42 protein-coding genes, 1 tRNA gene and 2 pseudogenes (2 of these 45 running past the window's edge) are annotated in these 57,671 nt (G+C 40.7%); 26 read left to right on the forward strand and 19 right to left on the reverse strand.

Annotated elements, in window-relative coordinates:
* Nucleotides 1-172 carry the 3' portion of a hypothetical protein gene (locus tag QK890_RS07860; RefSeq protein WP_032541263.1) on the forward strand. The gene continues 26 nt to the left of window position 1, outside the view, so only the last 172 of its 198 coding nucleotides appear in the window; its start codon lies beyond the left edge, outside the window; the stop codon is at nt 170-172.
* A 75-nt stretch (nt 173-247) separates the two neighbouring features.
* Here the strand turns inward: QK890_RS07860 and QK890_RS07865 are convergent, their stop codons facing one another.
* From QK890_RS07865 to QK890_RS07885, 5 genes are all read right to left on the reverse strand, one after another.
* A complete protein-coding gene (locus tag QK890_RS07865) occupies nt 248-2,761 on the reverse strand; it encodes a M1 family metallopeptidase (protein WP_367627292.1) in 2,514 nt (837 codons plus the stop codon).
* A gap of 28 nt (nt 2,762-2,789) precedes the next feature.
* Complete coding sequence (locus QK890_RS07870; protein ID WP_217738075.1) at nt 2,790-4,781, reverse strand: DUF4954 family protein; 1,992 nt, start codon at nt 4,779-4,781, stop codon at nt 2,790-2,792.
* 24 nt (nt 4,782-4,805) lie between these two features.
* Nucleotides 4,806-6,059, reverse strand: coding sequence for a GTPase HflX (hflX, locus tag QK890_RS07875; protein WP_250745933.1), 1,254 nt, complete (start codon nt 6,057-6,059; stop codon nt 4,806-4,808).
* A gap of 116 nt (nt 6,060-6,175) precedes the next feature.
* The gene (locus QK890_RS07880; RefSeq protein WP_022011049.1) at nt 6,176-7,570 is read right to left on the reverse strand and encodes a RagB/SusD family nutrient uptake outer membrane protein; all 1,395 of its coding nucleotides are present in this window, start codon (nt 7,568-7,570) and stop codon (nt 6,176-6,178) included.
* A gap of 34 nt (nt 7,571-7,604) precedes the next feature.
* Entirely contained in the window at nt 7,605-10,745 is a 3,141-nt protein-coding gene (locus tag QK890_RS07885) for a SusC/RagA family TonB-linked outer membrane protein (RefSeq protein ID WP_367627293.1), read from the reverse strand.
* A 452-nt stretch (nt 10,746-11,197) separates the two neighbouring features.
* Between QK890_RS07885 and QK890_RS07890 the strand changes: the two genes are divergently transcribed.
* The 5 genes and pseudogenes from QK890_RS07890 (at nt 11,198) to QK890_RS07910 (ending at nt 22,453) form a co-directional block, all read left to right on the forward strand.
* A complete protein-coding gene (locus QK890_RS07890) occupies nt 11,198-12,379 on the forward strand; it encodes a Tsr0667 family tyrosine-type DNA invertase (protein WP_005783269.1) in 1,182 nt (393 codons plus the stop codon).
* Between the two features lie 593 nt (nt 12,380-12,972).
* Nucleotides 12,973-15,807: pseudogene (locus QK890_RS07895) on the forward strand (SusC/RagA family TonB-linked outer membrane protein); the annotation flags it as partial.
* 32 nt (nt 15,808-15,839) lie between these two features.
* Entirely contained in the window at nt 15,840-17,339 is a 1,500-nt protein-coding gene (locus tag QK890_RS07900) for a RagB/SusD family nutrient uptake outer membrane protein (RefSeq protein WP_005810583.1), read from the forward strand.
* Nucleotides 17,340-17,861: 522 nt separating this feature from the next.
* A pseudogene (locus tag QK890_RS07905) lies at nt 17,862-20,846 on the forward strand (SusC/RagA family TonB-linked outer membrane protein); the annotation flags it as partial.
* 11 nt (nt 20,847-20,857) lie between these two features.
* The gene (locus QK890_RS07910) at nt 20,858-22,453 is read left to right on the forward strand and encodes a SusD/RagB family nutrient-binding outer membrane lipoprotein (RefSeq protein WP_005810596.1); all 1,596 of its coding nucleotides are present in this window, start codon (nt 20,858-20,860) and stop codon (nt 22,451-22,453) included.
* A 109-nt stretch (nt 22,454-22,562) separates the two neighbouring features.
* Here the strand turns inward: QK890_RS07910 and QK890_RS07915 are convergent, their stop codons facing one another.
* The 5 genes from QK890_RS07915 to QK890_RS07935 all read right to left on the reverse strand — a co-directional run bounded on the left by QK890_RS07915 (nt 22,563) and on the right by QK890_RS07935 (nt 26,436).
* Complete coding sequence (locus QK890_RS07915; protein ID WP_005778522.1) at nt 22,563-23,207, reverse strand: MarC family protein; 645 nt, start codon at nt 23,205-23,207, stop codon at nt 22,563-22,565.
* A 56-nt stretch (nt 23,208-23,263) separates the two neighbouring features.
* Entirely contained in the window at nt 23,264-23,956 is a 693-nt protein-coding gene (locus QK890_RS07920) for a YjjG family noncanonical pyrimidine nucleotidase (RefSeq protein WP_005810597.1), read from the reverse strand.
* A 90-nt stretch (nt 23,957-24,046) separates the two neighbouring features.
* A complete protein-coding gene (locus QK890_RS07925; protein WP_005810598.1) occupies nt 24,047-24,904 on the reverse strand; it encodes a hypothetical protein in 858 nt (285 codons plus the stop codon).
* A gap of 35 nt (nt 24,905-24,939) precedes the next feature.
* Entirely contained in the window at nt 24,940-25,614 is a 675-nt protein-coding gene (gene rsmI / locus QK890_RS07930) for a 16S rRNA (cytidine(1402)-2'-O)-methyltransferase (protein ID WP_032539612.1), read from the reverse strand.
* Between the two features lie 18 nt (nt 25,615-25,632).
* The gene (locus QK890_RS07935; RefSeq protein ID WP_367627294.1) at nt 25,633-26,436 is read right to left on the reverse strand and encodes a hypothetical protein; all 804 of its coding nucleotides are present in this window, start codon (nt 26,434-26,436) and stop codon (nt 25,633-25,635) included.
* 4 nt (nt 26,437-26,440) lie between these two features.
* Here QK890_RS07935 and QK890_RS07940 point away from each other — a divergent pair, with 4 nt between their 5' ends.
* The 4 genes from QK890_RS07940 (at nt 26,441) to QK890_RS07955 (ending at nt 29,874) form a co-directional block, all read left to right on the forward strand.
* Nucleotides 26,441-27,040 carry a thymidine kinase gene (locus QK890_RS07940; protein ID WP_005778531.1) on the forward strand — a complete coding sequence of 200 codons (600 nt, stop codon included), beginning with the start codon at nt 26,441-26,443 and terminating at the stop codon, nt 27,038-27,040.
* A 63-nt stretch (nt 27,041-27,103) separates the two neighbouring features.
* Nucleotides 27,104-28,243 (forward strand): AI-2E family transporter, encoded by a 1,140-nt coding sequence (locus tag QK890_RS07945; RefSeq protein WP_032535368.1) that lies wholly within the window; start codon nt 27,104-27,106, stop codon nt 28,241-28,243.
* 94 nt (nt 28,244-28,337) lie between these two features.
* Nucleotides 28,338-28,410, forward strand: a tRNA-Lys gene (locus QK890_RS07950).
* 243 nt (nt 28,411-28,653) lie between these two features.
* Nucleotides 28,654-29,874 carry a site-specific integrase gene (locus QK890_RS07955; protein ID WP_025835674.1) on the forward strand — a complete coding sequence of 407 codons (1,221 nt, stop codon included), beginning with the start codon at nt 28,654-28,656 and terminating at the stop codon, nt 29,872-29,874.
* Between the two features lie 282 nt (nt 29,875-30,156).
* Here the strand turns inward: QK890_RS07955 and QK890_RS07960 are convergent, their stop codons facing one another.
* The 4 genes from QK890_RS07960 to QK890_RS07975 form a co-directional block, all read right to left on the reverse strand.
* Nucleotides 30,157-30,450 (reverse strand): helix-turn-helix domain-containing protein, encoded by a 294-nt coding sequence (locus QK890_RS07960; RefSeq protein WP_032539614.1) that lies wholly within the window; start codon nt 30,448-30,450, stop codon nt 30,157-30,159.
* Between the two features lie 15 nt (nt 30,451-30,465).
* Complete coding sequence (locus QK890_RS07965; RefSeq protein WP_032539615.1) at nt 30,466-30,789, reverse strand: DUF3876 domain-containing protein; 324 nt, start codon at nt 30,787-30,789, stop codon at nt 30,466-30,468.
* Entirely contained in the window at nt 30,782-31,090 is a 309-nt protein-coding gene (locus tag QK890_RS07970; RefSeq protein WP_032539616.1) for a helix-turn-helix domain-containing protein, read from the reverse strand. The genes QK890_RS07965 and QK890_RS07970 overlap by 8 nt, the downstream gene beginning before the upstream one ends.
* 196 nt (nt 31,091-31,286) lie before the next feature.
* Complete coding sequence (locus QK890_RS07975) at nt 31,287-32,129, reverse strand: AraC family transcriptional regulator (RefSeq protein WP_032539617.1); 843 nt, start codon at nt 32,127-32,129, stop codon at nt 31,287-31,289.
* A 109-nt stretch (nt 32,130-32,238) separates the two neighbouring features.
* On the opposite strand from QK890_RS07975, the gene QK890_RS07980 reads away from it, so the two are divergent.
* The 12 genes from QK890_RS07980 to QK890_RS08035 all read left to right on the forward strand — a co-directional run bounded on the left by QK890_RS07980 (nt 32,239) and on the right by QK890_RS08035 (nt 42,552).
* Nucleotides 32,239-32,748 carry a nitroreductase family protein gene (locus tag QK890_RS07980; RefSeq protein WP_032539618.1) on the forward strand — a complete coding sequence of 170 codons (510 nt, stop codon included), beginning with the start codon at nt 32,239-32,241 and terminating at the stop codon, nt 32,746-32,748.
* Between the two features lie 11 nt (nt 32,749-32,759).
* Nucleotides 32,760-33,365, forward strand: coding sequence for a sugar O-acetyltransferase (locus QK890_RS07985; protein ID WP_032539619.1), 606 nt, complete (start codon nt 32,760-32,762; stop codon nt 33,363-33,365).
* Nucleotides 33,362-34,012 carry an HAD family hydrolase gene (locus QK890_RS07990; RefSeq protein ID WP_032539620.1) on the forward strand — a complete coding sequence of 217 codons (651 nt, stop codon included), beginning with the start codon at nt 33,362-33,364 and terminating at the stop codon, nt 34,010-34,012. Before QK890_RS07985 ends, QK890_RS07990 begins: the two co-directional genes overlap by 4 nt.
* 120 nt (nt 34,013-34,132) lie before the next feature.
* Nucleotides 34,133-34,360 (forward strand): hypothetical protein, encoded by a 228-nt coding sequence (locus tag QK890_RS07995; protein ID WP_173664699.1) that lies wholly within the window; start codon nt 34,133-34,135, stop codon nt 34,358-34,360.
* A 43-nt stretch (nt 34,361-34,403) separates the two neighbouring features.
* Nucleotides 34,404-34,748, forward strand: coding sequence for an RteC domain-containing protein (locus tag QK890_RS08000; protein WP_046452704.1), 345 nt, complete (start codon nt 34,404-34,406; stop codon nt 34,746-34,748).
* Nucleotides 34,749-34,877: 129 nt separating this feature from the next.
* Complete coding sequence (locus QK890_RS08005) at nt 34,878-35,210, forward strand: helix-turn-helix domain-containing protein (protein WP_032540262.1); 333 nt, start codon at nt 34,878-34,880, stop codon at nt 35,208-35,210.
* Nucleotides 35,211-35,494: 284 nt separating this feature from the next.
* Entirely contained in the window at nt 35,495-36,079 is a 585-nt protein-coding gene (locus QK890_RS08010) for a BfmA/BtgA family mobilization protein (protein ID WP_032540263.1), read from the forward strand.
* Nucleotides 36,080-36,083: 4 nt separating this feature from the next.
* Nucleotides 36,084-36,998, forward strand: coding sequence for a DUF5712 family protein (locus QK890_RS08015; RefSeq protein WP_032540264.1), 915 nt, complete (start codon nt 36,084-36,086; stop codon nt 36,996-36,998).
* A 135-nt stretch (nt 36,999-37,133) separates the two neighbouring features.
* A complete protein-coding gene (locus QK890_RS08020; RefSeq protein ID WP_032540265.1) occupies nt 37,134-38,309 on the forward strand; it encodes a DNA adenine methylase in 1,176 nt (391 codons plus the stop codon).
* Between the two features lie 2 nt (nt 38,310-38,311).
* Nucleotides 38,312-40,066, forward strand: a complete 1,755-nt coding sequence (locus QK890_RS08025) for an AAA family ATPase (protein ID WP_137570002.1) — start codon at nt 38,312-38,314, stop codon at nt 40,064-40,066.
* Nucleotides 40,050-40,826, forward strand: a complete 777-nt coding sequence (locus QK890_RS08030; RefSeq protein WP_032540267.1) for a retron system putative HNH endonuclease — start codon at nt 40,050-40,052, stop codon at nt 40,824-40,826. Before QK890_RS08025 ends, QK890_RS08030 begins: the two co-directional genes overlap by 17 nt.
* Before the next feature lie 991 nt (nt 40,827-41,817).
* On the forward strand, nt 41,818-42,552 hold the full coding sequence (locus tag QK890_RS08035; protein WP_005810607.1) for a bifunctional 2-polyprenyl-6-hydroxyphenol methylase/3-demethylubiquinol 3-O-methyltransferase UbiG: 735 nt from the start codon (nt 41,818-41,820) through the stop codon (nt 42,550-42,552).
* A 156-nt stretch (nt 42,553-42,708) separates the two neighbouring features.
* Here the strand turns inward: QK890_RS08035 and QK890_RS08040 are convergent, their stop codons facing one another.
* The gene (locus QK890_RS08040) at nt 42,709-43,716 is read right to left on the reverse strand and encodes a helix-turn-helix transcriptional regulator (RefSeq protein WP_032540268.1); all 1,008 of its coding nucleotides are present in this window, start codon (nt 43,714-43,716) and stop codon (nt 42,709-42,711) included.
* A 188-nt stretch (nt 43,717-43,904) separates the two neighbouring features.
* Between QK890_RS08040 and QK890_RS08045 the strand changes: the two genes are divergently transcribed.
* The 4 genes from QK890_RS08045 to QK890_RS08060 all read left to right on the forward strand — a co-directional run bounded on the left by QK890_RS08045 (nt 43,905) and on the right by QK890_RS08060 (nt 48,601).
* Nucleotides 43,905-44,720 (forward strand): class I SAM-dependent methyltransferase, encoded by an 816-nt coding sequence (locus QK890_RS08045; RefSeq protein WP_032540269.1) that lies wholly within the window; start codon nt 43,905-43,907, stop codon nt 44,718-44,720.
* 12 nt (nt 44,721-44,732) lie between these two features.
* Nucleotides 44,733-47,072, forward strand: coding sequence for a TonB-dependent receptor (locus QK890_RS08050; RefSeq protein ID WP_032540270.1), 2,340 nt, complete (start codon nt 44,733-44,735; stop codon nt 47,070-47,072).
* A 33-nt stretch (nt 47,073-47,105) separates the two neighbouring features.
* Entirely contained in the window at nt 47,106-48,329 is a 1,224-nt protein-coding gene (locus QK890_RS08055; RefSeq protein WP_367627295.1) for a hypothetical protein, read from the forward strand.
* A 95-nt stretch (nt 48,330-48,424) separates the two neighbouring features.
* Nucleotides 48,425-48,601: a DUF4250 domain-containing protein gene (locus QK890_RS08060; protein WP_005810613.1), complete on the forward strand. Its 177-nt coding sequence runs from the start codon at nt 48,425-48,427 to the stop codon at nt 48,599-48,601.
* Nucleotides 48,602-48,849: 248 nt separating this feature from the next.
* Here the strand turns inward: QK890_RS08060 and QK890_RS08065 are convergent, their stop codons facing one another.
* The 4 genes in view from QK890_RS08065 to QK890_RS08080 are tightly spaced (at most 34 nt apart) and all read right to left on the reverse strand, a layout consistent with a single transcriptional unit that may run on beyond the window.
* On the reverse strand, nt 48,850-50,430 hold the full coding sequence (locus tag QK890_RS08065) for a glycoside hydrolase 43 family protein (protein ID WP_005810615.1): 1,581 nt from the start codon (nt 50,428-50,430) through the stop codon (nt 48,850-48,852).
* A gap of 13 nt (nt 50,431-50,443) precedes the next feature.
* The gene (locus QK890_RS08070; protein ID WP_367627296.1) at nt 50,444-53,227 is read right to left on the reverse strand and encodes a beta-galactosidase; all 2,784 of its coding nucleotides are present in this window, start codon (nt 53,225-53,227) and stop codon (nt 50,444-50,446) included.
* Between the two features lie 7 nt (nt 53,228-53,234).
* Complete coding sequence (locus QK890_RS08075; RefSeq protein WP_193683223.1) at nt 53,235-55,295, reverse strand: DUF5054 domain-containing protein; 2,061 nt, start codon at nt 55,293-55,295, stop codon at nt 53,235-53,237.
* A gap of 34 nt (nt 55,296-55,329) precedes the next feature.
* Nucleotides 55,330-57,671: the 3' portion of a glycoside hydrolase family 2 TIM barrel-domain containing protein gene (locus tag QK890_RS08080; protein WP_032540274.1), read on the reverse strand. 577 nt of this gene lie beyond the right edge of the window; only the last 2,342 of its 2,919 coding nucleotides appear in the window; the start codon falls outside the window, past its right edge; its stop codon occupies nt 55,330-55,332.

Genomic DNA, 57,671 nt, shown 5'->3' on the forward strand with positions numbered 1-57,671 from the left:
AATGCAACCGTCTGTTTGGGCCGAAGCAAGGCTCTTCACATCACAGAGCAACGGTCTCGAGGGCATGGAGAGCCGGGGAAAGAGCAGAAAAGCCCCCGGCTCCGGGACACCGGGAGATAAGGGTACAAAAAAAGAGGAAGCTTTGCGGGCTTCCTCTTCTACTGCATTCTAATTTGAATATAAATAATGAATCTGTTGACAAAGATACAACATCGGACAGGCAAAGTCAAGCATTCCGGGAATTATTTTAATCGTTTTCGCGATACAGGGAATAGGCAGCCTGCAATATCTTGTTCTTCAAAAGCGGTGAATAATCCGGATGGGCGTCCAGAAAACGCACCACTTCTTCATAAGCCGGACGGCTGAGATGATTGCCCAACAAGGCCGAGGCCCAGTTTTTCGGAAAGAAAATATCTCCGGTGCGTTGTACTTCCTCCAGCACCTCAAGTCCCGGACGGATGTATTTCACCGATTGCTCCTCGCGCAACGGATGGTTCAGATAACGTATCACGGCAGCCGTCCAAGGCTCTATCCGCCGGTTTTCCGCTACAAGCAGGCTGTTGAACAAAGTATCGAGCCGTGCGGTATCGGATACGACCGCCCGTGAAATAAAATCGAACTGGCGCAGACGGTCCGGATCATCAATCCGTGCCCGTTGTGTACGTAATATCTGTTCACTTTCGGCAGGCAGGCGGATGGCAAGTTCGTAAGCCAAAGTCGTGTAATCCTGTTGGTTCAACCGTTTGTCCGATTGCTCCTGCCACAAGGCATAAAGTTCCTTCACCATAGGTTGGGAAGTCGCATTCTGCATAAAATAACGCAGCAACTGCACCCGGCACGAAGGCAACGGATGATTCCGGCTGATGGCATAGACCCGCGCCTCAACCTCTGCTATCTGTGCCGGAGCTACCCGCCGCATGGCACCTGCCAAATAACCACTCACTGTAGACGCCACCAGAGCGTTCTTTTCTGCAGGAAGCCCTGCCAACAGGCTGTTTGTCCAGTCGTCCGCCGAAATATGTTTAGCCAGGTAATTCTCATAAAGTGTCATCAAGAGTGATTGGCGTGCCGTATCGTCTTTTACCTCCCACCAATGTGCCAACAGCCACTTCAAAGCAGATTCGTCGGGAACGAACAAGCCATAACCTCTGCCATCGGTATTGGGCAACACCAACGAAGGTACAAAAGGAAGCTGTATCCGAACCAAAGTATCCGTCATATTCACCCGCAACACCGAATCGCGCTCTCCGCAAAGAGTGACGGCAAAACGCTGCGACCAAAGCAAACCACGGTTATAAGGATCACTCTGACGGATCTCCAATTCTTGTCCATCGATCCGGAAGTTCAGCGTAGGCATTCCTTTCCGGTTCACCCACACATCACTGAAGGTTGCCAAATCTTCGGACGCCTTGCCGTCTAAAATGCGAATCAGATCGTCCCAAGTGGCATTAGCGTACGAATAGGTTTTCAGATACTCCTGTATACCACTCCGGAAGTTGGCTTCACCCATCCTGTCAACCAGTTTCTCCATCATCACGGGAGCCTTGTTATAGATGATCTGCCCATAGATCAGCCCGGCATTACGCAGATTATCAAGTGGCTGCCGGATGGCATTTGTCCCCAAAGTACGGTCCTCGGTAAGAGAAGCGGCATTAAAAGTCTTGAGCTTATTCAGGGTATGATTGATCTCCGGAAACAAGGGTTCGACAATCCGGGCAGCAAAATAATTGGCAAAAACTTCCTTGGTCCATACATCGTCAAACCAATCCATCGTTACAAGATCGCCAAACCACATGTGAGAGGTCTCGTGCGCAATCAATTCCGCCCGGTTCAACTCCTCGTCCGGAGTGGGATGTTCGCTCAGGAAAATCCCGTTATCATTATATAAGGTAGCTCCTGTATGTTCCATTCCGCCAAACTGGAAACCGGGAAGAACGATGAAATCATATTTGGCAAACGGATATGCGATCCCTGTATACTCTTCAAGCCAGTGAAGTGATGTCATGACTTGTCTGAAAACAATATCCAACTGTGCTATTTTCTTAGGGTCGGTCTCACGATAATAGGCGGCGATGGTACGCCCGTCCTGAGTATACTCCTGTCGCTCCAATTTTCCGGTCACAAACGAAAAGAGATAAGTACTGAGTGGTTCGGTCGGTGCAAAACAAACGGTTTTACGGTCACCGGCTACTGTTTCACTCCGAACGTATGTGTTGGAAACAGCTTTCCAGTCGGCCGGAACCTCAAGCTTTAAAGTAAACTCGGCTTTTAGGTTGGGCTGCTCAAAGCAAGGGAAGACGGTACGGGCACGGTCGGGAACGAGCAACGTATAGAGGTATTCATCATTCCTGTTCAGCGACTGATTGCCGGCAATGAAACGAATCTGTATGTCATTCGCCCCTTTCGCTGTCAGCGAAACAGGCAGAATAATGTGTTCGTTCTCAAAGCGCACATCACTTACCGGTTTTCCATTGGCAATGACTTCTTTAATTTTTCCACGCTCCTCACGAAAATCAATCAGGACTTCCTGAGCGGCAGCAAGGTCGAAGCGCAAGGTGATATCACCGTCAATAGGTGTCTCCTTCTGCCGTGGAATGCTGAAACTGAGTTCATACTTCAAATTCTTAATCTCGGCTTTACGATGATCGGCAAGCTCTTTAGAAACGCCGGCATCATAAAAACGAGGGTTCTTCTCTGCTGTCCGGCAACATCCGGTCAGCAGGAAGAACCCGATCATTCCAAATAAAATGTGTATTTTCATAGTAAATATATTGTAGCTCGTAATTCCGTCACGCCAGTTGCCCGATACGGTTAATCAGCTCCTCACCCAGAGCAGTCTTATCATCAATGTGTTGCAGCACGGCAGTGACAAACGGATTACTCTCAAAATCGCCACGTACTTGGCCGAAATCCAGCTTCATTTCATCGCGTGAGCCATCGGCACCAAAACCCGTCATAGACGAAAGTGAGAATTCCTTGCGTGCGTCATCATACACCATGCGGTCCAGTCCGACCACTGCTTCACGCCAGGCACGGACGATAGCGATAACATCTTTTGCTGTAATGGTTTCGGGGTTCAGACCATAAAATTCCTGTATCTTATGGTAAGCCCACGTCCATTCGTAAGTATAATAGTTATCGTGCATCTCGGCAAAACGGGCATTCATACTCTTCAAACGATCGATCTCACCACTTTCGATACCGGTAATCAGTTTTTCCACTTCACTTTTCGGAGCAATCAAACCGGCAATATCCACCCACTCGCCTACTCCGATTTCGGTATCCGGTTTCAGACGCCGGCGTATCTCTTCATTATCTCTGAAGTTAATCCCCTCAAGACGCTTAATGATGGAATTACCAAGAAACTTATGGATAGCTATTTCGTAATAGCGTATGCCGCTATTCAGCGAAGAGTTCTTGATTTTTGCACTTTGGTAAGAATAGATCTCCGATGTCTCGCCGGACACCCGCTTCAGCTCTTTCAGTATAGAGCGCCCCTTGAACATCTTCTGGATAGTATATGGACTCAGAAGGTTGTAGTTTATATAGTCCAAGCAGTTCGGGTCCGTACGTTTGTCACGCTTCGGCCACTTCTGGGCATCGCGGATAGTCCCGACACTGCGCAGATTGACTCCCGGCACCAGATAAGTCGTATTCTGCTGCTCGATCAGGTAAGAGAAAGGCAGGTTCGAGGTATCGGCATGATTCACATGACGCCCCATCACCAATGAAAAAGCCCCTACACGCGCCGGCCATAAAATGTATGAATCGGAAGTAGTCTTAGCTCCTCTTTCCAACGTCCCCTGATGAATCGGTCCCAGTTTATACATATGATTACTCTGGTTCGACCCCGAGCCGGCATTCATAAACGAAAACATACCGGCTATCAGCAAGGTAGACTTATGATGGGTTACGGTATACGGACCGGCAAAGATGGCACATGCTTCACCGTTCTCTCCCTGGCAGTTACTGAAAAACAGGGAATCGGAAGCAGAGTAGTTGTGTCCCAACTGACAGGCTTGCCCAACGAAGCAACGGGTCAGCATAGCTCCATCGTCCACATGAGAACCGGAGGAAATAATAAAGTCATCGCAAATGACACCATGCCCGATATGTACCGGAGCAGCTTCATTGCTGTTGATACTTCCGTTGTACAGACGGCAGGTTCCGCAAATCCGGCAATAATCGCCAATACGCACATTCTTGATAGAACCGGTATTGAGAATCATCACATGGCTGCCGATGGTCCCCATCGCAGAAGCATGCTTGTTGGAGTAATAGTCAGTGATCGCCTTCATCCGGCTGATCAGTTCCGGACGGTGCCGGTAAAGAGCCAGAATATAAGCTTGATGAGCAGACAGTTTGTCATTGATCAACACTTCGCGACCTCCCGTTTCGTTCAGCACGGCGGCCTCTACTCCATTACCGAACTGAGTCAGACCGTCCACCAGAATAATATCTACATTCTCAATGAAAGTGTCGTTTCCTATTTCGTAGTTGGCAATGTAATTCTGGATATTCTCAATGCAACAGTTGTCGCCCACAATTACATTGTGCAAGGTGACATGCCTCAGCCCGGAATGTTTCCTGATTCCTCCCGGCAAGATAAAGTCCGAATGGAAAACGCCCAGTTTCACCTCTCCCGAGAAACGGGTGTGATGCACAAATTCGGTTGTGAACTCTTCAGCGACCGCAACATGGTTCCAGTCATCAGCCAGACACGACTGGCTCTTCAACTGAAGAATTTCATCTTCAGTCAGTCTACGGTAAGTCTTTCCCATAATCCTCTTATTACAAACTACAAGTTACTCTTCGTCGTCGTAGGTCTGATAGAGAAAGTCGTTATAGGGATACTTCTGCACGTGCAATTCTTTCACTCGCTGATAAACCACACTCTTCAGTTCGTCTATATTGATTTTCTCACGGGCGGAGATGAACAGACAGTTATCTTCCATCTTAGCCATCCATGTTTTCATCAGTTCTTCGAGTGTCAAGTTCTCCTTTGTTTTGGGGGTAAGGTCGTCTGCCGCCTTTTCTACATAGGTATAGGCGTCTATCTTATTAAATATTAAAATCATTGGTTTTCCACCTCCACCGATGTCGGCCAGTGTTTTATTCACCACCTCTATCTGCTCTTCAAATCCGGGATGCGAAATGTCCACAACATGAACCAGCAGATCGGCCTCACGTACTTCGTCGAGGGTAGACTTAAAGGAATCCACCAGGTCAGTAGGTAACTTACGGATAAAACCAACCGTATCGGAAAGCAAGAAAGGCAAATTATCGATAATCACCTTGCGTACCGTCGTATCGAGTGTGGCAAACAGCTTGTTTTCAGCAAAGACTTCACTCTTCGCCAACAGATTCATCATGGTCGATTTGCCCACATTGGTGTAACCTACCAAAGCTACACGGATCATGCGTCCGCGGTTCTTACGTTGGGTAGACTTCTGCTTATCTATTTCGGCGAGACGCTCCTTAAGCAGTGACATACGGTTAAGGATGATACGGCGGTCCATCTCCAACTGAGTTTCACCCGGGCCACGAAGACCTACCGAACCTCCTTTACCACTTCCGGAACCACCACCCTGACGTTCAAGGTGAGTCCAGAGACGTTGCAAACGGGGCAACATGTATTTATATTGCGCCAATTCTACCTGAGTCTTGGCATTAGCCGTCTGGGCACGCATGGCAAATATATCAAGAATCAGTGAAGTACGGTCCAGTATCTTCACTTGCAGTTCAGCTTCGATGTTACGTATCTGCTTGGCCGAGAGTTCGTCATCAAAGATGACCATTCCCACTTCCCGGTCCTCTTCAGCCTCTGTTCTTATATATTCTTTAATTTCTTCCAGTTTTCCTTTTCCCACATAAGTCACCGAGTTAGCCGTCGGCAACTTCTGCGTAAACCTTTTCACCACTTCCGCCCCGGCTGTCTCAGCCAGGAATGCCAGCTCGTCCAGATATTCATTGGTCTTGCGTTCATCCTGTGTCTGAGTGATGAGACCTACCAGAACAGCAGTTTCGACTTTGGCTTCGGATATTACAAATTCTTTCATTCTACTTTATACCTTATTATAATATGGCGACAAATATAGCTATTTTCGTAACATACTAAAAGAAAAAATCGCCCAAGTGTTTCTACCTGAGCGATTCTTTATTATTTATTGACTATTTATTTATTAATATCTTTATTCAGCAGCAACTCAACCTGAGGTATCGGCCAAGTATATTTTTCATCGGACGGACCCACATTAATTGTTTCATTCGCACCCACCTTAATGAAACGTTCCCCACGTCTCATAATATCAATACCACGGATACCCTCGCCTATAAACTCAAGGCGTTTCTCGTTGTAAATCGCTTCTTTCAGTGCATCACCCGTTAAGTTATCGATCTTCAACGGATCCGTAGCTGCATCTACCGAACGTCCTCTGACTTGTTTCAACAGGCTTTTGGCAGTAGCTTCACCTCCGGCCTTGTTGGCATAACATTCGGCAAGGTCGAGCAAAGTTTCGGCATAGCGGAAAATGGGCACCCACTGCAATTTAGTTTTTGCATCCGTAAACTTCAACAACAAGTCTTTCTCCCCTTTAAAGGCGATAATACGCTTGTCGGTAGCCAACGAATAATCAGGCTTTGACATAATTCCGCTTTTCGTATCAATCAACATGATCTTACCATCATAATAATATTCTGCCAACGACTGCTGTGTATTCGGGATGTTGGTATCAGCCATCGGCAAAGAGAAAATGCTCTCCTGACTGAAATACGGGGCCTTATAAATCAATGTTACGTCTTCCGGCAAACTATATCCGGTCACTAACTCTCCGGCTGCAATGGCTTTGTCCCATTCGTTCATTGCCATATAAACTCTCATCTTAAGCATGTTGGCAGCGGCCTGAGTAGCATGTGTAACTCCTGCATAGGTATTCACTTCGGTATTTAATGCCGAAATGTTTTCCAGATCAGACAGAATGTGGTCATAAATCTGCTTTACTGTAGAGCGAGGCATATTGTTATTTTCGGTTCCGGCCTCGGCAGTAAGACGCAACGGAACAGATTTTGCATCGGGATTCACAGAATATGGAGTCGGATACAAATTATTCAGATAATAGTATGCCAAAGCTCTGACAAACTTAGCTTCCTGCACATAGCGGTCATAATTCTCACCGGCAACTTCTTTGGCACCTTCAAGAGACTGAAGGAAAGTATTTACTTTATTGATGGCCAGATAAGCGTATGTCCAGGTGTCAGCATTCTCGGCATCCGTAATGCCCACATTCATATTATAGGTATTGAACAAAGTCACCAAGTTGTTGGAGATATTGATAACATCATCTCCCCTGTTGTCAAACACCATATAGGACTTACCTCCCATCAAAGACTTAGTCCCTGTGTTCTTGATTGCAGCATACAAGCCGTTCAGAGTAGCCTCTATTCGGGTAGGGCTTGTGAAAATATCGTTCTCGTTTACATATAATGGAGGCTCCTGATCGAGGAAGCTGCTGCTGCAACTACCTAAAAAGAGAGAAGCGCATAATGTCGAAAATATAATTATCTTTTTCATTGTAGTTTCTTTTATCTGTTAATATAAAACCATATTAGAATGTCAGGTTCACACCGATTGTATACGTGCGTGCCTGAGGCAAAGTATTCTTATCTGTACCACCGGCTAAAGTAGCACTTTCTACATTGGTAAGTGTTTCGGGATCCATGCCGCTGTATCCTGTAATCACAAACAGATTCTGAGCCTGAACATAGAGACGGAGCGCAGAGATTCCTACCGCTTTCGACCAGTTCTTTGTATTGAACGTATAACCCAGTGACACATTCTTCAGACGCAAATAATCTCCTCTTTCCACTAAGTCGCTGATAGGCAATGCCGAACCATTAGAATAATTATCACCGTATATCGGCATAGGATACTCTGCATGGGTACGTTCCGGAGTCCAATACTTATTATAAACGTCTTTAGAGTTATTCCAGTAACGCATATCACTCACACTGGCTTTGGTTCCGTTATAAATCTTATTACCTCCCGAGAATTGGAAGAACAAAGAAAGATCGAAACCTTTATATTTAAAGTTATTGGTCCACCCACCGTACCAGGTAGGAAGTGTATTTCCACAATCAACAGGTTCAAATTCACCGGCATATTCTGTTCCGTCTTCATAGAACCACCCCCCTTTTTCAAACATCAGTAAGGTTCTGTCACCTTCCGGAGTGATAAACACTCTACGACCCGATTTGGGATCTACTCCGGCAGTCGGGTACAGATACAGACGTCCGATAGACTTTCCGGGTACTGTGATATTCGTAATTTCTAAACCGCCATTATCTCCTTTAAGAATATTCTCCACGCCATCAGCCAGTGAAATAACCTTATTTTTGTTAGTAGTGATGTTAAAGCTCGTTTCCCAAGTAAAATCACTGTTCTTTATCACATCGGCAGAAACGGTCAATTCAATACCGCTGTTCCTCATCTTTCCGGCATTAGTGGTAATTATATTGCCCGGGATACCTTTAGAAGGTGATTGGGGCACATCCAGAATCAAGTCGGAAGACTTCGTATAATAGTAGTCAAAGTCTACATTGATCCTATTCAGCAATCGGGCATTGAAGCCAATGCTATATTTCTCCGAAGACTCCCATTTCAAGTTCGGGTCAGCAATCTGAGCCAAACCATATGTACCATTTATACCATAATTATAACTTGAATAAAATGACTTTGAAGCATAATCGTAAATATCGGTGTTACCAACCACACCATAGCTTCCCTTTATTTTCAAGTCATCAACCACGTTGCGTAAAGGCTGGAAGAAAGCTTCTTCAGAGACACGCCATGCAGCAGAAACTCCTCCGAAGTTACCCCAACGATTCTTCTCACTCAAAGCAGAATAACCATCGCGACGGTAGTTAAGAGACACGATGTATTTAGAAGCGTAATCATAGTTGATACGTCCGAAATAAGAGACCATGGTATTGTTGGACAAGCTACCACCGGCAGTTGCCGAACCAAAAGGTCCCTGAAATATAATGAATTTATCATCCTGTAAATCTTTACGCTGTGCAGTCCAACGAGAGTTATTTCTCTCGGATGCCTCCGTACCGGCTAACAAATTAAAATTATTCTGTCCCAAAGAAAAGCTATAAGTTGCCGTATTTGTCCAGGTCCATCTGTTATTTTTGGTGTTATAAGCATTTGCCAGACCTTTACTGTTCACACCATCTCCATGCAATGGAGACCAGAAACGCTGTTCCTCGATACGGGCATAATCCACACCATATTGGGTTTTCAATGACAATCCCTTAACCGGAGTTGCCTCTGCATAAAATACACCAATGAAACGGGTTACATCAGAACTCAAACCATTGCCTAAAGATAAAATAGCCGCCGGATTAGAAAAAGTACTAAACACAGTATTTCCTCCATAACCCAGACCTTGAGCTAAATAATAAGGAGTACCATCTTCATTGTACATCGGTAAATTAGGGGCATTGATCAATGCCAGACGCGGGAACCCTCCAACGGCAAAGTTAGAACCTCTACGGGCAGCATCTACATAAGAAGTTGTCCCGGTTGTTACGTTGGTGTTCATTCCTACTTTTAACCAGTCAGTAGCCTGCACGTTAATGTTAGCCTTCACCCCTAAACGGTCATACTTGTCGCCTTTTACAATCCCCTCCTGAGTTGTATAGTTACCAGACAAATAATACCGCACTTTATCCGATCCGCCACTTACGGCAACAGAATGACTTTGTGACAATCCGTTCTGGAATGCAGCATCTTTCCAATCTGTATCTACATAGTTGCCATTGGCATCTTTCATCATATTGAATGCTTTGTTACCATAAGGAGAAACATAACCGGCAGTCAGTGACAATTCATCCGTCCCATAACGGTTCTTTACAGCCAAATTCTTAAAGTCCACGTATTCCTGAGCATTCATCATTTCATAAAAATCTGTCGCATTTGAGAAACCCACAAAACCATCATAGCTCACTTTGACTTTACCACTTTGACCTTGTTTAGTAGTAATCAAAATAACCCCATTCGCAGCACGCGAACCATACAATGCAGCCGCAGCCGCATCTTTCAAAACATCCATAGACACAATATCAGCAGGATTAATATCGGCCAATGCATTGGCATTAGCCAAATAAGAAAGGTTACCCGATTCAATGGGCACACCATCGACTACATATAAAGGAGAAGTTCCGGAAGTGATTGAGTTCACACCACGCACTCTCACAATCGGAGCCTGTCCTACACCGGCCGACGGAGTAGTGATACTGACACCCGATGCACGCCCTTGAAGCATCTGATCAAAACTTACACTCGGTACATCTTTCAAAGCATCTGCCTTTACAGAAGACACAGATGCAGTCACAGTACGTGCACTTTGTGTTCCATAAGCTACTACTACCACTTCATCAAGTGCCTTAGAGTCAGTCTTTAATATCACTTTAATATTAGGTGCAATTGCTACCTCAGCAGTCTGCATACCGATATACGAAATCTGCAAAGTCTTTGCAGAACTTGGTATACCAGATAACGTAAATTTACCATTTAGATCAGTAATAACACCTACAGTGGTGCCCTTAGCTAATACAGAGGCTCCAACAACTGGTTGCCCATCTTCTTCAGAAATAACAACACCTGTTACCTTCTGAGTTTGGGCGGTTACTAGACCTATACCTATAAAAAGGCAAGTCAATAACAGCATTAATTTTCTTTTCATAAATTCTCTCTTAAAGTTTAACTTTACATTAATTGTTTCTTTACTCTAACAAAATGCAAATATATTAAGAAATATGAAACGAACAATTATTTCTATAAAAAAACCTTGCAAATATAACAAATCGTTATCTAAATACGCGATTTTATGTCTAATAACATAGAAATACGCCTTAAAAAACGTAAACGGGGTTTGTATTGCTAACATGTTGCAGGTACTAATAATATGCATTTTTGTCTATTTTTGTATATTCAAGGCTTAATATGAGCAAAAATAGTGCTCGTTTTTCTGTCAAGGAAGTTTTTATAAATACAAATTAGTCACTTTTAAAAAATACAAATTAGTTATTTCTATATAAAAATAGCAGGTTTTAGCAGATATTAAACCTTATTCAATTCTAATATTGAGTCTATGCACGTCTTATTTGTCCATAGTATTAATTAAAAATAAAGGAAATGGATAAAATTATTTACAGTTTAGTGTATAATAGAAAAAAGAGCCTGAACAAAAAAGGGATGGCGTTGGTACAGGTTGAGGCTTACTTAAACAGGAAGAAGAAATATTTTTCTACCAAGGTTTACTTGAGTCCTGACCAATGGGATTTCAAGAAAAGGATGGTTAAAAACCACCCTAATGCGGATGCTATCAATCACATGCTCTATGAGTTCATGGCAGAAATAGAGAAGAAAGAACTGGGATTGTGGCAACAGGGAAAACAAATTTCATTGGATTCACTAAAAAATTCAATGGAAAGTCAGGATGATGGAACTTCGTTTATTGCGTTCTTCCGCAACGAAATAGCCAAATCTTCATTGAAGGAGAGTACCAAACGTAACCATTTATCAACTTTGGAGTTATTGAGAGGCTATAAGAAAGATGTGTCATTCTCAGATCTGACATTTGAATTTATATCCTCATTTGATCATTACCTCCAACAAAAAGGGTACCACACCAATACCATTGCGAAGCACATGAAACATTTGAAAAGACATATCAATGTAGCCATAAATAAAGAATATATGGAGATACAGAAATATGCCTTTAGAAAATATAAAATTAAAAGTATCGAAAACAGTCATACTCACCTTTCTCCAGAAGAATTAGGAAAGATTGAAAGTTTGGAATTGGATGGCCGGTTTATGAAACTGGAAAAGACAAAAGATGCTTTCCTCTTTTGTTGTTATGCAGGATTACGATATTCTGACTTCACCAACTTATCCCCTGAAAACATAGTGAAAATGCATCAGGAAACCTGGCTTATTTATAAATCTGTGAAAACGAATACGGAAGTGCGCCTTCCGCTTTATCTTTTATTTGAGGGAAAAGGAATAGAAGTCTTGAATAAATATCAGGATAATCTTGCTGATTTTTTTAAGCTTAGAGATAATTCAAATGTGAATAAGGAATTATTGATCATAGCAAAATTATCAGGGTTGAATAAACGTATTTCGTTCCATACCGCTCGCCATACCAATGCTACATTATTAATATACAGTGGAGTCAATATTACTACTGTACAAAAGCTATTGGGACATAAAAGCGTGAAGACAACTCAAGTTTATACTAATATAATGGACATAACTATTGTACGAGACTTAGAAAAGTCTAAAAATAATCGTAAAGTATCTTATATGTAACAGAGATTTGTGCCTTACGTAGATGTATTGGCTATTAACATTGTTAACACGAATCACAGTTCTCAAGTACCGTTTCTATAAAGAACTTGTTTTCTGATTGAAAATCACTAATTCTTTGCATGTAGGAAGTTAGTTTTAACATTATGTTAAAACTAACTTCCTACATGCAAAAAGTGAACGGTTTAATTGGCTGTTTATTAAATATATAAGTTTATTAATCCTATTATGAGGAAATTTAGGTTGGCATTCTCTGTTTTTATATAAATATCAAATTAGTAATTATCCTTTTTTATTTCTAAGCCGTTTATGTAAAATAATAATAGACTGCTTTATGACTTTTTTTTCGTTTGGAACTATTGAGTATAACATTCTTTTTTCAATCGTATACTTTTTAATCTATATTTCACTTGCAATAAGCGAATTACGCGTACAATAGTGGGAGATAGATATGGGAATCATTCGGATTTTATTGTTAGTACTTTTATCATATATATTTGATATTCAAACATATAACCATTGATATCGTAGTATAAGCACAAGTTCTCTGTATCTTTTATAAAATACTGATAATAAATAGTTTATAATATAATTGTAGTTCTGCAAAGACTTTGCAAATTTCGTATATCGGTATGCAAACTGTTGAAGTAGCAATTAAGCCTGTTATGAAGATTACGCTAAAACCTGATACGGAAGTGTTGGACGAAGTCGTTGTAACAGGATATGGTACATTTAAAAAATCATCTTTTACGGGAGCGGCATCAAGTATTACGACGGAAAAACTTCAGGATGTTCCTTCTTTGAGCGTACAAGATAAATTAGCCGGTTCTGTTGCCGGTGTACAGATTACGTCTACTTCCGGACAACCGGGTGCTGTTGAATCTGTACGTATTCGTGGAATGGGGTCAATTAATGCTGGTAATGATCCGTTATATGTCATTGATGGAGTACCTGTAATGACTGGTGACGCAAGTGAATTCACTTATTCTCAGTCAGGTAATAGCTTGTTGTCCACCATCAACAGCAATGATATCGAATCAATGACGGTAATTAAAGATGCAGCGGCTGCTTCACTTTACGGTTCACGCGCAGCAAACGGTGTTATTGTAATTACTACTAAAAAGGGAGCTTCAGGAAAATTGAAACTCAATGTGAGGGCAGACTGGGGATTCTCCAACAAAGCTATTGATTATCGTCCCATTCTGAATGGTGAAGATAGACGCGATATCCTATATATGGGTCTTAAAAACTATGCTTTAAATTCTGGAAAGGATGAAGCTTATGCCACGAACTATGCAGATAATAATATTGATAAATATGCTGCAAAACCTTGGAGCGGATATACTGATTGGGAAGATATTCTTTTTAGAAACGGTTCTCACCAAAATTATGAAGTAAATGCTCAAGGAGGAAATGAGCGGACTAAATTCTATACCTCTTTTGGATACACCAAACAGGAAGGCATTACACTACAGTCTGGATACGAGCGTATCACCGGACGTGCAAATATGAGTCATACGGCAGACCGCGTTACAATTGAGGCAAGTACGATGTTTACAAATTCAACTCAAAAAGTAAACTCGGAAGGGACTAGTTTCTCAAGCCCCATCATGTGTCTGGCTATGACAGCTTCTCCCTCTACATTCCCATATAATGAAGATGGTACATTTAGTACGAGTTTCCCTGCTTTGAATGGTGCCAATCCTCTTCAGACTGCAACATATAATTATGATCGTAGTACAATTGTGCGTACTTTGAATACATTGGCTGCAACATGGAATATCTGGGATAATTTGAATATAAAAGAAACTTTGGGTTATGATTTTAACCAGACAAACAATCGTGTATGGTGGGATCCTCGTTCCAATGATGGTCGTTCTTCAAAAGGGGTATTTCAACGCTATATGATGAACAGAAGCAAGTTGAATACTCAAACTCAGTTAACTTACAACAAGACATTTGCAGAACACCATAATATCGATGTACTGTTGGGATTTGAAACGGAGGATTACAAATACGATTATACCTATACTAATGGTAATACTTATCCATCCTACTTACCGGAGATTACAAATGCAGGTGTTTCAAGAGGTGCCAGTAACATTAATAGTTATCGAATGACTTCCTATTTAGGACGTTTGAATTATGATTATGCCGGAAGATATTATGTAAGTGGTAGTTTCCGTCGTGATGGAAGTTCGCGTTTATCAAGAGATAGTCGTTGGGGGAATTTCTGGTCTGTATCAGGTTCATGGAGACTTTCACAGGAAGCATTTATGGAATCATTATCCAATGTTATTACTGATGCTAAGATCCGTGCTTCTTACGGTGTAAATGGTACACAGCCCAAAGACTATTACGGATATATGGGGGTATATGAATTTGGATATAATTATAATGGAAATGGTGGTTCGTCAGAAGCTCGTTTCTATAATCCGAATCTGAAATGGGAAAAGAATTATGCCACAAATATCGGTATTGACCTTACACTACTCAATAGGTTGACTATTTCTGCTGAGTGGTATAACCGTGAGACAAAAGATCTCTTAATGGATAAACCGATTTCTGCTGCAGTCGGTGTAATCAATAGTGCGGGTACTGCTAATATGCTTGTGAATGTTGGCTCAATGAGAAATCGTGGTTTTGAATTGGAATTGAAGTCTACCAACATCCAGAACAAGGACCTTTTCTGGACTACTTCCTTGAACTTAGGACATAATAAGAATAAGCTGACCAAGTTGGATGGCGAACAACAGGAAATCATTGATGGGGTTTCTATCCACCGTGTGGGTGAACCATATTATTCTATCTATGCCTATGAATATGCAGGTGTTGATCCTCAAACAGGTAAAGAACTGTATTATATAAACGGTGAAGATGGTAGCCGTGAAACAACAACAAATTCTGCTGCTGCTAATAAAACGATTATCGGTTCTATCGAACCTAAAGTACAAGGTGGTTTGACCAATTATATCAGTTGGAAGTTTATTGATTTCAATTTAACCCTGACTTACTCTTTGGGCGGACATGCTTATGATTATGCTACCTGGCTACAATCTAATGGAGGTACTTATAATTATGTGGGTAATGTTCCTGCTTATTACAAGATGGAAGATACCTGGCAGAAAACAGGTGATAATGCCAAATTGCCACAATTTGCATACGGTAACACTAATAAAGCCTCTTCGCGTTGGCTGATGTCTACAGATCATTTACGTGTGAAGAATATGACTTTGGGATTCACTTTACCGCAAAACTGGTCGTCTAAAGCAGGTATCAGTAAATTAAGAGCTTATGTTTCAGGAAACAACCTGCTAACTTGGAAGAAAAAGAGTTTGTATGTTGACCCGGAAGTTCCGGTTGACGGATTGTGTACATTCGAGACTCCGGCTCTTCGAACTGTTACATTTGGTATTGAAATCGGTTTTTAATCAAGTAGAAACAATTTATGAAAAAAGAATTTATGAAAAAGATATATAAATCAATAACACTGGTTGCTACTATCCTAAGTTTGTCTTCCTGCGGGAATGATTGGCTGGATAGAAAACCTGCTGACGGAATTCCATCAGAAGATGCAATTACAAACTATAATGATGCTCTGACTGCACGTACAGGTATGTATGATGGTATTCAGGGAAACTCTAATAGCACCAGCTATTACGGTGCCCGTATGTTTTATTATGGAGATGTCCGTGCTGAGGATATGCAAGCCAGAACTCAGGGTATGCGTTCGTCATCATGCTATGAGATGCGCTATACTGTGGATGATGCTCCTAATATGTGGAATATACCTTATAATGTAGTTCGCCGTGCCAATCGTCTGATTCAAGCAATTAACGAAAAAAAGGTGACTGACGCAACAGAAGCACAAATAGGTAAAATATATTCAGAAGCATTGGTTGTCAGGGCATTGGTTCATTTTGACTTAGTGAGAATCTATGGTATGCCTTATACAGCCGATAACGGAGCTTCTTTGGGTGTCCCGGTTATCTTGAAACCTTTGGAACGAAATGATTTGCCTTCCAGAAATACAGTAGCAGAAGTTTATACACAAGTCATCAGAGACTTGACTGACGCTATTAATTCTGGATATCTTGCTAAAGATAAGACTCAGGGATATATTAATGAATGGGCAGCAAAAGCCTTGCTTACCAGAGTCTATCTGACTAAAGGTGATAACGAGAATGCACTCAAAGTTGCTGAAGATATTATAACCAACTCTCCATATAAACTTTGGACTAATGAAGAATATGTAAATGCATGGTATAAAAGCAATGGAGCACATACGAACGAAATGATTTTCGAAGTTATAAATGCAAGTAATGATGACTGGACTGACCGTAATGGTATTGCTTATTTGCTGAACGAGAACGGATATGCGGATGCAATAGTAACAAAAAACTTTATGAATATGCTGAGTCAGGATCCTAAAGATGTTCGTATAGGTATGGTATTGCCGGCTCAGTATGATAAGGATCTTAAAGAAGAATATGGCGATGCAAAAATCTTCATTAATAAATTCCCGGCTGATAAGGACGACGTAGGTGAAATGCGTTTAAATAATCTGCCTTTACTTCGTCTTTCGGAAGTATATTTGAGCGCTGCAGAAGCGGCGGCTAAGCTTGGGGGACACCAGGATAAAGCTGCTAAATACCTGAATGAAATTGTTCTGAGAGCGAATCCGGAAGCTAAGGCTGTTTCGGAAGCAGATGCTACAGTAGAAAGAATCATTATTGAAAGAAGAAAAGAAATGATTGGTGAAGGTCAACGTTACTTCGATGCATTACGCAATAATGAAACAATCGTTCGCTATAAAGATGAAGCAGATAAGGGGTATCATTATTCACTAATTAAAGAATCGCAAAGCTTTGACCGAACTTACTTTAGAGCTATACTTCCGATTCCTGTTGATGAAACAAATGTAAATCCAAACTTGAGAGCTCAACAAAATCCCGGATATTAATAGTGGATTAATCATGTAATTAAAAGGCTGCTTTCTTTAAAAGGGAGTGGCCTTTTTTATTTCACAATAATGGAACTTCCTATTGAGTTTCATTATGACATTTGTTGTATATTAGCCAAAAGTAACTCAAACTGTTTTTCAATAGAAAAATGTCGTTTATTTCAAGATACAAATGAAAGACACATTAAAAAATATTTATCTTATATGCGATCTGTGAATGTGACACTACTCTAAATTTCGACTATTGATAGGTGAATAAAATATCTATATAAAGCAAATAGTCAATTAGTACAAAGGAAAAATGTAGTAGAATAGGAAATGGAATGCAGAATCTTATTCATGCTGATAATCAATGTATTATCTGATTATTGTAAGATATATGAAGTGTTTCATTTTGAGCTTCTCAATAAAATAGAAGATTTGTAGTATTTTGATAATAAGCGTTTTAATAAATCTTTTTTTCTTTTTACTAAGTTCAATATCATTGTGTAATACGCACATTATAAGCATTTTAGTGTATACTACAGTTCTGCAAAGACTTTGCAGATTTCGTATATCGGTATGCAGACTGCTGAGGTAGCAATTGCACCGATAATCAAAGTGATATTAAAGACTGATGCTAAGGCACTTGACGAAGTCGTAGTAACAGCAATGGGTATCTCAAAAGAGAAAAAAGCGTTAGGGTATGCCGTACAGGATGTGAAAGGAGATAAGCTGACTCAAGCATCAAGTAGTAACCTTTCCAGCGCTTTACAAGGTAAAGTTTCAGGAGTAGAGATCTCACCGTCATCAGGTATGCCGGGTGCCTCTTCCAAAATGACTATTCGCGGATCACGCTCGTTTACAGGAGATAACACTCCCCTGTATGTTGTGGATGGTATGCCTATCTCATCATCTACAGACTTGGATACTTTCAACTCTGTTACAGGCTCTGACTATGCAAACCGTGCGGTAGATATCGACCCGAATGACATTGAAAGCATCAACATCCTGAAAGGTCAAGCTGCTTCTGCTCTGTATGGTATGCGCGCATCAAATGGTGTGGTAGTAATCACTACCAAGAGCGGTAAAGGTGCACGTAAAGGTAAACCGGAAGTTACCATCAACACTGGTTTATCATTCGATAAGGTTTCTACTATGCCGGATTTCCAAAAAGAATTCGCACAAGGATTTAATGGTGCTTTTAGCCCATCAGATTCTCGTTCTTGGGGCCCTTTGATCTCAGAACTGGCTAACGATCCCAAATATGGTGGCAATACGGATAATACCTATACCCAGAAATACGGTAAACATCAGGGGCAATACTATGTAGACCAGCGTGCCAAAGCAGGACTGGACCCATGGGCTACTCCTCGTGCATATGACAATGCTAAAGATTTCTTTAATACAGGTGTAACGTGGAACAGCAGTGCAAACGTGGCACAAAGCCTCGATAAAGGAAGTTACTCTTTGTCTTTAGGAAGTACTACTGCAAACGGTATTGTACCTTCTACAGGTATGGATCGTTATAATGCAAAACTAACTGCACAAGCTCAATTGAACAAGAATTGGTCTACCGGTTTCAATGGAAACTTCGTTTATTCTAAAATCAAAAAGCAAACCGGTGCCAACAATGGTATCCTGGCAACTGTATATGGTGCACCGTCCAGCTACGATTTAGCCGGTATCCCATCACACATTGATGGAGATCCTTATACACAAAACACGTATCGTTCGACAGGCGGTTTCGATGGTGCTTATTGGGCCGTTGAAAATAACTCTTTTAAAGAACGTACTCAACGTTTTTTTGGAAATGCATTTGCTAAATATTCTACTGATTTCGGTACAGAAAATCATAAACTGGATGTAAAATACCAGTTAGGTACCGATGCTTATACCACTAACTATACCGATACATGGGGATATGGACACTCCAACGGAACAGGTAGCATTGAAGAGCAGAGCGTTACAAACAATGAAATAAATTCATTGTTAACTGTTACTTATGACTGGAAAATCACTCCGGAACTTGACTTAAATGTATTATATGGTAATGAATTAGTCGATAATTCTTCAAAATACAAATACAACCTCGGAAATAACTTCAATTTCCCAGGATGGAACCATATAGCTAACGCATCAATCTATTCGTCTACAGGAACCTACCATCGCGAGCGTACCGTTGGTAACTTCGGTAACATTTCATTAGCATATCGTAGCATGCTGTATTTGAATGCTACTGTTCGTAATGATATTGTTTCATCCATGCCACGCAACAACCGTTCATTCACTTACCCTTCCGTTTCTCTTGGTTTCATCTTTACCGAATTGGAAGCACTGAAGAATGATGTTCTGACTTATGGTAAAATTCGCGCTTCTTATGCAGAAGTAGGGCAGGCAGGTACTTACTATCCTTCTTACTATAAAACTCCGGTCTATGGTGGCGGATTCTCGTCAGGAACTCCTATCCAGTATCCTATTGGATCAATCAGCTCATATATTCCATATTACAAAATTTATGATCCTAACCTGAAACCTCAGAACACCAAATCATACGAAATCGGTGCAGACTTCAGTTTTTGGAACGGTTTAGTTTCATTGAACTATACATATTCACGCCAGAATGTAAAGGATCAGATATTCGAGGTGCCTTTGGCTACTTCTACCGGATATAGCGAATTGATCACAAATGGTGGATCGGTACATACAAACTCACACGAAATCACTTTGAGTGTAAATCCGATCCAAACTAAGAACTTCAACTGGGATTTTGCATTCAATTTCTCTAAAATCGACAACTATGTCGATAAATTAGCTCCGGGTGTATCAAGCATCATGTTAGGAGGTTTTGTTGATCCGCAAGTACGTCTGAGTGCCGGTGATAAATTCCCGGTTATCTATGGTACAAGCTATCAAAGAAACGAAGATGGTCAGATTGTCGTAGATGAAAACGGTATGCCGACATTAGGTGAAAACAGAGTGTTGGGAAGTGTATCTCCTGACTTCAGACTGGGCTTCAATACTACTTTTGAATTTTATAAGTTCCGCCTCTCTGCAGTACTTGACTGGAAGCAAGGTGGATGTATGTATGCCGGTACTGTGTCAACACTCGACTATTATGGTGTAACCCAGAAATCAGCAGACTATCGTAAAGCTGATTACTTCTACTTCAATAAACCGGCTGTAAAACAGTTGGCAGATGGTTCTTACGCACCTAATGACATCAAAATCAGCGGTGAGAACGCTTATAATTACTTCGACAGATTGAGTACGATCTCTGAAGCCGGAGTATACGGTTCTTCATTCCTGAAATTACGCGAAATCGCTTTAAGTTATCCGGTACTGGATAAGTCATACTTAGGCGTAACAGTAAACGTCTTTGCACGTAACTTATTGCTTTGGTCAGAAATGGATAATGGTATTGACCCTGAATCATCACAGGGAAATAACAACATGGCTGGTGCTTTCGAACGCTTCTCGCTCCCGGGAACATCAAGCTATGGTTTTGGTATTACAGTTAAATTCTAAAAAGGACAAAAATGAAATCAATATTTAATTTATCAAAAGGCATATTGTCTGTGGCATTGATTTCCGTTGCATTTGCTTCCTGTTCGGAAGATACAATGGATCGTATTAATGAAGACAAAGACCACACAACCAGTGTACCTGCCAAATTCATCTTGGCTGACGTAATCACTGCAACTGCATTTAGCAATATCGGAGGCGACTTTAATACATATTATTCTACCTACGTAGAGCATATGGTTGGAGTAGACAATCAATTGGCAAATGCGGAAAAGCGTAACGGAGAGCCTTCGGCATCTTCTACTTTTAACAATGTATGGGGTAATTTATACTCTACACTGAAGAATGCACGTATCGCAATTAACATAAGCTCAAATGAGGTTTCAGCCAATTATACAACCAAAGGTATTGCCGAAGTATTGGCCGCAATCAATGCAGGACTGATCGCAGACTCATTCGGTGACACTCCTTTCAGCCAGGCTGCCCTTCCGGAATTAGTCAATGGACAACCCCAGTTTATGACTCCGGAATTAGATAAGCAAGAAGCTATTTATACTACCATTATGGAATATTTGGATGCAGCAATCACTGATCTTCCCAAAGGTGACAAAAGCGATGAAATTGGTGAGTATGACTTCATATATAAAGGTGACGGAGAAGCATGGTTAAAACTAGCATACGGCTTGAAAGCTCGTTATACAATGCGTCTGTTAGCTCGTTCTTCTTCAAAAGAAGCTGATTTACAAAAAATTTTAGAGTACATAGAGAAATCATATACATCTATTCAGGATCAAGCTGCTTTCTCTATTTATAGTGCAACAAACTTAAACCCGTTATTTGACTTCCAGTGGAGCCGTGACGGATTGGCTGCAAGTAAAAGCTACGCTGATAAACTAATAGAACGTAAGGATCCGAGATTACGCCGTATCTTTTGCATTGGACAAGGTAAGGTAACTGGAGAAGAAAAAGCTGTGTCCATCCAAGTAACCGGTGCAGATGACCCAAGATTCCTTATGGCCGATAACGGTACGGCAGAGTCTGTTAAATATGAATATAATACTCCTATATTCGTATATTCGCAAACATGTCCAACCTTATTAATGAGCTATCATGAATTACTTTTCCTGAAAGCTGAAGCATTGGCTCGCTTGAATAAGACCAATGATGCGGCAGATGCTCTGAAAGATGCTATTGTTGCAGCCATTGCAAATGCAGAAACAGGTGTAACAGCTGCACTTAACGCTCCTACAGTAAAAAGTTACGGAGGCGTTAAAGAGACTACCAAAGCTATCACAACTGCTGAAGCAGAAGAGTATTTCACCAACAACGTAAAACCATTATTCGATGCCAATCCTGTAAAAGAGGTAATGGTACAGAAATATATTGCATTCCTTGGAGCCTTCGGTGAGACAACAGAATGCTATAATGATGTACGCCGCCTCAAAGCAATGGGTGAGGAATATATCAAACTGGACAACCCTTACAAGTTCCCACTTCGCGCACCTTACGGAGCAGATGATGTAAGTGCAAACCCGAACGTAGAATCTGCATTTGGAAACGGCCAGTATGTATATACCGATCCGGTTTGGTGGGCCGGCGGTAGCCGCTAATCAGCATAATGCTTTCTAAAGTATTTATCAAACAATAAAGAGAATGCCCGGATTTACATATAAAACGTATCCGGGCATTCTTCTTTTTCTGAACGAATCAGTATCTGATTTATAGCAACCCTTCTTTCAAGATACCTACCAATATCGGATGCAATCCACTAACAAAACATTCAACAGCAATCACCATCAAAATAAGTCCCATCAAACGCATCATCACGTTATTTCCGGTCTCCCCCAACACTTTAACTAATCGGGTAGACGCACGCAGAATCAAGAAGGTAATAAAATAGATCAAAGCAATAATGCCAATTAACGTTCCTTTCATTTCAATGGTATGGGCATCCTCCATCAAAACAATGGCATTAGCTATCGCCCCCGGACCACAAAGCATAGGTATGGCAAGTGGAGTGATCGAAATATCGTCAGCATAGGTTTTAATCTCTTCATCTTTCAATTTCATCGGAGTGTACCGTGCCTGCAACATATCAAAGCCTATCTTGAAAATAATCACTCCACCTGCAATACGAAATCCGTTGGTCGAAATACCGAAGAATTTAAAAAGGAATTGCCCTGCAAAAACAAATACCATTAAAGTGATAAACGAGACGAAAGTGGCACGGCGAACAACCGCTTGCCGCTCTTTATCAGTCATACCATGAGTCATGGTCAGAAAAACGGGCATTGTACCCAACGGATTAGTCAACGTAAAGAAAGAAGTGAAACAGAGTAAAGCAAAAGGCAAGAGAGTGTCCATAGTTGTATTTTTATGCGTTCTATATTGAACGCAAAAATACAATATATCTATAAATGTTACAACAGTTCCACCAACTCTTTCAAATCAGTCATTGAATAAGTAGGACGGAAAGGAAAATCAGTGCGTCCGGACACATTATAATAAGCCTGATGCATTCCCACTCCATGGGCACCAACAATATCAGCTTCCCAACTATCCCCAATCATTAATGATTCACGTAGTTCGGATTGTGTAGCCGACAAAGCAAAATGAAAAATTTCCGGCCAAGGCTTCATCACTCCCAGATCTTCCGAAAGAATTATTTTATCAAAATATGTATCAATGCCTGCCGAACGCATTTTACAGGATTGCAATTCCCTGAAACCATTTGAAAGAATATACAAATTATATTTAGGTGCCAAATACGAAAGTACCTCTTCCGCATACGGCATTAGCCGCCTTTTAGTAGGAACTATCAAAAAGAAATCGTCAGAATAACGTTTTGCAAGCATTTCATCGTCAACGCCAACAGCTTTCAAAGGATATAAAAAACGCTGTCGATTCAACTCTTCTTTAGTCACCTCCCCGTTTCCATATTCTACCCACAACTCCGCATTCCTCTTTTGGTAAAGAGAATAAAAATGGGAAAACGAATCGAAATACCTTCCCAATCCATATTTATCGTAAACTTCTTCAAACGTATCATACGCATTTTGGGAAAAGGCCCAGAGAGTATCATCTAAATCAAAAAACAGGTTTCTATATTTCATATTAATATATCAGGTACATTTCAAAAAAGAGAGCACGGATTACATACTGTGTAGTCCGTGCCCTTATCAGTTACGTTTGTTTTATACTACTTATTTGACCTGGATTACCAGATATTTAGATACACTCCAGAATTCTTTCGGATTCGTGATCTTCAAAGTCAGCTGACCTTTATCATCTTTAACCAGCTCGTAAGATTTAGCCGGATGAGTAGTGAGCAAATCAGCACGTTTAGAATATAATTTAATCTCTTTAGTAGTACGGATATCGATCTGAGTAAAATAATCCTTGTTGAAATCCGCACTCTTCAGCACATCCCCTTTTTCAAGAATCTTCTGAGATTTAAGCTCCGATTTAGTACCAAACACAAACCATGCACTATTGATGGCCTTATCCTGTTCTGCTACGGTCTTTGCCTTGGCTTCATTTTCAGCAGCCAATGACTCTTTATCGGCAGTCAGTCCGGTTACTGCAGCATCCAATTCCTGAATACGGATATTCTTAGAAGCTAATTCAGCCTGAAGTTCTTCGATACGCTGAGTTTTAGCAACCAACTCCTGAGTCAAAGATTCAACGGCTTTTTTCAATTGTGCCGAATTATTCTTACTATTCTTCAGCATAGCCTGCAACTTAGCGATCTGTGCCTTGTTTTCTTCCATCTGTTTCGTAATGAATTCAATATCAGATGCTATTTGTTGTTTTGCGGTTGCAGAATTCTCAGAGATAGTGCCACGGGTCAAGTCAACACGGCTTTCAGCTGCGTTTATTCTACGAAATCCTTCCTGAACTTCGTTGAAAGTACCCATCATTTCGTCCAATTCGGCATTGCGCTGGGTCAACTCCATCAAAAGAGAATCATTTTCTGCCTTCAGGTCCTTACTTCCACCACCCAGGCCGTTACACGAAGCCAACATAGCTGCGCATACTAATAAAACTACTAACTTTTTCATACGATTACGTTTTACGTTTTTAAATGAAGTTATTATTAATCGTCTATTCCTGCAAGTACAATCACAATCTCTCCCCGGGGTTCGGTAACGGTAAAGTGTTCTATCAATTCACTCAAAGTCCCGCGAACCGTTTCCTCATGAATCTTTGAAATTTCACGGGACACAGATACCTGACGTCCGGAACCGAAATATTCGGCAAACTGTGTCAATGTTTTCAGCAAACGATGTGGGGATTCATAAAACACCATTGTTCTGTGTTCATCCACCAACGATTTCAATTTTGTCATACGCCCCTTTTTCTGAGGGAGAAAACCTTCGAAACAAAACTTTTCGTTAGGCAATCCCGATGCTACCAACGCCGGAACAAAAGCTGTCGCCCCGGGCAGGCATTGTACTTCGATACCATTGCGCACACATTCACGAACTACCAGAAAACCCGGATCAGAAATTCCCGGTGTTCCGGCATCCGAAATCAAAGCGATGGTTTCTCCTGCCTTTATTCTATTAACAACACTCTCCACCGTTTTATGTTCATTAAACTTATGGTGGGATTGCATCGCGTTTTTAATCTCAAAATGTTTCAGCAAGATTCCGGAAGTACGGGTATCCTCCGCCAGAATCAAGTCGACCTCCTTCAGGACTTTAATAGCCCTGAATGTCATGTCCTCCAAATTCCCGACCGGCGTCGGTACCACATATAGTTTTCCCATATCCTAATAATCGCGTTTTTATATAAAGTACTTTTTGAGAAGTTCCACTAAATCAGCTTTAGCTTCATTTTCCTCTTCCACCTTTATTTTAGAAGATAAGAAAACAAGAGCCGCATCCAGTGAATGCATCTCCCCAATCTGTTGCAACACATGATTCATTTGCTCCATGCTTCCCCCAAACAGTTCACGGGAAAAGCGAAACGAATCATTCAGACTGATTGAACGGCGTAAATCTCCGGCTGTTTTAATCCGCTCGGCCAAAATAGGTGTAGAAGCCGTATTGGTTTCAATCTTCATAGATACTTCAGCCGATTGTGCCGGTTCTACGGTCACTTCAGGCAATTCCAATTGTTCAGATTCCGGCATCTCCGGAGCCTCCGGAACTATTACAGGCTCTTCATCTTTCTCCGGGTTACCCACAACTATTTCTTCTTCTTCTTCTTCTTCTTCTTCTGCTGCTGCTGCTGCTGCTGCTTCTGCTGCTGCAGACACAGGTTCCGGCATTGGATTTATAATCCGGTCAGGAAGTTCGTTTTCCGGTAGTGCTCCCCGATCCAACTGTTCCAGTAAGATGTCCAACCGGCCACGCATTTGCACAATATTTCTCTTTGCCACTTCACGCAAAGCAGAATCCGGTTTACGCGAAACGGCCTCCATCAGGCATTTAAGTTCCTGAATATCCAATTCTATATCGTTCAACAATGCTTGCATATCTACATCTGAATTTCTTCTTGAATGACTTCGCAAATGTAGAAATAAATAATGAAAAAACACCGAGAAGCCAATAAAACTATTACTTTTGCAACCAATTATAACATACATCAGCATGGTATTATTTTCAGAAGATCATATACAAGAGACGAGAAGAAGAGGAAGAATTGAAGTAATTTGCGGTTCCATGTTTTCAGGAAAAACCGAAGAACTGATCCGTCGCATGAAGCGGGCCAAGTTTGCCCGCCAACGCGTAGAGATATTCAAACCTGCCATTGACACACGCTATTCTGAGGGGGACGTTGTTTCACATGACAGTAATACCATTTCCTCCACCCCCATCGACTCTTCAGCCAGCATACTGCTTTTCACATCCGAAATTGATGTGGTAGGCATTGACGAGGCACAGTTCTTCGACAGTGGATTAATAGATGTATGCAATCAATTGGCAAACAACGGGGTACGTGTCATCATAGCCGGATTGGACATGGACTTCAAAGGCATACCGTTTGGTCCGATGCCGGCTTTGTGTGCCATTGCCGACGAAGTATCCAAGGTACATGCCATTTGTGTAAAATGTGGACAATTAGCCTCTTTTTCACACCGTACGGTGAAAAACGACAAACAGGTGCTATTGGGTGAAACAGCCGAATACGAACCTTTATGTCGGGAATGTTACCAGAAAGCCCTGCAAGAGGACAAAGAAAAATCATAATGACCTCACGGTAGCAAAGCCCGGACATTTTCGGTGAGGTCGCACATCAAACGTCAGATTATTATGGAAAGGAAAAAGATTACATTTGATAGTTTCATACGTGGTTCCATCTGCTGTGCGCTCATTGTGGGATTACTGATACTTTTTAAAAGGCTCAGCGGCGTGCTGCTACCTTTTTTTGTGGCATGGCTTATCGCTTATATGATTTATCCGCTCGTCAAATTTTTCCAGTATAAATTACGCTTTAAAAGCAGGATCATTTCTATTTTCTGCGCATTGTTCAGCATTACCATAATAGGAATTGCCATTTTTTACCTTTTAGTGCCCCCAATGCTTGCCGAAATAGGACGAATGAACGATCTGTTGGTTACTTATCTGACTAATGGTGCTTATCGTTCCGGAACAGTGCCTCCTACTCTTTCGGAATTTATCCACAGACATATCGACCTTCAGGCACTGAACCGAATCTTAAGTGAAGAAAATATAATGAATACCATTAAAGAGACTGTTCCTAAACTTTGGGCACTCGTTGCGGAATCTATTAATATTCTGTTTAGCGTATTCGCTTCATTCATCATTTTATTATATGTGGTATTCATCTTGCTCGACTATGAATCCATCGCAGAAGGATGGCTTCACCTGCTACCAGGCAAATACCGTACCTTTGCATCCAATCTGGTCAATGACATACAGGATGGAATGAATCGCTATTTCCGCGGCCAGGCACTTGTTGCCTTCTGTGTCGGCATCTTGTTCAGCATTGGGTTCCTGATCATCGACTTTCCGATGGCTATTGCCTTGGGACTTTTCATTGGTGCCCTCAATATGGTTCCATATCTGCAGATTATCGGTTTCTTGCCTACCGTCATATTAGCAATCCTAAAAGCTGCTGATACCGGTGAGAATTTCTGGGTAATCCTGGCAGGTGCCCTCGTTGTTTTTATTGTTGTTCAAGCCATCCAAGATGGTTTCCTTGTCCCAAGAATCATGGGAAAGATCACAGGGCTCAACCCTGCCATCATTCTTTTATCTCTTTCCATCTGGGGATCCTTGCTCGGGATGTTAGGTATGATCATAGCACTCCCGCTCACCACCCTAATGCTCTCCTATTATCAACGTTTCATCATCAATAAAGAGAGAATAAAATACGACACACATGAAACATCTGATAATCAGAAGATAGAGGGAGATGACGAAAAATAAATAAAACTTTTTTCACCCAAAAGCTTGCAGATATAAAAAAAGTCACTACCTTTGCACCCGCAATCAGGAAATAACTGATACGCAAATAAGGATTGATTCGCTAGCTCAGCAGGTAGAGCACAACACTTTTAATGTTGGGGTCCTGGGTTCGAGCCCCAGGCGGATCACTGAAAACAAAAGAAAAATCAAGCAAATCCCTGATAATCAGATATTATCAGGGATTTCTTTTTTCTGGCAGGTAGCAGAAAATAGCCGTTTCAAGCATATTATCGGTGGATAAATCGTGGGACTAAAATTTAATTCTAAAAAGTCCCACGAATTTGCATCTTTCTCACTGATTCATAGCATTTTGCATAGACTTACTTTGGAAGAGAATACATAGTTTTGTAACTTAAAAAAACGATGTAAAAATGGCTCGAAAATCATTTTCTGTTTTGTTCTTTATCAAAAAAGCCAAGTTATTAAAGAACGGAGAAGCACCTGTGTGCATGAGAATCACTGTAAACGGCTGTATGGTAGATATTTCTATCAAAAGAAGTTGTCCCGTAAACCTATGGAATCAAGCAAAAGAGAATTCAAAAGGAAAAGACCGTATGTCGGTGGAACTGAACCACTACTTAGAAATCACACGCTCACGCATACACCAAATTTATAGGGAACTGGAAACTTCCGACAAGGTTATCACCGTTGATCTTGTGAGAAAACTGTATTATGGTGTGGATGAAGAAAGCAAAACCCTTTTGCAAGTATTCAGAGAACACAACGAACAAAGTCGTAAGCTGATCGGCAAAGACTTTGTTAGTAAAACCGTTCAACGGTATGAAACCACTACCCGATATTTGGAGGAATTCATTAAGAAAGAATATCAGTTATCTGATATTGCCCTGAATAACTTGGAAGCCAACTTCATTTCTAAGTTCGATGCTTTCTTGAAGATTGAAAAAGGTTGTGCGCAGAACTCCGCTATTACCCGATTGAAGAACTTAAAGAAGATTATCCGTATTGCTTTGGAAAACGACTGGATAAAGAAAGATCCGTTTGCTTACTACCGTTTCAAATTGGAAGAAACCGATCCTGAATTTCTGACGATGGACGAGATTAAAATCATTCTCGCCAAAGAGTTTACAATTAAACGAGTAGAACAGGTACGTGACGTTTTTGTCTTTTGCATTTTTACTGGCTTGGCGTTCAGCGATGTGAAAGATTTATCACCCGAACACTTGGTAAAAGACAATAAAGGGGAACTTTGGATAAGGAAGAACCGCCAAAAGACTAAAATCATGTGTAACATTCCTGTGCTGCCTGTGGCAGCTTCTATACTTGATAAATATAAGGATGTGGCAGAGTGTACCGGAAAACTTTTACCTGTATTGTGTAATCAACGCATGAACAGTTATTTGAAGGAGATTGCCGATGTGTGCGGAATTCATAAAAATCTTAGCACACATACCGCCCGTCATAGCTATGCCACAAGCATTTGCCTTGCAAATGGCGTAAGTATGGAGAATGTTGCTAAGATGTTAGGTCATGCAGATACAAGCGTAACAAAACACTATGCAAGGGTATTGGATCAGAATATTTTCAAGGATATGCAAAAAGTAAATAGCTGCCTGTCGGAATTGGCTATATAATAAAGATAGTAGCTAATATTGAAAAAGGATTGGGAAGAATGAATTTCATTTTCTCAATCCTTTTCTTTTATAGTAAGTTTTCCAGAACTCAATATGAAGCATTGACAAAGGTAAGTTCCGTATTTAGCCTGTTCAAGTCCGAGCCTTCGGTTTAGATGAGAATCTTCCTCTCACTATGTTCGAGCGTATTTTCATCTAAAGACTTGCACAGACTAAATACTTCACTGGGAAAGTCAATGATTCAAATTAAATTCCGAAAAACAATGTTTTGGGCTTGGCAGGTTACTCTTTCCAACTTTCAAAGTAGTGCTTTTGGAGCAGTTTATCAATATCACTCTGACGGTAGATGATTTTACCTTTTATCTGGATAAAGGGGATTAGACCTGTATCTCGCCATTCTTGCAGGGTTCGCAAACTGACATTCAGTTTCTTGGAAACTTCATGGTTGGAAAGAAAGCGTTCCCCATTCAGGTAGGGCTTGTAATGCTTGACTATAGATTCAATACTGTTCAGCATCGAATCAAGCGAGGAAATAAACTCTTTAACTTGCGGGGTATCTTTATTTATTAGTTCCATAATTGAAAGATTGTTTTATTGAAATATTGATTTCAAGATAGCTGGCTGGTTACGCAGATAGTCACCCAAAGATGAAATGTTAAGTACATCTTTTGCCGGATCATAATCTACATAGAGCCGTTTGGATGCAGTGGCAATAAAATACTGGCTACCATCTCGCTGTATCTCATAAGTAGCGGGTGAAGCCTGTTTTGTGGTTTCCGATACATATATAATAGAGAGAACATACTCTTTATCATTCCGGTAGATGATAACCGTAGGATTCAGATTAACGCTTTCCCATGTGCCGACAATAGAAAACAGGTTGAAGGACGGGTAATCTTCTTTAGTTCTATTCATAAGGCATGGTTTGTTTGGATGATTGATTCTGTATTTCACTGTCCGCAATAATTCTTTCAATATCGGAAGACTTATAATAAATCTTGCTGCCGATTTGAGAATAAGCCAGCCGTCCACTACTTCGGTAATATTGCAGTGTTCGCTTGCTAAAGCCTAACAACAGACACACTTCCTGACTATCCAGCCAGTTTTCTACTTTCTGGGTATGAGTGCTGCACAAACTTTCTATTCGTTTGGCAAACTCAGTGAACCGTTCGCAGACATACGAAAAGGTTCTCTTTTCAATGGTTACTACTTCCATACTTTCTCTTTTAAATGGTTTATAAAACGTGTTGATTCTATTTTCATCGGCAAATGAAAGAAGAATCAAGAGACGTTTTAAAAACTGTCTGGAAGTGGTGAGATTTGACTATTGCTGGCTTCTTATTGAAATAAGAAAACAGATAAATAGTATATATGTTATCGTTGAAATATATTAGATTAAGAATAGATACGCATCATATTGTCTTATTACTTTTTCTGAAACTTGAAGGACTACAGCCTTTGTTTTTTCTAAAGAATTTACTCAAATGGCTTTCATCGGTAAATCCTAGTTCTTCGGCAATCTCATTTATTCTCATTTGACTATGTAACAATCTGCTTTCGACCAATTTTAGTTTATAGCTTAATATGTATTGCTGCATTGTTTCGTTGGTGTGTTTTTTTATATAACGTCCCAAGTAACTTTCAGATATACCAAAATGCTGACTGATTTCTTTTGCTCTAATTTTACCTGTTTGATAGATATTTGCTTGGATATATTGAAGAATATCGAGAGACTTATCATCTGAACATTCATCGACTTGTTGAGGTAAAAACATAGCTATATTTCTTGCCACAACAATAATTATAGTATTTATCAACTGCGTGATAATCTCTTTACTATAAAGATTCCTATTTACATACTCCCGAATAATTGCTTCAATCATTGGTTTCACTAATAACTTATCCACCTTATTTCTAAGAATGCAGCCCGGTTGATGATTTGCATGTTGCAAAATAAATTCTAATCTCTGGATATTCTCTGAACCAAATATGGCTGAATGTATATAGATGTCATTAAACTTGATGTTAATGAATTTTGTAGTTGTGTGAATCTCAAAGGAATGAGAATCATTTGGAGTTATCAAGAACAAGTGTCCATCATGATATGGGAACATACTATTGTTAATCCATTGAATACCTGTTCCTGTTAAGATGTAGACTAGTTCAAAAAAAGTATGCTCATGCTCAGTTAATAACGATTCACTATGCTCGTTAAAGCTGATCTCAAATGGTTGATGAAGATTTTCTTTTTTCATACCTCAAATATAACACATAAAGCGGAATTATACCAATATGGCGAAAATATATACCTATATTTAGAACAAAATAGGTATAACTTTGCCATAAATCAAAATTAGATTACTTATGAACTTTTTAGAACTATCAAAACAACGTTATTCAGCAAGAAACTACTCTTCTGATATGATTGAGCAAGCAAAACTCGACTACATTTTAGAATGTGCCCGTTTTGCTCCTTCTGCTGTAAACTATCAACCTTGGCACTTTTTTGTCGTAAAAAGTAATAAACCCAAACTACTGATTCAACAATCTTATCCACGTGAATGGTTTACCGAAGCTCCACTCTATATTGTAGTTTGTGCTGACAATTCAATTTCTTGGGTGAGAAAATCAGACAATAAGAACCATGCAGATATTGATGCAGCAATAGCGACTGAACATATTTGTTTAGCCGCAGCAGAACAAGGATTAGGTAGCTGCTGGGTATGTAATTTCGATCCTGATATGCTAAAGGATAATCTTCATTTATCTCCCAATATGTACCCTGTGGCAATTATTTCATTAGGTTATGTAAAACAACCACCTGAAAAATCATCTAAACGAAAAGATATAACCGAAATAGTTTCAATCTTATAAACGTAACAATTATGAAAACAGAAATGGAAAAATGTCTGGCTGGTGAATGGTATGATTGTCATAACCAAGTTTTCTTGGATTTAAAGCCCCGAACACATAAGTTATTGATGAAATATAATTCATTACCTTATGAGAATAAAGAAGAAAAAAACAGCTTGCTAAAAAAGATGCTAGGTAGTATCGGAATGAAAGTTTCGGTTGCCAGTCCATTTATTTGTGATTATGGCTGCAATATACATATAGGAGATAATGTCACTGTAAATACCGGTTGTACCTTTGTGGATTGTAATAAAATCACTATCGGAAGTAATGTTCTTATTGCCCCTAATGTTCAGCTTTATACAGCAACTCACCCTATTGATTTAGATGAACGGCTAGCGCCTGTTGAAACAGAAGATGGAATAAAACGAGTTCGCCGCACTTACGCTTTGCCTATTACAATTGAGGATGGATGCTGGATTGGTGGAGGTGTAATAATCCTTCCCGGAATAACAATTGGGTACGGTAGTGTAATTGGAGCAGGTAGTGTTGTTACAAAAGATATTCCGGCAAATAGTTTAGCCATTGGAAATCCATGTAAAGTGATACGTCAAATCAATCAAACTAAGAAACTATGATAAAATTGGTCGCTTTTGATTTGGATGGTACAATTGCCGATACAATCCCAATGTGTATCGAAGCCTTTAAGCAGGCAGTATCTCCCTATGCATCAAAAATATTGTCAGAAGATGATATTGTGAAAACATTCGGACTTAATGAAGAGGGAATGATTAAAGAGGTCGTTTCAGAAGATTGGGAAAAAGCTCTGATTGATTTTTATGTGAAATACAAAGAAATGCACACAGTCTACATTCAACCATTTGCGGGGATAAGAGAATTGATAACAGAATTGAAGAAGAACTCAATTATTGTATCTTTAATAACAGGTAAAGGTCAAAGGAGTTGTGATATTACGCTTCACCATTTTGAAATGGAAGCTCTTTTTGATAGTATTTCAATCGGATCGCCAGATAGAAACACAAAAGCGGAATCAATGACGGAACTAATATCAAAATATAATACCCAACCAGCAGAAATGGTATATGTTGGAGATGAATTTTCCGATATTACCGCTTGTAGTAAAGTTGGAATACAATGCTTATCTGCTGCATGGATAGCCTCACTCTCAAAAATGAAGAAATTAGAAAAGGAAAATCAAGGATATGTGTTTAGTTCTATCAAATCACTTCATTCTTTTCTAAAGAAAGAAGCTCATTTAGTTTAGATTCATATTCGTAGATTGATTTTAGTATTTTCTGGCATAATGGATATTTATTGGTAATATAAAAGCATGAAATCAGACGTTAAGTCTTTCTATATAATACTTACCATTAAAATTATGCTTATGAATGTATTGTTAAACATGAGGATGTTCGGACTATTCTCTGAAACCTCACAAGAAGTAACTAATAATGAAATGCAAGAAGCCTATGGCGAATTTGTTGAACAGATTAGAACTATAAGTAATGGAAATGATTATTCAACTACTTATCGAATTCTTGCAGCTACCCGTATCGAGATAGCTTTACTTGAAACAATACCTCTTTACGGGCAGGGGGAAAAATGCGCTTAAAAAGCTGTTCATACAAAAGGTACAGGCTACTATTACCGCAGAAATGGAACTGCTGAATCTAAAAATTCAGTACCCCAGCCAATTTCAAAATAGAATAAGCAGCCTTCCACCTTCACCACTCTATTTGACCGACAATACCAATCTAGTTGAAATCATGGAGTTGATTAGTGGACTATTCCTATCACAAAGAGTAGTAACCCATGCCGGAACAAAATCACCATTAACAGAAATTGGGAGAGCATTTGAACACCTCTTTAATATCAAATTAGGAGATGTTCACAAGAAACACGAAAGCGTCATAAAGCGCAAGCCATCTAAAGTAACTGAATTTTTAGATACACTTCGCAAAGCTATTGCCGAAGAAAGTAAAAAGAAAGGCTATCTATAAATCAAGAACTTACCAACAATTGTTAGGGGAGTAGATATACTACACCCCTAACTTATTTGCATCCATTTACCGTACTTTGCTTCATCAATCGATTGAAAATAATAATGTTGAACTAAAAAATGAAGCAAAATGTATATAGACAATGAAAACTTTGAGAAGTGGATGGAAAAGCTATCTAAAAAGCTCACCGTAATCGGACAAGATTTGAAATCTCTTATCAATACTGATACAGTACTAGATGATAATGAGAAGATTCTTGATAATCAGGATTTAGCTTTTCTCCTGGAAGTATCTTTCCGAACTCTTCAACGCTATAGAGTAAATAATCAACTTCCTTATTTCACTATCGGAAGGAAAACCTATTATCGGGCTGTAGATATTCGAGCTTTTGTTCGTGAACGTGCCGATTCCCAAACCTACAAACGGTTTGAAAAAGACAATCAGTTGACAAATCAGCCCTGATAGCAAAATGCAGTAGAAGGAAGAAGCCTGTGTGCGGGCTATTTCTTTGTGTTGTCACCTCGATTTAACAGAAACTGCTTCACCTATCGGTTCAGCCCGTTTCACTAAATCGAGCAAGAGGGAACTGGACAAATCCTGTTCTTCCCTCTTGCCCTGCGGGGCAAAGCCTTCGGCTTTAGCGTGTTACAAGAACACGTTGTAATGACACCAGTAATAAGCATTTTCTTTTCAACACTTATTATCAGGCATTTATCTATTCATATTTCTATAAAAAAGTAATTATCATGCTAAATAACAGTCGAAAAACGATTTTCACTACCATTTCCATAGACAAGGAAACGGCAGCTTTGGTAGAGAAGATATGCAAACGCTATTCACTGAAAAAGAGCGAAGTTGTAAAGTTGGCATTCGGGTATATTGAAAAGGCACATATCAACCCTTCCGAAGCACCTGAATCCGTAAAATCGGAACTGGCGAAAATAAATAAGAGGCAGGATGATATTATCCGCTTCATCCGACACTACGAGGAAGAGCAACTGAATCCCATGATACGGGCAACTAATTCTATCGCTTTGCGCTTCGATGCTATCGGCAAAACTTTGGAAACTCTTATACTCTCCCAACTGGAAGCTAACCAGAAGAGACAAACAGCTGTACTGAAAAAATTGAGTGAACAGTTCTGCAATCATGCCGATGTAATCAATCAGCAGGGCAAACAACTTTCGACACTCTATCAGATACATCAACGGAACTATAAGAAGCTACTCCACCTGATACAACTATATTCTGAACTCTCCGCTTGTGGTGTGATGGATAGCAAACGGAAAGAAAACCTAAAAGTAGAGATTACAAACCTGATAAATACATAGGCTTATGCACATAGATTTTGCTCCACCCTCAAAAAGGACATACAGCAATACAGGAAGTAGCCGACAACTGGCAAGTTACATGGAACATGAAGATTTGGAGCGTATAGAAAAGGGAATCTATACCGATGGATTTTTTAATCTGACGAAGGATAATATCTATAAATCGGTTTTGATAAAGGAAATAGACAGTAATATCGGGCAACTGCTGAAAACAGATGCTAAATTTTACGCTATCCATGTCAACCCATCGGAAAGTGAGCTTTGGGCAATGGGTAACACCGAACAGGAACAAGCCGAAGCGATGAAACGCTATATTCGTGAGGTATTTATCCCTGAATATGCCAAGAACTTCAACAAAGGACTATCAGCATCGGATATAAAGTTCTATGGCAAGATTCATTTTGACCGTAGTTGTTCTGATAATAAACTAAATATTCACTGTCATTTGATTGTGAGCCGAAAAGACCAAGCCAATAAAAAAAAGCTATCACCACTTACCAATCATAAGAATACCAAGAACGGGATAATCAAAGGAGGTTTTGACCGTGTGAACCTGTTCCAACAAGCGGAACAGGGCTTTGATAAACTCTTTGGTTACGACCGCCAACATTACGAATCGTTTAACTACCACAACACAATGAAAAACGATTCTATCTCTTCACAACTTGAATTACAGACGCAAACTTTTACTGGTGAAAAGAAAAAAGATATATTCCAATCCACTGAAAAAGAAAACAATATTTGTTGCAATCTTGATAGCAAGATGGAAAACAAACATTCTAACAATCAACAAAACAACAATGGCGGTGATTCCTTGTTATCTATCTTTTCATTGGGAGTAGACTTTACATTGAGTTCTACATTAGAAGAGCAAATGCCTAAACCCAAAAAGAGAAAACAGAGAAAGCCCAAACGGTAAAAGTATCTGTTCAAATTTTAAAAGTATTATAAGGAGAGATACTATATTTTGCATACATAAAATCTCAAATCCAGCGAGAAAGCGGAAAACTTTCTCTATATTTGCATATAATTGAAATAGAATTAACTTACGTTTATGATTAATAGTCAAAATATACCCCATTTAATCAAATATATGGGAGCCAAAAGAGAAATATTGGAATATGTAACAGAATCAATTCAAAATCTAAATGTGAATTCCGAATGGCTATGTGACTTATTTTCAGGAACATCTATAATTTCCGCATCTTTAAAAGACGAATATAATATACATGCAAACGATATACAGCAATACTCAGCCATATTTAGTAATACGTATTTGCTAAATCTAAATCGTTTAATTCCGCCTCTACAAATACAGGAGATTGAGAAACGTGTTTGTTTTTTAGTCGCAGAGTTCAAAGAACGATATCCTCAATTAGAATTTAATTATACCCAAATCACCAACTATAAAGAGTTACAGCAACTTGAGAAAGCTCAACAAGAACTGATTAGTTTTGATTTTGGAATAGGTTTTAACCTATTCACAAAATATTATTCTGGTACATATTGGTCATTTGAACAATGTGTATGGATAGATTCTATTAGAGCAATAGCAGAAGATTATATTGGTACACCTTCGTATTATGCAATATTATCATCCTTAATCTTTTCAATGTCTTATGCATCACAAAGTACAGGTCATTTTGCGCAATATCGAGATGTTACTGAATCTAATATGAATGATATTTTAATATATCGTCATAAAAATATATGGAATTTGTTTTCTAAAAAATTTGAAGAGTTAATTTCCACATTAAATATAGAAACTAATTTTGAATATAAAGTAACATCACTAGACTATATGGATTGTCTTCGAGTAATAGAAAAAAATTCTATCGTTTATGCAGACCCACCATATAGCACGGTTCATTACTCAAGGTTTTATCATGCTATAGAAACTTTAGTCCGATATGACCACCCCATTATAAAGTATAAAGGTCGGTATAGGGATGATCGGCATCAATCCCCTTTTGATAAGAAGAAAGAGGTGAGAAATGCTTTCAAATTATTATTTGAAGGGGTTAAAAATAGGGAATCCCATTTAGTCCTAAGCTACAGCAATAATGGAATGATTAGTCAAGAAGAAATATTAAACATTGGGAGTTCAGTCTTGGGAAAAGGATATAAATGCGATTTACAATCAAGGGAATATATTCACAGCAAAATGGGACGCTCTGATGAAAACCAATTAGATGTGAATGAGCTTATTATATCTTATAAAAAAGTATAATCATGGATTCTATTCAGATAGATTTTACAGAACTAAGGACATCATGGACTAAATATGATATAGTCCAAGCATTAGATGTTATATATAGTGTTGATACTATACAGAAATATAAGAATAAGGAAGCAAAAATTAATGAAAGAATTTTGCGTTCATTTCTTGGTATCAACTCTCTAGATGATCCAATTCCTGATTATTGGATTGAAATTCAAAAATATCCAATAGAAAAGAAAATATTTTCATTACTAGCTCTGATCTTTACTCATGGAGGGGTTGTAAAAGACTTTGCAACTAAGTATTCAAAAGATAACATGAAAGGTGTCTTTTATATTGATTCTAAAGACAAACAGCTTACTAATATTCGCAGTGCTTTAGTGGTTGCAGAAGCAACAGAACCGACAAATAGGAGAAAAAATGAAGTACCTTATGACTTCTCCGTTGCATATTATAATCCTAAAGTTGGAAAATTATTTAAAAAAGTATTATTAGAAAGGTTTTCTAGATTTACAAACAAAGAACTCTCGAATGATGAGTTTTATAGTATATGTGAGAAAAATGAATTTCATAAAGCTTTAAGTTTAACTTTTGATCAATTCAAAACATGGCTTGAAGGATATAGCTTTAATGCGTGCTATGTTAAAGAATTACATATCAGGAATTTTCTATCAATAAAAGAGCCAGTAGATATTGACCTAGAAAAATCAAAAGAAATATATTTTCTTGGAGAAAATGGTGACGGAAAGTCACTTATAATAATGGCAATATATCTTGCTTTTAACGGAAATTATATCAAATATAAAACTGAAAAGCGGGATACAGGAATTGCATCCGATATATTGGATAATAATAGCGATCTATATGGTATTGATGAGTGGGGGCATCAATATAATATTTCTAATGCAATATATCTTGATAATCTTTATGCTTATGGTACACATCGCGGAAGATATAATGCTGATCCTTCTGAAAAATATGGTTTCATGTCATTATTCAATAATGATCTTACACTAAATAGCCCAGAGCAATGGCTGAAAAATCTAAAATTGGAAGAGGAACAAGCTGAAGAAAATAAGCTAAAAATAAAAGTTGCAACTAAACAATTAGAAGACATTCTATTTAATTTACTCGAAAGAAACGTTAAAACTCACATTGAAGGGAGTAAGGTTTTTTTTGAGGAAAAAGGATGTTTCCTAGGTATAGATCAATTATCAGAAGGATATAGGAGTATCATTATTTTTGTCTGTGATTTGTTGTATCGTTTATATAAAAATAATAGCGACGATATATTCAAAACGAAAGGTGTTGTTTTAGTCGATGAAATAGATCAACATTTGCATTTAAAATGGCAAAGAATAATTGTTAGTAAGTTACGAAATATATTTCCAAATATACAGTTCATATTTACGACGCACAGCCCTACAATTATTCAAGGTGCATCAGACGATTCTATTATATTTAGAACATATAGAGTGAACGGCATAACAAAAGTGAGTGAACCCTATTATAGAAAGGACTTAGATCATCTCATGATGAATACTTTAGTAACTTCTTCTCTGTTTGGATTGGAAGATTCCAGATTAGACACAGATGATAATAATTCCGATACTAACGACACTTATTTATTGTATAAAATAAACAAGAAACTTATTTCAAAGTTACAAGAACAAAAAGAAAAAGGTAAGAATTTTATTAGTGAGAACGAAATTGACTCTTTGATAGATAGCATTTTAGAAGAATATCAAAATGAAGAAGATCAATAAAGACTTAGCAGTAATACCACCATCACTAGTTATTGGTGATGATAAGTTAACACACCAAAGGAGATTAGAACTAATAGCAAAGAAACATTATATTAATGAAGCACCTTACAATGATCGATATAAAACTGATGATATTAGAGATAGATTAGTGCTTATATATAACAACAAATGTGCTTTTTGCGAACAAAAGGTTGAACAATATCATATTGAACATTTTAGACCTAAGCAAATTTACTACTGGTTAGCATATAGTTGGGATAATCTTTTATTAGCGTGCCACTATTGCAATAATTATAAAGGCATAAACTTCGCAATAAAAGGAAAGCGAGCTAAATGCCCTAGTACAAAAAATTTAAAAAGCATCAATACTATATCATCCAACAAATATAATCTTCAAGAGCAACCAAAGTTAATAAATCCAGAGCAATCAGATCCAAGTCCTTACTTGATATTTGAAAGAGATGGGAAAATAACTTCTGATAACGAAGATTATAAATATACAATAGAAACATGTAGAATAGACCGTAAATATTTAAATGATAGTAGAAAAAAAATTATTGATAAATTTAAGAGAGAAATAATTTCAGAGCTTGTTCATAATTCAACTCCAGAAGAACAAAAGCAGGCTATAAATATATTGGTCAGACGTTTTGTTAATGAAGCCAATGATAATGATAATGAATTTTTGGCTTTTCGTAATTTTGCAATTGGACACAATTGGTTAAATGATGTAGTAAAAGAGGCTATTACTACTTTATAATAATTATAATGCCTATATGCTCTCGAAATTTGATAAATCAACAAATATGTTTATCTTTGCACCTAGTATTCTCCATGAGCAAACTACCGCAAAAGCACGTAGCAAATCAGTGGGTTAAATCATGGGATATGCTTGAAACTAAAAATATAAAGTTTTAAATATCAGCGTGGTAACTCTGTCAAGAGAATCCCAGGCGGATCACTCAAACAGCCTCAGAATCAATTCTGAGGCTGTTTGATTAATACCCCTCTCCCAGTTATCAACAAGTTCCTTATTCACACCTGTTCATAAAACCTGCTTACTACAAAACAAACCACAGATAGCCAGATAATTATCCTGTTAATAACTTCGTTCAAAAGCTGTTCAATAAGAAAAATAAAAGGGATTCTCTCTGTATACTCTGTAGTGAAAAGGAAGCTAAGAAGCAAGTTCTTAAATAAGATACTACCCGTTCCAAAGTGCTAAAGCATTAAATGAGAAACAGAGAAAGAAAGTAATTTAAGTTCATCTTAGCAGCCGAGATGTGCATCTTGACAGCCAAGATCTATATCTTAGCGGCTAAGATGTAAATCTCAGCTGCTAAGATGAAGAAAGTCAGATGAAGAAAGCTACTTTCCAAAGGGATGAAAAGAACTTTAGTCGAAGTGCTTCTGGATTTAGTATCTAACTTCGCTATGAGTGTATTTAAAGCCATTGACAAGTTTCCACCAACAACGAATCCAAAAAGATGTCTCAAAGCAGGCAACGACTCTCTATGAAGTTGTTCACAAAGCCTATTTAAAAAGAGATACCACCTATATATCAACAATTTATCCTGTTAATAACTTTATAGAAAATTCTCAGGATCAAAGAAAAGCAAAGTGGATATCGGCACAAAAATACGATCTATTCCGATAATCAGCAGATTATCTTTCGTACTTTTGCCCCTTCAGCGGTTAATGCATAGGTGAAATGCAGGGCAAGATGTATAAACAGAAACGATTAATAATTTATGAAGGAGAATGTTTACGATAAAGAATCCTTCTTTGAGAAATATGGCGAGATGCTACGCTCAAAAGAAGGGTTGAAAGGTGCGGGAGAATGGCCGACACTGGAAAAGATATTACCTGATTTTGAAGGGAAACGGACACTTGATTTGGGATGTGGCTATGGATGGCACTGCATGTATGCAGCTTCTAAAGGAGCAAGCCATGTGGTTGGTATTGATTTGTCTGAGAAAATGCTACAAGAGGCTGAAAAAAAGAAGGAGTCCGACAAAATAGAATATCACCGGATAGGGATAGAAGACTATGATTATCCGTCGAATCGCTTTGATGTAGTTGTCAGTTCACTGGCTTTACACTACATTGAAAATTTAGAAGAGATATTCCGAAAGGTGTACCGTACATTAGCCCAAGGAGGAACATTCGTGTTTACAATGGAACATCCGATATTTACGGCACATGGAACCGAAGATTGGTTTTACAACACAGCAGGAACCGCACAGCACTGGCCGGTAGATCATTATTTCACTGAAGGATACCGGGAAACCTCTTTCTTGGGAGAAACGGTAGTGAAATTCCATCATACTTTAACTTCCATATTGCAGGGACTATTGCAGGCCGGATTTACCATAACCAATGTGATAGAGCCTCAACCGACTAAAGAGATGCTGCAAAAGATCAAGGATATGGAAGAAGAATTGAGACGGCCTATGATGCTGGCTGTTTCTGCCGTCAAAGTCTGAACAAGCAAAGGGAGCAAAACCTGCGCAAACTTTCATAGACCAGACTTCATATACGGATTTATCCCAATGATATTATCGTGTAAATCTGCTGATAAAGGAAGTTTTTCTCAAACGCTTTTACCATTTATTCCGTCGGACGACAATCCCGTCGTTACCTCAGGAGGCGCCCAAACGGCTGCACCTGTATTCCAGAGGGGTCAGTCCGAACTTCCGTTTGAAGGCCGTAGAGAAATGGGCATGATATTCATAACCGACACATGCCCCGATCTCTTGTATCGTCTTACTGCTATCCAGCAGATAACGACAGGCCATCTCCATACGATAATCAAAGATATGGCCGAACACGGTGGTACCAAATACCGTTTTGAAACCTCGTTTTAAAGTACATTCGTTGGTACCTACCCGCAATGCCAACCGATGAAGCGAAGGGGGATTGAGATACTCCTGCTCAATAATGGCCTTGGCATGATGCATCTTATCACACTCTATCCCGACAGAACACGAACAATGAAGACACTCCTCTCCTCCCCGCCGTGCGAGAAAAAGCGAAAGAATTTCCCTAATCTTGGCATCCACATACATAAGTGCCATATTCCCATTCAGCTGTGAAAGCTTAATATCACTCAACGCTTTATAAATACCGGTACAAAAAGGGCGATTTGTCCGATATGCCCTGTAGAGTCTATCACAAAAAATAGTTTCGATATCTTCATTACCAAACAGATCGGGATATTGTCCGGCAAGTTCACGGATATAATCGTTGGAAAGCATAATCTCCATCATGTGAAACGGCGTATGCTTAGGGAAACAGACGCATGAGTCTATCCCATCACATTGCAGGAGATTGGCATCTCCTTTGTTCCACTCCTCACTCCGGGTAATAGGGTCATAAAAGCAAGTGACGTGTCCGGCTAAGGCGGCACAAAACCAAACAGCATGATATTCATCGGCCTGTGCATACATCTCAATGGACTCCTCACATGATATATGATGTTCCATAATCGAAAAAAACGGAGTACATATTTCTTCGAATGTCGCTTTCAGATACCCATTGTCAATCCGATAACTATTTCTTTCTGTCCGGCTCTCTCCCGCCAGATTCTGTACGGGCCATTCCAGCATCATTTCATGCAAATCATGTTTCATTAACCGAGTTGCCATCATTATTCCTTTAAGTTAAAGTCAAGTTCCTTTTCGCGTAAGCAGTAAAAGCCGGTAAGGCTCTACTTTTGTCTCCAATTGGAGAGTAGATACAAAATTACAATAAGCCACCTATCGGCACAATCCCCATTAATAGGTAATTCTCCACGAATAATAAACAACAACCGGAAATATAAAAGCAGAAACTAAACATGAAAGTAAATTTATCAGGAGTTCCCGAAACTCTGTTTATAACCTTGCGAATAAGGGCTATAGAGACAGTAAAACCCAACGGCGCTATCAAAGACCCTTATGCCATAGATATACTCCACCGAATCGAACTGGCAAGTTCTTCGAAAGACAAAGTTTCGGAAGGTTCGCAGGTGGGCACAATTGCCCGTACCCTCGTATTGGACGAAATCATCCTCGACTTCCTGTCGAAACACCCTAAGGGAGCTACCGTCGTAAATCTGGGATGCGGACTGGATGCACGCTGCAAAAGACTTCCATTGCAAAATTGCCTTTGGTTAGACATCGACGTAGAAGAATCCATCGGGTTACGAAAACTTTTCTTCAAGGAAACGGATAATTATAAAATGATCGCCCGGTCGATGTTCGATGATTCATGGATGAACTCTGTTCCCAGAGGTCTTCCTCTGCTGATCATATCGGAAGGAGTGATGATGTACTTCAAAGAAGAAGATATCAGAGAGTTAATTTACCGGATCGGACAACGCTTCCATCATGCGGAAATGGCATTCGACGTAATTAATACATGGACAGCCCGGAACTACAAATGGCATCCGGACGTAAAGAAGTATAACGCACCATTCCGATGGGGAACAGACAACGTATATGATATGGAAGACTGGTATCCGGGACTACACGTGATTAAGGAATACCTATATATGGACCGCTTAAAAAAACGATGGCCTCTGTTCTTCAAAGTGATGCTCCCACTATTCCCATCTTTACGGAAATCATCCCGGATAGTACATATGAAGTTCCAACAACAATCATCTAAATAAGGAGAACAGGATATGAGAAATAAAATCTGTGTTTTCATCATCACTCTGCTCTCACTGTGCAGCGGCCTCCCGGCCCAAACACAACCGGGCAAACTGAGCGGAGTCATCATCGACACCAATGACGAGGAAATACTCCCGGGTGCCAACATATATATAGAAGCACTGAAGAAAGGCGTCTCGGCGGATAAAAACGGGGAGTTCCTCATCGAAGCTCCTGCGGGACGTTATTCGGTCACTTTTTCATTTATGGGATATCACACCCGGAAAGAGGAAATAACGATTCCGAATACCAAAGGTAAAAAGCTGGTTATCCGCCTGGAACCGGAAGCTCAGTCACTGGGTGAAGTTGTCATCACAGCCAAAAGTGAAGCCCGCCAACTGCGCGAGCAGGCCATGCCTATGTCGGTAATCAGCATGCAACAACTACAGGGAACGGTCAGTAATGTGCAAGATGTCCTGTCGAAAACCGTAGGTGTAACCATCCGTAACACAGGAGGTGTAGGCAGTGCGTCCCGGGTATCGGTACGCGGTCTGGAGGGGAAACGAATCGGTTTCTTCATTGACGGAAGCCCGATGAATGATAATTCGGACTTCATCGACATTAATGACATACCCGTGGAGATGATCGACCGAATTGAAATCTACAAAGGAGTGGTACCCGCAAGGTTTGGCGGATCGTCCGTAGGCGGAGCTGTAAACATTGTCATCAGGGAGTATCCGCCCAAGTACCTCGATGCCAGCTACAGCATCGAAAGTTTCAATACCCACAAGCTTTCACTGGTAACCAAACGGAATATTGCTTCTAAAGGACTGGAATTCGGAGGCGGGGGATTCTATACCTATTCTGACAACAACTATAAGATGGAATCTCCCTTCGAAGAGGGGCTTGTCATTAAACGCAACCACGATAAATTTAAAAAGTTAGCTGTTGCAGGTAGTCTGAAAGCACGTAAATGGTGGTTCGACCTGATTGAGTTTGAACCTGTCTTTATGCACACTTTCAAAGAAATCCAAGGAATCGAATATAATATTGAAAAAGCCCACACTTACTCTGACGCTTTCCTCTTTGCCAACAAGTTGGAGAAAGAAAACTTTCTTGTCGAGGGGCTCGATATGGAATCGAATCTGGCCTATGCTTATACGGTATTTCATATGGTGGATACCGCCGCATATCGGTACAATTGGGACGGTACCACTTACCCCGCCGTATCCGAATATGGAGGGGAAATAGGCAAATGGGCTTCAAACGCCAGAAACGAGAAACATACAATCACCCACAAGTTACACCTGAACTACGTTATCAACAACAACCATTCTGTTAACTTCAACTCGCTGTTCAGTTATGCATCCGGACATCCTAAGGATGACCTGAAGGACAAAGTTGTCGGTTATAAAACCAACTTCAAAAGTACGATGATGAGTTGGATTGCCGGAATAGGATACGATTTCCGCACGAACAATGATATTTTCCTGAATTCACTTAACGTGAAGTATTATACATACGGCATGAATACTCACATGAGCAGCATTATGTCATCGGAAGCAGAAAAAGTAGACATGCTGAAACGGGATTTCGGTATCAGCAATGCCCTCCGTTACAGATTCACTCCGGACTTCATGGGTAAGTTTTCGGTTGGATATGACGTACGCCTGCCTGCCGAAAGTGAACTTTTGGGCGATGGATATGCAGTCGCTCCTTCCGGAAATCTGCTCCCGGAACGGAACACAAGCATCAATCTGGGGTTCCTGTTCGACCGTACCGGAAAGTCTGCCAGTAATCTTCAACTGGAATTGAACACTTTTTATGGGTATCTCGAGAATATGATACGGTTTACCGGAGGTTATCTGCAATCGCAATACCAGAATTTCGGAAAAATGCGCACTTTGGGAGCAGAAGTAGAGGTGAAAGCGGACCTTACCCACTGGCTTTACGGCTACTGCAACATGACCTATCAGGATTTGCGGGATGTACGAAAGTTCGAACCGAACACTCATGTCCCCAACCCGACCAAAGGTAGCCGGATGCCTAACATCCCCTATCTTCTGGCAAACGCCGGACTGGAATTTCATAAAGAAAATCTATTCGGAGGCAAAATGCAGAATACCCGCATCTTTACGGACGGTTCTTTCGTTGAAGAGTATTTCTACGACTTTGAACAAAGCCGGTTCCAAGAGCGAAGAATACCACGCACCTTCTCTGCCAACGTCGGAATAGAGCATAGCTTCATGAACGGACGGTTCATCATCACAGCACGGATAAACAATCTGACTAATGCCCGGATGATGTCCGAATTCAACCGTCCTCTACCCGGACGCAATTGGGGAGTAAGGCTGAGATATGTATTGAAATGAAACAAGATTATTTATTTAAAAACCAAGAGAACTATGAAGATTAGAAATCTGACACTGGCACTTGCCGGTGCTGCACTTGTATTTTCGGCATGCGAAAAGGATCCTGACCCTAAAGTCCCGGCCGACAATGCTAACATCGCCCTGGCAACTATTCTGCCCAACCCCGATGGTATGACGGGAGCCGCTTACCTGCAGCTGATCCGTGATGAATTTCCGCAGAACACCAACAATAACAACGGAATTCCCATTCCCTACGGAGGAGCATATCCGGTTATTGAAGGAAACGACATCTTTGTATTCCCGGGATACATGGGTGACAGTAAAAACGAACTGGTGAAATACACAAGAGTCAACGGCCGGTTATCAAAAACAGGAACAATGAAATTGCCTCCCAACTCTTCGGCCACCAATATTGTTTTCGCTTCTGCTGAAAAAGCCTACCTATCTATGGCAGGACTGGGCAGGATCGCTATTTTCAACCCTATCACCATGGTCCAGAAGGGAGAGATCGATCTGCCTTCTCTCGGAGTGTCCGACAATAATCCGGACCCCTCTGCCATGTTGTTGCGCGACGGACTTTTATACGTAGGCCTCAGCCAGATGGTGGGCGGATGGGTTCCTCCACAGGACCGTCCATACAGCGACATTGCCATTATAGACACTCAAACGGATAAACTACTGAAAATGATTACAGACCAAACCAGTGGTATCTCCATGCCTACCCGTCCGATTGACCGCTATTCAATCTTCATGGATGAAAAAAAGGATATCTATATTTCGTGTGTCGGTGCCTTTGGCATGGTCAAAGGTCATAATGCCGGCATATTGCGTATCAAGGCAGGAGAGACTGAGTTCGACCCAACGTATCGCTGGACCATTACGGGAGCTGACATCAGCGGAGAAGAAAAAACTGCGGGATTTATCTCTGCCATCCGGTATGTAAACAATGGAAAAGCATATGCTTATATCAATATGCCCGGTTACTACAAGCCTGGAGAACAAGGACATACCGCCATCGCCGATCTCGCTGTAGAAATAAACCTATACGACCGGTCCATGAAAAAGATCAAGGGACTCGACCTTTCCAATGGTTTCGGAGTCATGCTTGCCCTCTACAAAGGAACTGTGCTGATAGGTAACTCTTCGACTAAAGCGAAAGGTATCTACTCTCTGGACATACAGACAGGTGAGGTGTCTAAAGAACCCATATTGACTACAGTAGGTAATCCGATATTATGCCACTATTTTGATAAATAAAGACCGATGCCTTTCATGGTTCTAATAAACAAGGGCTCTTCTTGCAGAATAAACAGAGTTACCGTATCTTTGCAGCCGTTTAAAAAAGAATGATTATGGAACTTCCAGAAGATCCGATGATGTTGTTCAGCGTCATCAACATGAAACTCCGCGATTGTTACAAATCGCTCGATGAACTATGTGACGATATGAATGTCAATAAAGAAACACTGATTGGCAAACTGGAATCGGCCGGATTTGAATACAATGCCGAACAGAATAAATTTTGGTAAAACAGGCATCCCCCTGCTTTAATTCCCGTAACCCTGTAATTCTTATATCCGGTGGATAATAAATGCTTCGGATAGTAGATCGGAATACAAGGCGGGGAAAGCATAATTCACCACAGAGTTCCACAGAACGAGCTTAGTCTATCGATAGCTAATGATATTTATTTGTGTAAATCCTGTGTAACCTGTGGTGAATACGGGTTTCGATACACCTCTTTTTATATCTCTATTCTCAACCCAATAATTGATTCTTATTTATTGGTAAAGCGGAACCAGTTAAAGTCGGCATATCCGTCTTCACCGGCTTTATCTCTGGTAAAATTAAATAAAGCAAAGCGATTGGCTGTCCAGACCAACCCAAGCCCCATATTAAGATCATTACCTATCGGAATGAATGTTTTCCCATCGAGGCTATAATAGAAAGTAGCACGGAAGTTCACATCCATCACACGGGCACGTACCCACAATTTATTTCCCGTAAAGTTGTCGATGACCTCAATATTCTTACCGTCATTACACATCACGATTCTTTTTATACCCTCCGACTGTTCCACACCGACATAGGCATAAGGAAACTCGAAAATTCCAAATCCTGCCACATTTCCATCCTTTAGTCCGGACACGTCGATTTCGACCGTTGCCTCGGACGAAGGCCCCTGCACACGCTGTGTCAATGTATTACGAGCTGTTTTCAATGAGTCGGCATATGAAGCTTTCAGCCTCATGTAGCCTTTCCGTTCCTTCAAGGACCATCGGGTATTGTCCGGATTATGATTCCACTGCCATTGCAGCCCGAGTACGGGAGTATTAAATTCGTCCGTTGTAGCAGGAGAAGCAAACGGATATGCTTTACCTACTTCCGGTTTTGGATACGTAATGGCATCTTTACCATTTCGCCCCAACATGGGCCATCCATCTACCCACTCTACAGGAACCAGATGGGGAACACGTCCGATGGGCCCCCTGTCCTGCATAATGATAAACCACCAATCACCATTCTTAAGCTGTACCATCCCTCCCTGATGCAAACCGTTGGGAGGATAAGAGCTACAATCATTCATAATTAATTTATGTTCGTAAGGACCATAGATATTGTCGGAACGCAAACAAATCTGCCAGCCTTCGGTTCCGCCTGCCGGGCAAGTGATATAATACTTCCCGTTTATCTTATAGACGTGTGCACCTTCCATACCATATCCTCCTCCAAACTCGTGAGCGTTCTTGAACCTCTTTTCCCAGATTTTCACTTTTTCTCCTTTCACAGATTTGGCATCCGCATTCAGCTCCGTGACATAAAGCGTACCTTGTCCGTGGACGACATAAACTTTTCCGTCATCATCAAACAGTAATCCGGGATCGTACAGATATTCAGGAAAGATTGTACGCTCCCAAGGACCTTTCACATCATCGGCAATACAGATTGAGAAGTGTCCGGGACCTTCCCCCTCCCATGAAGGAGTGCAGAAGCCCACATAAAACTTACCATTGTGATGACGAATGGTAGCCGCCCACGATCCCCGAAGATAACGGTCACCCCCTTTTAAATCATAGCAGGGATGCTCATCATAACGCTCTACCGCATATCCGGCCATCTCCCAGTTTACAAGATCCTTTGAGGTAGCAATAGGGCAACCGGGAACATAGTGCATACTGGTAGAAACAAAATAAAAATCATCCCCTACTCGAATGACATCGGGGTCAGGCCAGTCTCCCCACATTATAGGATTTGTAAATGTCCCGTTTCCATTATCCGGGTTCCACACCGAAGTTTGTGCACCGACACTGCAAAAAGGCAGCACCAATGCGATCATAATATAAAAAACTCTTTTCATTTTTGTACTTTTTTTATTGGATACATTCAGCATCTTCAACATAAGGAGCCACTTCTGCCCCAAACAAACGGGCACCTTTATTTTCAGATTGGCGCAATCCCAACACTATCACATTCTTTTCACCGGGACGTAGCCAGCACTCCGGAAGATAGAACTCCCGTTGCGGACCCTCTTCCCAATGGCGTCCGATGTTATGTCCGTTCAGCCACATATAACCGGTACCCGTAGCATTTACTATCAACTTCCAAGGTATCCGGACAGAAGGATCATTCCGGGGCATATCAAACTCAAGACGATACCAGGTAAGCAATGCATCCCGTCCGACACCGGCTTCAAGAGTTTCTGTAATCCTTCCTTTACAGACTAAAGGATAATCTGCAGGAAGCTCTGCTACCGACCAGCCCTCCGTACTATCCGGTTCTCTGTTCCAGCCCTGACAGATTCCTCCCAGATCGGCAGAGACCTCCCAGTTTATTTTTTTAATCACTTCGAATTCCTGTTTCAGGCGGACAGCCTTAAGGAGGCCTCCTGCCCCACTCTGGTTACTCACCACAATAGCTATCTCATTGTCGCCAGGTTTGACGAATGGAGCAACATTCACTACATAAGGCTTATCCCATTCTTCGTGCGTACCCACTTCCTTACCATTCACCCACAAAGTTCCGGCATCATCGATACAGCCAAATTCCAGAACAGTCATTCCTTCCCGAATCATCTCCGGTGTCCACCTAAGGTGTGTACGATAAACTGCACTTCCGGCCTTCTCCTGCAAAATCCAGGCAGCAGGCCATTCCGGCTTTTCAAGTCCGGCTATCTGCAAAGTGGCCAGATTGTCAATGGTCCGTTGATCGAGCCGCATTCTTTCCCAGCCCGTTTCTTCGGCAAGCAAGGCAGACAGCGGTTCCTCTTTATCAATGGTTCTTACTTCCCATTCCTCTACCGGCAAAATTCCCGTCTGTTTACGACCGAAACCGGCTTGCCGGAGTCCGCTCAACTCTTCCATCGGACGGTAACCATGAGCATGTCCCCGGTTTTCGTAGATAGCAACCACTTCGTTCATTCCTTTATGCAACAATCCTGAAACGATAAAGGTGTTATCCAATTCGTCTCTCGACACCCGCTCGGCAAACTTTCCGTTCACTTGTACGTAAACCGGGTCACCAGTGAAAAGCTCGAACACCAACGAACCGTAAAGATCTACTTCCTTTTGAGTGAGGTTCACCCGGCTGCGATACATAGAATAACGGCAATCGTTCACACCCAATTCGGGAAGCGATACACCTTTGCGCAAAGGCTTCCAGTCACCACGAAAATCTTCGTCTTTTCGCCATACTTTCGTTACTGATATGGCGGCAGGAAGTGCAACCGGACGTGCCGGCAATACCTGTTCACGGGGATACCATTCGGTCGAAGTGCCTCCGGGAGAAAGTACCAGTAACTTACTGTCAAGCGCCCCCAACCGACAATCTATCCGCATCGGCTTTCCTTCTATAGTCAAGCTGACTATCTGACGGAATTCTTGCTTTTTATCACGGTTCAGTAAGAAAATAAATAAAGTTCCGTCCGTAGCCCGGCGTACCCCCATCGTCAGATTATCATTTCCTTTCATCTCAAACGGTACAGACTTGCTTCTGACAAGCCGGCTTCCAAATTTACCGACCACCTCACCGATTCCTTTCACTGCAGCATATTTCTCTCCAACGCCTCCGGTTTCTTTCAACGGAGCTCCATAATCGTAAGTGGTAGTCATACGTCGTGCTCCCCAGCCGTCAAAATGTGTTCCACCGAAAAACATATAGTAATTCAACCCGGTAGAACCTCCTGCCATTGCCATCAACGCCATTCCCCGGGCATGCCGTCCGTCCAGATAGCTATCTTCGCTCAAGCGTCCGCCAACCGTAGAGAACCACCCTCCCTGCAACTCACACACAAAGGCAGGAGCATTAGGCTGTTCTGCTTTCAGATTTTCAATACGTGACTTGGCTTCATGCATATTCCACCATACATATTGATTATCCATATCGAATAACTGACTGATCACCGGATCGTGCGAACCGCGAACTTCGGGAGTTACGCAAGTGAAAAGGGGAACATCGATACCGTTCCGGATACAAGCATCTGACAGTACACGCAGAAATTCTTCTTTCTTCTCAGATTCCATATCAAAATAGATATATTCATTTTCAAGCTGCACCATAATGATTCCTTTCTCTCCGGGTTTCTTATGTGTAAGCTGTTCATCACAAAATACTCGGCAAACAGCATTGTACCAGTGTTCAGACCATTTCATATGTTCGGGATGGTTGCTCCGGAGCCAGAAACTGGTGTCATAACTGTCCGGGCAATATTTAGCCAACCAACGGGGATATGCCCCTCCCGCCCATTCGGCACAGATAAAAGGGCCAGGACGGACAATGGTATAAAATCCGAACTCCTCGTGTGCCATACGCAGCCATGCTTTCAGATCATCAAAGTCGAATTGTGAATAATCATCTACATTCTTAGGCATATTCCGTTCGTGCCAATTCCAGGGCACATAAGTTTCCACTGTATTAAACCCTGCTTCTTTGATCTTCCTGAAACGGTCACGCCACAACTCTTGCGGACAACGAAAATAGTGGAATGCAGCACTGAATATAAAAATATCTTTCCCTTCGATTGTAAAGCAATCTTTGTCGTATCTCACCCGGTCGGGATGGAAAAACTGTTTCTCGGGCAACTTCTGAGCCGTTGCTGAGGAACACACTATCATCCCCAATAGGACACATAATAACCAATTCTTAGACGGTTGTTTCATCTGATTTTCAATAAAATTTAAGTTTAAAACGATATTTCATATTATCTCCAAACCATTGCGGATAATTCGTCCCCCATAGAGTATTCAATAAACAGAAATGGATACCGGCATCGGGGTCTGCAACCTTATTGTCGAATGACAATAAATCACGATTATTAAACGCCACCAAAGGAGCATCCAAAGACTCAAGACTCAATTTTCCCTTTCCACTGGAAAAGAGAACGTCTCCCGTCACTCCGTGTATCTGCCTCGCTCCGTTATAAACAACATCTTCCACATCGACACGCTCTCCCATCTTATCAACATAAACTTTCGAATCACAGGCTTTTGGAAAGAACGAAAACCAAACAGCTTCCGGAACACGATTCTTCGGTTTATCAAACCAATTGATCTCCACCTTGATATCAGGTGAGTCATACGGGAATACATATATTATTTCAACATACTCCGGTGCACCATAAACAGGTTCATTCAATTGCTGGCGAATCCGGACAGTGGTCTGTCCGACCTCCTTTTTTATCCGGATATCCGATGCCTTATAATTCCATATCCCATGGGTAACAGACAGTTTATCGAGCCCGGGCTTTCCATAATCCGCCAACATCCATCCTTCCGGATTCTTTGGACAATACCTATCAATAAAATGTGCAAAATCGGCTCCGGAATAACGTTGATAGGCAAAGTCCCCCCAACCCTGCGTATCATCTACCCAAACAATGCCCTTTTGTTTATCTTCCAGATAGCATAGTGTACCATTCTCCTGATTGAAAGCAAACCGAAAAAATGGGGTATTTATCTTTGCTTTTGAACGGTAGGAACGGAAATCAGTATCTTGATTTTTCACCGGAACCAGTTTCATGAGAGCTTGCATCGCTTCGTATTGCAAGGCCGGAGTGAGTTTGGATATAGCCTGATAAATATATTCTCTCTTTTCACTCCAGGAGCGTTCGGAATACCGGGCTTCTTCACTGTCCAAAAAGGAAGGGTAAAGATCGAACTGATATTTATCAAAATTCCTCAAATACCACTTTACATCCACTCCCCATGTATGCTCAGCCATTAACAGCAAAGGAATACAAAACTGTGTATCCATTTCACTATTAACCTTTAGCTTACCATCCTGTATCCATTGATTACGTAAACGCATTAACTGACGTAACTGAGCCACTTTCATAGGATCACTGCCAATACCATATATCCACGTATCTCCCCACTCTTGAGTAACGACCGGCAGACTGTTCTCAACTTTACTCAATTCAAGAGCTACTTCATTCAACGAAGACGGTATGATCCGGGCTGACGGATATTTTTGCTTTAAGCCGGCATAGATTCGCTTAATCTCTTTCAAGGAATGTGGTCCATGATTGTCATGAGTGAAACAAAAAACCGCAGCAGTTTTTGTTCCGGGCAGATGCACCGGTTTGCCATAGTCTGATTGATAGATTACATTAATGGCATCGCCTTTAGCATTCTTCCAGCGAAATATCTCCGGAAATCGTGCCACAGCTGCACCCGGATTTGTCCCTACATGCAACAACTGAATCCCATTCCGCTTTAAGACAGAAATAGCCCCCCTCGTGACACCGGGTACATCCGTTATTTTTGCAGCAATCGTTTTCCGTCCAAAAAGCAGATCCAGTTTTTTCGAAATATTCAATGCTGCGGACAGCATGGCACTATCACACAATTCAACCTGCATTGTGAAAGGCATTGCGTGCCAGGTAAAGTCTCCCCGACCAATAGCTTCCTTCATTCGTTGTCCATTTTCATTTGAAGCCCTTTCCAAATAATTCCAGATAAGCCACGACCCACAAGTCCAGGGATAATCAATCTGTGACAACGAATCTTTCATAATTTCTTCTGACAGATTTAAAACTGCCGGAATGAAATTATAGGTATAGGTGTCAATCACTTTAGAGCCCCAATCAGTAAATCCTACATCTAAATGGGTCTTGAATATTACGTACACCTTTTGTATATCCGCATCCTTTACCGGTTCTTTCTCAGCACACAAACATTGTAGCGAAGCAAACCATCCTAAAAGAATATATAAACAAAAATTTTTCATGGTAGTAGTCTCTTTTTATATTCCAATTATCAATTTACTTATAGATTGTGACTTCAGCCAGTCCGGCTGCTCCTTCCGAACTTTTCTCAATGGTGATACGCATATATTTTAGTTCCTTACCGATCTGCACCGGCTTAAAATCCCACCCCGTACACTCACGTTCATACAGAAGTTCCCAATTTTTTCCGTCGATAGAGGTTTCCACTTTATGTGTATAAGTGGAACTATCCTTCTGAAACCGGATACGGCTTGCAAACACTTTCTCGGATTTATCCAGTTCAAGCGTTACTACTTGAGGCTGAGTTTCATTGTCAGCAATCCACCACGAAAAATCGTCTCCATCTGTAATGCATGCGGCTGTATAACGTTTCTGTTCCGAAGTGGCTTCAACCCGCACTATTTTCAACGGAGTTTTTGTACGAATTATATTTTCCCAAGCAGTTGCCTTCACAACTGCTCCTTCCTCTTCATTTCCGATATAGGAAGCATGTTGTCCCTCAGGCACATACGCTCCGTTATATCTTCGGGTCGTAATCTCCCGGCTATCTCCCTTAAGCCCATCAGCCGAAACCGAAACATGAATTTTACCCGGACGACAAGTAGTCCGTATCAGTGTGTATCCGATTCCACCCTCTACTTGCTGAGGATTAACCCCGATACGCTCTATACCATCCCCTATCAGACTCCCTTCGCCGGATACGGATATATATATCCTGACATCTGAAGTATTAACGGGAGTTCCATACGAATCACAGATCTTAAAATAGACAGGAATCATATCCGAACCATCCGCTATGGGTTGTATTCCATCTTCTTTCAACCAGATTTCAATCTGCCGGGGTTGTCCGGGAGTACGCACACTGTGAGTTGCAACCACCTTTCCGTCTACCAGTCCTTCAGCAACTAATTCACCGGCTTCATAGGTTCCGGCATCGAAGACATAACAGGGACTTCCCCCTTTCTCCACAATAGGATGATAAAACGAAGTACGCTCTATGCGCGTCTGTTTACCTATCAGTTGATGATTACGAAACAACCGGACTTCATCACAATTGGAAAATACGGTAATCTCTTTCACGGATGAGACATAACGCGGAGCTGTATTCTGTGACGCGATAAATACCATCGGTCCGTCATATAATCCGGGTTGGGATATATCCTTATCACGCATACTCTGCATCATATAATAACTGAATTTGGGATATCTATTCATATCGACCATTCCACAAAACATAGTTTCCTGCTCTGCTCCACGTGCATAATCATTATAACTCCACAAAAAATGTCCCCCCATCCGTGGATTTGCGTCAAGCATGCACCAGTCAAAGTATCCATGTCCGTTAAGCTGCTGAAAACGTCCCCGGCACTGCTTCAATTGTTCCTCTTCATTCTCCATTAGGCTCACACGAGGTTTTTCTCCTACGCCGTCACCCCACTCACGACAGAACAGTGGTTTCACCGCAATCTGGTCTTCCGGATAATTACTCATCACATCCCCATCTTTCGGGAAACGGGATACCTGTTTATAAAATACATCAAAATAATCAACCCGGTCCGTATGTCCGAAGTAGTCACCGGCAGTATACATTTGGTCGCCGGGATATTCGGTATGTGCAATGGCATGTAATTCCCGGGCCACTTCCGCCGGATAACGGCTCTCATTCAAAGCTGTTTCCCAAAGAATTACCGAAGGATGATTGCGATCCCGACGAATCATCTTTTTCCCGACTTCATAGAGACGGGAAATAAATACAGAATCTTTATTAAAATACTGCCAACCGGGAATACATTCCACAACCAATAACCCATATTTATCACAAGCAGCCAAGAAAGCAGGATCTTGTGGATAGTGAGCTGCCCTGACGGCATTACAGCCCCCGCGTTTCAAATCGATCACATCTCTTTCTTGCATGGAGTTGGAAGCGGCATCTCCAATATAGGCAAATGCCTGATGACGATTTGCTCCACGCAAATAAAGCGGTTCACCGTTTATGAAAAATCCCCCGTCACGGGTGTAAGCAATCGTACGTATACCAACTGCCTCAGCGCAATGATCTGTCACTTTATCATTTTCAATAACCGTACTTTCTAATTGATACAGATCGGGAGTATATGGATGCCACAGAAAAGGATTGTCTATCTTTAAATCTTGCTCGATATGAAGAGCCTCACCGGCCAACAAACGAAAAGAGTCTTGTTGGCAAGCTACCACTTTACCGTTTTTATCAATCATCCGGGTACGAAGCTGCGCCTTCCGGAGATATTGACCTTCATTTCTGATATGTGTTTTTACATGAGCAACAGCTCTCTCTTTTTCAACTATCGGATATGTGACGAAAACTCCGCCACCGGCAACTTCATCCTCTTCTAATGCAT

Origin of the sequence: Bacteroides sp. NGMCC 1.200775, assembly GCF_040798045.1 — a bacterium.
In the GTDB taxonomy this organism is placed as follows: Bacteria; Bacteroidota; Bacteroidia; order Bacteroidales; family Bacteroidaceae; genus Bacteroides; species Bacteroides hominis.

Excerpts from the sequence above, each read along its gene's own strand:
- hflX (WP_250745933.1), bottom strand. The coding sequence starts at position 6,059 with ATGAAAGAATTTGTAATATCCGAAGCCAAAGTCGAAACTGCTGTTCTG.
- QK890_RS08010 (WP_032540263.1), top strand. The coding sequence starts at position 35,495 with ATGCTAAATAACAGTCGAAAAACGATTTTCACTACCATTTCCATAGAC.
- QK890_RS07970 (WP_032539616.1), bottom strand. The coding sequence starts at position 31,090 with ATGGAAGTAGTAACCATTGAAAAGAGAACCTTTTCGTATGTCTGCGAA.
- QK890_RS07915 (WP_005778522.1), bottom strand. The coding sequence starts at position 23,207 with ATGGACACTCTCTTGCCTTTTGCTTTACTCTGTTTCACTTCTTTCTTT.
- QK890_RS08030 (WP_032540267.1), top strand. The coding sequence starts at position 40,050 with ATGAAGAAGATCAATAAAGACTTAGCAGTAATACCACCATCACTAGTT.
- QK890_RS08060 (WP_005810613.1), top strand. The coding sequence starts at position 48,425 with ATGGAACTTCCAGAAGATCCGATGATGTTGTTCAGCGTCATCAACATG.
- QK890_RS07910 (WP_005810596.1), top strand. The coding sequence starts at position 20,858 with ATGAAATCAATATTTAATTTATCAAAAGGCATATTGTCTGTGGCATTG.
- QK890_RS07995 (WP_173664699.1), top strand. The coding sequence starts at position 34,133 with ATGAATGTATTGTTAAACATGAGGATGTTCGGACTATTCTCTGAAACC.
- QK890_RS07990 (WP_032539620.1), top strand. The coding sequence starts at position 33,362 with ATGATAAAATTGGTCGCTTTTGATTTGGATGGTACAATTGCCGATACA.
- QK890_RS08020 (WP_032540265.1), top strand. The coding sequence starts at position 37,134 with ATGATTAATAGTCAAAATATACCCCATTTAATCAAATATATGGGAGCC.
- rsmI (WP_032539612.1), bottom strand. The coding sequence starts at position 25,614 with ATGGGAAAACTATATGTGGTACCGACGCCGGTCGGGAATTTGGAGGAC.
- QK890_RS07965 (WP_032539615.1), bottom strand. The coding sequence starts at position 30,789 with ATGAATAGAACTAAAGAAGATTACCCGTCCTTCAACCTGTTTTCTATT.
- QK890_RS07890 (WP_005783269.1), top strand. The coding sequence starts at position 11,198 with ATGGATAAAATTATTTACAGTTTAGTGTATAATAGAAAAAAGAGCCTG.
- QK890_RS08055 (WP_367627295.1), top strand. The coding sequence starts at position 47,106 with ATGAAGATTAGAAATCTGACACTGGCACTTGCCGGTGCTGCACTTGTA.
- QK890_RS07885 (WP_367627293.1), bottom strand. The coding sequence starts at position 10,745 with ATGAAAAGAAAATTAATGCTGTTATTGACTTGCCTTTTTATAGGTATA.
- QK890_RS07880 (WP_022011049.1), bottom strand. The coding sequence starts at position 7,570 with ATGAAAAAGATAATTATATTTTCGACATTATGCGCTTCTCTCTTTTTA.
- QK890_RS07900 (WP_005810583.1), top strand. The coding sequence starts at position 15,840 with ATGAAAAAGATATATAAATCAATAACACTGGTTGCTACTATCCTAAGT.
- QK890_RS08035 (WP_005810607.1), top strand. The coding sequence starts at position 41,818 with ATGAAGGAGAATGTTTACGATAAAGAATCCTTCTTTGAGAAATATGGC.
- QK890_RS07985 (WP_032539619.1), top strand. The coding sequence starts at position 32,760 with ATGAAAACAGAAATGGAAAAATGTCTGGCTGGTGAATGGTATGATTGT.
- QK890_RS07920 (WP_005810597.1), bottom strand. The coding sequence starts at position 23,956 with ATGAAATATAGAAACCTGTTTTTTGATTTAGATGATACTCTCTGGGCC.
- QK890_RS07935 (WP_367627294.1), bottom strand. The coding sequence starts at position 26,436 with ATGTATGTTATAATTGGTTGCAAAAGTAATAGTTTTATTGGCTTCTCG.
- QK890_RS08025 (WP_137570002.1), top strand. The coding sequence starts at position 38,312 with ATGGATTCTATTCAGATAGATTTTACAGAACTAAGGACATCATGGACT.
- QK890_RS07955 (WP_025835674.1), top strand. The coding sequence starts at position 28,654 with ATGGCTCGAAAATCATTTTCTGTTTTGTTCTTTATCAAAAAAGCCAAG.
- QK890_RS08045 (WP_032540269.1), top strand. The coding sequence starts at position 43,905 with ATGAAAGTAAATTTATCAGGAGTTCCCGAAACTCTGTTTATAACCTTG.
- QK890_RS07925 (WP_005810598.1), bottom strand. The coding sequence starts at position 24,904 with ATGAAAAAGTTAGTAGTTTTATTAGTATGCGCAGCTATGTTGGCTTCG.
- QK890_RS07865 (WP_367627292.1), bottom strand. The coding sequence starts at position 2,761 with ATGAAAATACACATTTTATTTGGAATGATCGGGTTCTTCCTGCTGACC.
- QK890_RS08075 (WP_193683223.1), bottom strand. The coding sequence starts at position 55,295 with ATGAAAAATTTTTGTTTATATATTCTTTTAGGATGGTTTGCTTCGCTA.
- QK890_RS08040 (WP_032540268.1), bottom strand. The coding sequence starts at position 43,716 with ATGATGGCAACTCGGTTAATGAAACATGATTTGCATGAAATGATGCTG.
- QK890_RS07960 (WP_032539614.1), bottom strand. The coding sequence starts at position 30,450 with ATGGAACTAATAAATAAAGATACCCCGCAAGTTAAAGAGTTTATTTCC.
- QK890_RS08015 (WP_032540264.1), top strand. The coding sequence starts at position 36,084 with ATGCACATAGATTTTGCTCCACCCTCAAAAAGGACATACAGCAATACA.
- QK890_RS08050 (WP_032540270.1), top strand. The coding sequence starts at position 44,733 with ATGAGAAATAAAATCTGTGTTTTCATCATCACTCTGCTCTCACTGTGC.
- QK890_RS08070 (WP_367627296.1), bottom strand. The coding sequence starts at position 53,227 with ATGAAACAACCGTCTAAGAATTGGTTATTATGTGTCCTATTGGGGATG.
- QK890_RS08065 (WP_005810615.1), bottom strand. The coding sequence starts at position 50,430 with ATGAAAAGAGTTTTTTATATTATGATCGCATTGGTGCTGCCTTTTTGC.
- QK890_RS07870 (WP_217738075.1), bottom strand. The coding sequence starts at position 4,781 with ATGGGAAAGACTTACCGTAGACTGACTGAAGATGAAATTCTTCAGTTG.
- QK890_RS07975 (WP_032539617.1), bottom strand. The coding sequence starts at position 32,129 with ATGAAAAAAGAAAATCTTCATCAACCATTTGAGATCAGCTTTAACGAG.
- QK890_RS08000 (WP_046452704.1), top strand. The coding sequence starts at position 34,404 with ATGGAACTGCTGAATCTAAAAATTCAGTACCCCAGCCAATTTCAAAAT.
- QK890_RS07945 (WP_032535368.1), top strand. The coding sequence starts at position 27,104 with ATGGAAAGGAAAAAGATTACATTTGATAGTTTCATACGTGGTTCCATC.
- QK890_RS07980 (WP_032539618.1), top strand. The coding sequence starts at position 32,239 with ATGAACTTTTTAGAACTATCAAAACAACGTTATTCAGCAAGAAACTAC.
- QK890_RS07940 (WP_005778531.1), top strand. The coding sequence starts at position 26,441 with ATGGTATTATTTTCAGAAGATCATATACAAGAGACGAGAAGAAGAGGA.
- QK890_RS08005 (WP_032540262.1), top strand. The coding sequence starts at position 34,878 with ATGTATATAGACAATGAAAACTTTGAGAAGTGGATGGAAAAGCTATCT.